The sequence below is a fragment of the Pseudomonadota bacterium genome (assembly GCA_039033415.1).
Lineage (GTDB): Bacteria > Pseudomonadota > Gammaproteobacteria > Xanthomonadales > SZUA-38 > JANQOZ01.
In genome coordinates, this window is record JBCCCR010000038.1 from 1 (window position 1) to 57,671 (window position 57,671).

General features: G+C 62.5%; 45 protein-coding genes (1 of these 45 running past the window's edge). 18 read left to right on the plus strand and 27 right to left on the minus strand.

Translation table 11 applies throughout. From position 1 onward, the window contains the following. Nucleotides 1–96: 96 nt before the first annotated feature. A complete protein-coding gene (locus AAF358_23780) occupies nt 97–498 on the minus strand; it encodes a hypothetical protein (protein MEM7708597.1) in 402 nt (133 codons plus the stop codon). A 788-nt stretch (nt 499–1,286) separates the two neighbouring features. After that, entirely contained in the window at nt 1,287–1,685 is a 399-nt protein-coding gene (locus AAF358_23785; protein ID MEM7708598.1) for a hypothetical protein, read from the minus strand. 1,050 nt (nt 1,686–2,735) lie between these two features. Here AAF358_23785 and AAF358_23790 point away from each other — a divergent pair. Beyond that, nucleotides 2,736–3,710: an integron integrase gene (locus AAF358_23790; protein ID MEM7708599.1), complete on the plus strand. Its 975-nt coding sequence runs from the start codon at nt 2,736–2,738 to the stop codon at nt 3,708–3,710. 53 nt (nt 3,711–3,763) lie between these two features. Here AAF358_23790 and AAF358_23795 read toward each other — a convergent pair whose 3' ends face one another. From AAF358_23795 to AAF358_23820, 6 genes are all read right to left on the minus strand, one after another. Next, a complete protein-coding gene (locus tag AAF358_23795; GenBank protein ID MEM7708600.1) occupies nt 3,764–4,975 on the minus strand; it encodes an FtsX-like permease family protein in 1,212 nt (403 codons plus the stop codon). Nucleotides 4,976–4,990: 15 nt separating this feature from the next. Further along, a complete protein-coding gene (locus AAF358_23800) occupies nt 4,991–6,301 on the minus strand; it encodes an ABC transporter permease (protein MEM7708601.1) in 1,311 nt (436 codons plus the stop codon). A 4-nt stretch (nt 6,302–6,305) separates the two neighbouring features. Next, complete coding sequence (locus AAF358_23805; protein MEM7708602.1) at nt 6,306–7,010, minus strand: ABC transporter ATP-binding protein; 705 nt, start codon at nt 7,008–7,010, stop codon at nt 6,306–6,308. A gap of 21 nt (nt 7,011–7,031) precedes the next feature. Beyond that, on the minus strand, nt 7,032–8,342 hold the full coding sequence (locus AAF358_23810; GenBank protein ID MEM7708603.1) for an HlyD family efflux transporter periplasmic adaptor subunit: 1,311 nt from the start codon (nt 8,340–8,342) through the stop codon (nt 7,032–7,034). A 296-nt stretch (nt 8,343–8,638) separates the two neighbouring features. After that, nucleotides 8,639–10,432, minus strand: a complete 1,794-nt coding sequence (locus tag AAF358_23815) for a metallopeptidase TldD-related protein (GenBank protein ID MEM7708604.1) — start codon at nt 10,430–10,432, stop codon at nt 8,639–8,641. After that, entirely contained in the window at nt 10,429–12,159 is a 1,731-nt protein-coding gene (locus AAF358_23820; GenBank protein MEM7708605.1) for a metallopeptidase TldD-related protein, read from the minus strand. Before AAF358_23820 ends, AAF358_23815 begins: the two co-directional genes overlap by 4 nt. Nucleotides 12,160–12,237: 78 nt before the next feature. Between AAF358_23820 and rimO the strand changes: the two genes are divergently transcribed. Together rimO and AAF358_23830 are read left to right on the plus strand one after the other, a co-directional pair. Then, nucleotides 12,238–13,563, plus strand: a complete 1,326-nt coding sequence (gene rimO, locus AAF358_23825; GenBank protein MEM7708606.1) for a 30S ribosomal protein S12 methylthiotransferase RimO — start codon at nt 12,238–12,240, stop codon at nt 13,561–13,563. Nucleotides 13,564–13,583: 20 nt separating this feature from the next. Continuing rightward, nucleotides 13,584–14,555: a methyltransferase gene (locus AAF358_23830; GenBank protein ID MEM7708607.1), complete on the plus strand. Its 972-nt coding sequence runs from the start codon at nt 13,584–13,586 to the stop codon at nt 14,553–14,555. Here the strand turns inward: AAF358_23830 and AAF358_23835 are convergent. The 4 genes from AAF358_23835 to AAF358_23850 all read right to left on the minus strand — a co-directional run bounded on the left by AAF358_23835 (nt 14,521) and on the right by AAF358_23850 (nt 19,840). Next, nucleotides 14,521–16,344, minus strand: coding sequence for a diguanylate cyclase (locus AAF358_23835; protein ID MEM7708608.1), 1,824 nt, complete (start codon nt 16,342–16,344; stop codon nt 14,521–14,523). The genes AAF358_23830 and AAF358_23835 overlap by 35 nt on opposite strands. A gap of 191 nt (nt 16,345–16,535) precedes the next feature. Beyond that, nucleotides 16,536–17,018, minus strand: a complete 483-nt coding sequence (locus AAF358_23840) for a hypothetical protein (protein ID MEM7708609.1) — start codon at nt 17,016–17,018, stop codon at nt 16,536–16,538. A gap of 72 nt (nt 17,019–17,090) precedes the next feature. Then, a complete protein-coding gene (locus AAF358_23845) occupies nt 17,091–17,693 on the minus strand; it encodes a TetR/AcrR family transcriptional regulator (GenBank protein ID MEM7708610.1) in 603 nt (200 codons plus the stop codon). A 104-nt stretch (nt 17,694–17,797) separates the two neighbouring features. Beyond that, complete coding sequence (locus AAF358_23850) at nt 17,798–19,840, minus strand: oligopeptide transporter, OPT family (protein ID MEM7708611.1); 2,043 nt, start codon at nt 19,838–19,840, stop codon at nt 17,798–17,800. A 169-nt stretch (nt 19,841–20,009) separates the two neighbouring features. Here AAF358_23850 and AAF358_23855 point away from each other — a divergent pair, with 169 nt between their 5' ends. Continuing rightward, nucleotides 20,010–20,807, plus strand: a complete 798-nt coding sequence (locus tag AAF358_23855; protein MEM7708612.1) for a DNRLRE domain-containing protein — start codon at nt 20,010–20,012, stop codon at nt 20,805–20,807. A 77-nt stretch (nt 20,808–20,884) separates the two neighbouring features. On the opposite strand, the gene AAF358_23860 is transcribed toward AAF358_23855, so the two are convergent. Further along, nucleotides 20,885–22,861 (minus strand): alpha/beta fold hydrolase, encoded by a 1,977-nt coding sequence (locus AAF358_23860; protein ID MEM7708613.1) that lies wholly within the window; start codon nt 22,859–22,861, stop codon nt 20,885–20,887. 72 nt (nt 22,862–22,933) lie between these two features. Next, the gene (gene msrA / locus AAF358_23865; protein MEM7708614.1) at nt 22,934–23,554 is read right to left on the minus strand and encodes a peptide-methionine (S)-S-oxide reductase MsrA; all 621 of its coding nucleotides are present in this window, start codon (nt 23,552–23,554) and stop codon (nt 22,934–22,936) included. A 119-nt stretch (nt 23,555–23,673) separates the two neighbouring features. Here msrA and AAF358_23870 point away from each other — a divergent pair, with 119 nt between their 5' ends. The 4 genes from AAF358_23870 to AAF358_23885 all read left to right on the plus strand — a co-directional run bounded on the left by AAF358_23870 (nt 23,674) and on the right by AAF358_23885 (nt 31,127). Then, complete coding sequence (locus tag AAF358_23870) at nt 23,674–25,491, plus strand: SLC13 family permease (protein ID MEM7708615.1); 1,818 nt, start codon at nt 23,674–23,676, stop codon at nt 25,489–25,491. Between the two features lie 3 nt (nt 25,492–25,494). Beyond that, nucleotides 25,495–26,904 carry a serine hydrolase domain-containing protein gene (locus AAF358_23875; protein MEM7708616.1) on the plus strand — a complete coding sequence of 470 codons (1,410 nt, stop codon included), beginning with the start codon at nt 25,495–25,497 and terminating at the stop codon, nt 26,902–26,904. 72 nt (nt 26,905–26,976) lie between these two features. Then, nucleotides 26,977–30,081 carry an efflux RND transporter permease subunit gene (locus AAF358_23880; GenBank protein ID MEM7708617.1) on the plus strand — a complete coding sequence of 1,035 codons (3,105 nt, stop codon included), beginning with the start codon at nt 26,977–26,979 and terminating at the stop codon, nt 30,079–30,081. Then, nucleotides 30,078–31,127 carry an efflux RND transporter periplasmic adaptor subunit gene (locus AAF358_23885; GenBank protein ID MEM7708618.1) on the plus strand — a complete coding sequence of 350 codons (1,050 nt, stop codon included), beginning with the start codon at nt 30,078–30,080 and terminating at the stop codon, nt 31,125–31,127. The genes AAF358_23880 and AAF358_23885 overlap by 4 nt, the downstream gene beginning before the upstream one ends. An 8-nt stretch (nt 31,128–31,135) precedes the next feature. Here the strand turns inward: AAF358_23885 and AAF358_23890 are convergent, their stop codons facing one another. Together AAF358_23890 and AAF358_23895 are read right to left on the minus strand one after the other, a co-directional pair. Beyond that, a complete protein-coding gene (locus tag AAF358_23890) occupies nt 31,136–34,297 on the minus strand; it encodes an efflux RND transporter permease subunit (GenBank protein ID MEM7708619.1) in 3,162 nt (1,053 codons plus the stop codon). Then, on the minus strand, nt 34,297–35,466 hold the full coding sequence (locus tag AAF358_23895) for an efflux RND transporter periplasmic adaptor subunit (protein ID MEM7708620.1): 1,170 nt from the start codon (nt 35,464–35,466) through the stop codon (nt 34,297–34,299). The genes AAF358_23890 and AAF358_23895 overlap by 1 nt, the downstream gene beginning before the upstream one ends. Before the next feature lie 93 nt (nt 35,467–35,559). On the opposite strand from AAF358_23895, the gene AAF358_23900 reads away from it, so the two are divergent. Continuing rightward, nucleotides 35,560–36,195: a TetR/AcrR family transcriptional regulator gene (locus AAF358_23900; GenBank protein MEM7708621.1), complete on the plus strand. Its 636-nt coding sequence runs from the start codon at nt 35,560–35,562 to the stop codon at nt 36,193–36,195. A gap of 18 nt (nt 36,196–36,213) precedes the next feature. Here the strand turns inward: AAF358_23900 and AAF358_23905 are convergent, their stop codons facing one another. The 4 genes from AAF358_23905 to AAF358_23920 form a co-directional block, all read right to left on the minus strand. Continuing rightward, nucleotides 36,214–37,263 (minus strand): hypothetical protein, encoded by a 1,050-nt coding sequence (locus tag AAF358_23905; GenBank protein MEM7708622.1) that lies wholly within the window; start codon nt 37,261–37,263, stop codon nt 36,214–36,216. Then, nucleotides 37,260–39,881, minus strand: coding sequence for a protein kinase (locus tag AAF358_23910; protein MEM7708623.1), 2,622 nt, complete (start codon nt 39,879–39,881; stop codon nt 37,260–37,262). The genes AAF358_23905 and AAF358_23910 overlap by 4 nt, the downstream gene beginning before the upstream one ends. Then, on the minus strand, nt 39,868–40,443 hold the full coding sequence (locus AAF358_23915) for a hypothetical protein (GenBank protein ID MEM7708624.1): 576 nt from the start codon (nt 40,441–40,443) through the stop codon (nt 39,868–39,870). The genes AAF358_23910 and AAF358_23915 overlap by 14 nt, the downstream gene beginning before the upstream one ends. A gap of 259 nt (nt 40,444–40,702) precedes the next feature. Beyond that, nucleotides 40,703–41,416, minus strand: coding sequence for a hypothetical protein (locus AAF358_23920; protein ID MEM7708625.1), 714 nt, complete (start codon nt 41,414–41,416; stop codon nt 40,703–40,705). A 277-nt stretch (nt 41,417–41,693) separates the two neighbouring features. Here AAF358_23920 and AAF358_23925 point away from each other — a divergent pair, with 277 nt between their 5' ends. Then, nucleotides 41,694–43,187 (plus strand): hypothetical protein, encoded by a 1,494-nt coding sequence (locus AAF358_23925; protein MEM7708626.1) that lies wholly within the window; start codon nt 41,694–41,696, stop codon nt 43,185–43,187. Nucleotides 43,188–43,229: 42 nt separating this feature from the next. Here AAF358_23925 and AAF358_23930 read toward each other — a convergent pair whose 3' ends face one another. Next, nucleotides 43,230–43,973, minus strand: a complete 744-nt coding sequence (locus tag AAF358_23930) for an AAA family ATPase (protein MEM7708627.1) — start codon at nt 43,971–43,973, stop codon at nt 43,230–43,232. A 204-nt stretch (nt 43,974–44,177) separates the two neighbouring features. Here AAF358_23930 and AAF358_23935 point away from each other — a divergent pair, with 204 nt between their 5' ends. Further along, on the plus strand, nt 44,178–44,945 hold the full coding sequence (locus AAF358_23935; GenBank protein MEM7708628.1) for a DUF4097 family beta strand repeat-containing protein: 768 nt from the start codon (nt 44,178–44,180) through the stop codon (nt 44,943–44,945). A gap of 88 nt (nt 44,946–45,033) precedes the next feature. Here the strand turns inward: AAF358_23935 and AAF358_23940 are convergent, their stop codons facing one another. Further along, entirely contained in the window at nt 45,034–45,348 is a 315-nt protein-coding gene (locus AAF358_23940; GenBank protein ID MEM7708629.1) for a hypothetical protein, read from the minus strand. A 124-nt stretch (nt 45,349–45,472) separates the two neighbouring features. Between AAF358_23940 and AAF358_23945 the strand changes: the two genes are divergently transcribed. Beyond that, nucleotides 45,473–46,378, plus strand: coding sequence for an aldo/keto reductase (locus tag AAF358_23945; protein ID MEM7708630.1), 906 nt, complete (start codon nt 45,473–45,475; stop codon nt 46,376–46,378). A gap of 63 nt (nt 46,379–46,441) precedes the next feature. Continuing rightward, complete coding sequence (locus tag AAF358_23950) at nt 46,442–47,827, plus strand: MBL fold metallo-hydrolase (GenBank protein MEM7708631.1); 1,386 nt, start codon at nt 46,442–46,444, stop codon at nt 47,825–47,827. Between the two features lie 12 nt (nt 47,828–47,839). Here AAF358_23950 and AAF358_23955 read toward each other — a convergent pair whose 3' ends face one another. The 3 genes from AAF358_23955 to AAF358_23965 all read right to left on the minus strand — a co-directional run bounded on the left by AAF358_23955 (nt 47,840) and on the right by AAF358_23965 (nt 51,343). Beyond that, nucleotides 47,840–48,898: a PA0069 family radical SAM protein gene (locus AAF358_23955; protein MEM7708632.1), complete on the minus strand. Its 1,059-nt coding sequence runs from the start codon at nt 48,896–48,898 to the stop codon at nt 47,840–47,842. Nucleotides 48,899–48,957: 59 nt separating this feature from the next. Next, complete coding sequence (locus tag AAF358_23960; GenBank protein ID MEM7708633.1) at nt 48,958–49,614, minus strand: peroxiredoxin-like family protein; 657 nt, start codon at nt 49,612–49,614, stop codon at nt 48,958–48,960. A 76-nt stretch (nt 49,615–49,690) separates the two neighbouring features. Then, on the minus strand, nt 49,691–51,343 hold the full coding sequence (locus AAF358_23965; GenBank protein ID MEM7708634.1) for an AMP-binding protein: 1,653 nt from the start codon (nt 51,341–51,343) through the stop codon (nt 49,691–49,693). Between the two features lie 182 nt (nt 51,344–51,525). On the opposite strand from AAF358_23965, the gene AAF358_23970 reads away from it, so the two are divergent. Continuing rightward, the gene (locus AAF358_23970) at nt 51,526–53,949 is read left to right on the plus strand and encodes a TonB-dependent receptor (GenBank protein MEM7708635.1); all 2,424 of its coding nucleotides are present in this window, start codon (nt 51,526–51,528) and stop codon (nt 53,947–53,949) included. A 149-nt stretch (nt 53,950–54,098) separates the two neighbouring features. Further along, the gene (locus AAF358_23975; GenBank protein ID MEM7708636.1) at nt 54,099–55,400 is read left to right on the plus strand and encodes a sodium-dependent transporter; all 1,302 of its coding nucleotides are present in this window, start codon (nt 54,099–54,101) and stop codon (nt 55,398–55,400) included. Nucleotides 55,401–55,412: 12 nt separating this feature from the next. Here AAF358_23975 and AAF358_23980 read toward each other — a convergent pair whose 3' ends face one another. Together AAF358_23980 and AAF358_23985 are read right to left on the minus strand one after the other, a co-directional pair. Next, nucleotides 55,413–55,676: a hypothetical protein gene (locus tag AAF358_23980; GenBank protein ID MEM7708637.1), complete on the minus strand. Its 264-nt coding sequence runs from the start codon at nt 55,674–55,676 to the stop codon at nt 55,413–55,415. A gap of 116 nt (nt 55,677–55,792) precedes the next feature. Next, entirely contained in the window at nt 55,793–56,089 is a 297-nt protein-coding gene (locus AAF358_23985) for a hypothetical protein (GenBank protein ID MEM7708638.1), read from the minus strand. Nucleotides 56,090–56,235: 146 nt separating this feature from the next. Between AAF358_23985 and AAF358_23990 the strand changes: the two genes are divergently transcribed. The 3 genes in view from AAF358_23990 to AAF358_24000 are tightly spaced (at most 45 nt apart) and all read left to right on the plus strand, a layout consistent with a single transcriptional unit that may run on beyond the window. Next, nucleotides 56,236–56,478 (plus strand): hypothetical protein, encoded by a 243-nt coding sequence (locus AAF358_23990; protein ID MEM7708639.1) that lies wholly within the window; start codon nt 56,236–56,238, stop codon nt 56,476–56,478. A gap of 45 nt (nt 56,479–56,523) precedes the next feature. Continuing rightward, the gene (locus AAF358_23995) at nt 56,524–57,441 is read left to right on the plus strand and encodes a DMT family transporter (GenBank protein MEM7708640.1); all 918 of its coding nucleotides are present in this window, start codon (nt 56,524–56,526) and stop codon (nt 57,439–57,441) included. Between the two features lie 30 nt (nt 57,442–57,471). After that, nucleotides 57,472–57,671, plus strand: the 5' portion of a protein-coding gene (locus AAF358_24000; GenBank protein MEM7708641.1) for a hypothetical protein. 151 nt of this gene lie beyond the right edge of the window; 200 of the gene's 351 nt are visible here — the first part of the coding sequence; it begins with the start codon at nt 57,472–57,474; the stop codon falls past the right edge of the window.

Sequence of the window (57,671 nt, forward strand, 5' to 3'; positions counted from 1 at the left end):
GCCCGAAGGCACGTCCTTCAACCAAGAGGCCGGATAAACGTTTGCAAGGTACCTGTCGCTGCTCATCCCACAATGCTCATCAACGGGAATAGCAATCTAGCGGTTGCCAGGGGAGTCCATAAACTTTTTGTTAGGCACCTGCTGTCCCACATGTTGCGCGACCGCTGAAACTAGCCGCTCTGCAATCTCTTGCCGCAGTGGTTGGGACAGCTTTTCCCGAAGAAGGGATCCTATTTCGACTGTGTGAACCTCTTCACCATTGGCCATGAAAGTCACTCTTGAGTCTTCTTGATTCTCGCCATCGGGCCACCAGCTTCGATACCAATCGATGGTGAGGCTACTTTCATTGAGCCGCGGACAAAACAAGCACATCACAGCAGGGCTATAAGCCGTATGGCTATCGGTGAGGTCCGTGACCTCTACTCCGATTTGAGCAAGCCCCTTAGAAAGAGCATCTACGGCGCCAGCGTCGGAGAGGAAGAGAAATGGCTCATTCATATGACTTGTGCCTAACGATTAAGTTGAGCTGCCGTACTCAGAGGCCTGAGCGCGAAGCGCGCGTGGACTTTCCACGGTCAGCTCCAACGACTTGTTATGCGGGCAGCTAGCGATAAAGGAGCTTTGCATCAGAACCTTATGACCTGAACCTAAACAATGGCTTCGTTTTCGGGGCGATTTCTGGTGACCGTCTCTGCCGGGTAAACAGCAACATTATCCAACCGATGAGATTGAGCCAGGGAATCAAGCCTATAACAAACCAGCCGGAGACATTCAGATCCCTCCGCTTCGCCATCACTGCCAAGGAGATGGAAAAAACCAAACTAGTAAGAGCAACGATTTGGCCGAGCAAAGTGATGTTAACGTCCATTTTTGCTCCAGGTGAACCGCATAACGACTAGGCTCAGCTGCCGGCGCAGCCGGTCAGCTGCAGCAATATGTTATGCGCGCACATAGCTTAAACACGCGGCACTAACCCGGACTAACCGCTTACGAAAGGCCTCGGATTTGCTACCCACCGGACTCTTACGCTCCTGGTGCCGTTTCTCGAATGCACAGCAAAATTACCCAGCCAACAAGATTGGCAGCAGGAACCAAACCCAGAACTGCCCAGCCGGAGACGCTCAGCCCTCTGTGACTGGCCATGAGTCCGAGCAATAGTGAGAAATAGGCACTACTCGCTGCGACGATTTGGACTAGCGTTGTTGAATCGATGTACATATTCCTAAGGACAACCGCATAACGACTAGGCTCAGCTGCCGGCGTAGCCGGTCAGCTGCAGCTTTTTGTTAGCTGTGGCTGGAGATAATTTGTGCGCGTTGTCCATCAGAACCCACCGCCATTTCAATTTCATCTCCAGACTCGGTTACGATTTGGACGAAGGCAGCGCTCGGCCAGTTTCTCCCAAGAAACTGAAAAACCACCTTCGCACTCTTGAATGTATTTGTTTCGCCCTCTGCCGAGAGTATTTCACGGAATTTTGAGCGAAGAGCCTCAGTCGAGAGAACGATTTCTCTAGATGGATTTTCCAGGTCTGGTTCGAATCCAGGCCGCAACAGATTAACCGCGATGTATTTTAGGCCCAAAGGCTTACACACTTCTCCTAATCGAGGATGCACGTAGCACAACCCGGACTGTGCATGATGCGCGAGGCTTTGGGCCACACTTCGCAATCGTTTTTTGCTCATAACAGCTAACGACTAGGCTCAGCTGCCGGCGAAGCCGGTCAGCTGCAGTCTTTTGTTAGGCGTACTCACCCAGGTTTCTCGGCAGATTGAAATTGATCCGCGATCCAAAGTACTCCGCACGAAGACTTGCAAAACACTAAGATACCGCAACTCATTTTCTCAGGTGTAACCTTTCGCCAACGGCTGAGGTACGAGGTACCACCGATAAAACGAAACTCACCATTCGTATAGTACTGAGTGGCCGCCGAGCCAGACTGACTGAGGAAAGAATCCACGATTTCGTTGGCTGTTGCCTCTGCAACAAGCGGATCATCAGCGGCAAGGCTACACGCAATGACACGGCACCCAATCCACTTTGCTTCCTCCTCCGAACAGCCGCGGTAGTTTTCCGAAGACGGGTCGAGGCCAGCTCTTTCCGCTAGAGCAGAAAGCGACATCGGTTCATTGATCCACGAGCAAATGACACGGCCCGCGCCGCGTTTCTCTTCGATTAAGGCTGCCAGGCAATTCGCCTCTCCATTCACGTTATCCGCCTAACGACTATGCTCAGCTGCCGCCGTAGGCGGTCAGCTGCAGCTTTTTGTTATGCCCGGGAAAGCGTAGTTTTGCGCTCTCAGGTTGGGCAAGCGGCAGAATACGCCTGTTTCCTTGGCTAGCCATTCGACCGTCCCGAAGCCCGCTTTGAACCTGCCAAAAGAACACCTAATGCCACCAGCAAATTGATGGGTGGAAAGACTCCCGCGACGGCGATCCATGGACTCAGACCTTTCCGCTTAGCCATAACCCAAATAAACACGGGCAGGACCAAGACCGAAACTGCTAACAACTGCCATATGGAAATGCCGCCCACTTATCAATTGCTCTCCATCGCGAACCGCCGCATAACTACAAGTAGTGGGACTAATTTCCCGGTATGAGCGGAATTGTGGCGTGATTTCGCGTTTGTGGTCAACGAAAACACGGTTTGTGGGCTGGTACGGTGAGTTGGTTTGGTTTGATATATGGAACATATGGGGAAGCTGAGTTAAGAACTGCTTTTAGGTCTCTGATTTGAATAGCGATTTTTCATCGCTTTCTGAGTTGCTTCGTGGCATTTCTAAAGAGATCAGCGTCCGGGGCTACAGCTACCGTACCGAGCAGGCGTATACCGGTTGGGTGCGGCGATTCGTGTTCTTTCATCACCGGACTCACCCGGCGAAGCTTGGCAAGACCTCTGTTGAGTCCTTTCTGTCGTATTTGGCTACCGACCTGAAGGTAGCTCCCTCCACCCAGAATCAGGCGCTGAACGCCCTGCTCTTTCTCTATCGGCATGTGCTGAAGATGGAGATGCCTCAGCTCGATGACGTTGCCAGGTCGAAGCGGGCTCGGAAACTGCCTGTGGTACTAACCCGCCGAGAAGTCTCGCTGGTCATGGACTGCCTGCACGGCTGGCACTGGCTCGTCGTTGCGCTCCTCTATGGTGCCGGACTGCGGGTGATGGAAGCGCTGCGCCTTCGCGTAAAGGACATCGATTTTGACAAGCGAACGGTCACGGTACGCGAGGGCAAAGGGAACAAAGATCGCGTAACCATGTTGCCCGAAGAGGTTACGCCACCACTGCGGAATCACCTTAAGTCGGTGAGAATCACCCACAACGAAGACCTAAAAAAGGGTTTTGGCGACGTGGTGCTGCCGCATGCGCTGGCGCGCAAGTACCCCGATGCCGCCACGAACTGGTCCTGGCAATGGGTCTTTCCTGCGCCGCACCGATCCATGGACCCGCGCACAGGTCAGTTTGCCCGGCATCATCTATCCCAGGCGGCGGTGAACAAGCACCTGGCGCAGGCACGGCGCCGCTGCGGCATCAACAAACACGTCACCTGCCACACGTTTCGCCATTCGTTTGCCACGCACTTGCTGGAAGACGGCTACGACATCCGCACCGTGCAGGAGCTTTTGGGGCATAAAGACGTGTCCACCACCATGATCTACACGCACGTGCTGAATCGCGGTGGACGCGGCGTCATCAGCCCGTTGGACCGATGACTCCGCTTTCGCATTTTGGTTTGGCGAGCGGGAGGGGTTGCCGCTCGCGTTGTCTAAATCGTTCGAGTTGCGACCGCCGGCGGCACTGACGCCGCTCTGCGGGCCGGGCCCAGCACGGCGACCTGGCCCACAATCAGCAGCAGCACCATGGCGACCGGCACGAGGTACCAGCCGAGCGGTGTCAGGCTGAAGGCTTCGACCATCCACATGTTCAGACCGATCGCCAGCGCGGCTCCGACAACCACGCCTATGGCGCTGATCAGAAAGTTTTCGGTCATGAAGTACCGCAGGATCGCCGGCTTGCTTGCGCCCAGCGCCCGGCGCGTGCCGATCTGGCGCGTGCGCCTGCTGACGCTGAAGCTGGCCAGCCCCACAATACCGAGAGCCGTGATGGCCGTCAGGAGGCTCACGACAAACATCAGAATACCCACCATGCCGGCGTCACCCTGGTAGCTACGCTCTCGGGTCTCCTCCATGGTGGTCATGCCACGGATGATGCGCTGACGGCTGCGCTCGGCCAGCAGTTCCTCGATCTCGGGCATCAGGCGGTCACGCTCGCCGGGCTCGGTCCGCACGATGTACCGGGTTGAGCCAAACAGCGTGTGCTGAGGCACCAGCATGACGCGCTCAACGCCGTTCCAGCCGTTCCAGGGCGCCTGCATCTGCTTGATGATGCCGGTCACGGTCATGGGCTCGTTGCCGTTGATATAAACGGTGTTGCCCAGGGCTTCCATGAAATCATCGGGGAAGAGCGTCTCGGCCATAGCCTTAGTCAGCAGCACCTTGTCCGGCCACTCCACGCCCTGAGGTTCACGCCAGTTCACGTCTCCGGCGGTAAAGTTCTCGCCGGCGACCAGCTCGAGCCCATAGGTATCCAGCCCGTGTTCGTCGATGAAGTACACGGCCACGCCGCTCGACTCGCTTTCGCTGCCGGGCTCGGTTTGGAGACCCATTGACCAGCCACCGCCTCGCAGCGGTACCGAGTTCGACTGGATCGCGTTCACCACGCCAGGGGTGTTTCGAATGGCGTCGAGGTCCTCCTGGATGGTGACCCGTTCGTTGAAGTCATCCCCAAAGCCGATGCTGGAGAGGTAAAAAATGTTGGCCTCGTCCACACCACTGGGCCGCGCCATCAGACGGCTTCGCTCCTGGATAATCGCCACCGCGTTAACGATGATTGCCAGCGTCACCGCAATCTGCAGCGCGATCAAAATGGCGCCGGTTTTGTTGCGCGTCAGTGCGCGCCAGATCGGTCCAATTTCCATGTCTGTCTCCCTTGCTTACTGCGACTTGAGCTGGCTGGCCGGGGCAATGTTGCACGCTCGCCAGGTGGGATAGAGGCCGGCCAGCAGTGCGGACACAATCGCCAGGCCGATGGCGGTCAGCACCATCACCCAGTCCATTTCCGCCAGGTTGGTGAGGAATTCGCCGAATAAATGCTGCACGCCTTGGAGGCCGAGCCACGTCAGGAAAAGCCCCAAAATGCCTCCGGCCAGTCCGATCATGGCCGACTCGATCAGGTGCTGGGTGAACAGCGTGCCTTTGGTGGCGCCCAGCGCCCGGCGCAGGCCAATGTCACCCGCTTTGCCCAGAAACTTGGCCAGCAGGAGGCCGATGGTGTTGAGCAGGCACACCAGCAGAAACAGCATCGACAGCCACAGCATCACCTGGGCGTCCTCTTCCACCACTTCCTGGTGCTCCATCCACTCCATCACGTTGCGCAGCCGGTTATTAAGAGGCCGGGGGAATCGGCCCAGCGCCTTCTGCTCCTCTGCGTAGGCGTTCAGGAACGACATGTAGGCTTCCTTTTCCTGCTCGTTGCGCAGCTCCGCCCAGAACTGGATCCACACGCACTCGCCGGCCAGGAACGCCTCGAAGCCTTCACCGTCGGGCTCCTTCCAGCAGTTGGTGTTGCCGTTGCGCGACAGCTGGTTTGCTACGCCAACGCTGAAGGGAATGTAGACATCCTCGGGCAGATTGAAGGCACCGTTGGTGACGTCATAAAACTTTGGCACCGGCAGCCACTCGTCGATCACGCCCACCACTCGGAAGTTCATGCCATCCATGGTGACGCGCTTGCCCACCGAGTCCTCGCCGCCAAACACGCGTTCGTTGATCTCGCGGCTGAGCACCACCACCTGCTCCTGCGCGTCGTCGGCCGACTTGTCCCAGCCGGAGCCGTAGAGAAACGGCAGATCGAACATGGGAAAGAAATCGGCGTGCGTGGTGCGAGCATCCACCAGGAACGGGCGTTCGTCTTCGTTGCTGGGCTCCAGCACCAGTCCGCTGCGGTTGCTCGCCACCTGTCGAAACGCCTTGCCGGCCTTCATCAGGTTTGTTGCGTCAATGTAGGTCAGCTGGTCCACCGGCTCGGTGTTTTCGTCAAACCCGTTGGCATCCCAGCTGTCGACCTGCACGTAGAACAGCTGATCCGACTTGTGTGGAATCGGATTACTCGACATCAGATAGTTGACGGTCAGCACCGTCATGCAGGCGCCGATCCCCACCGCGATGGCGGACACCATCAATATGCTCAGGATCGGATTACGGCGGATGCTCAGCCATCCAAGCTTGATGTAGTAGCTGAACATGGCGTTAGGCGGCCGCTTCCGGTGCCGACAGGGTATCGACGCTGGAGTCTTCGCTCACCTGCCCGTCTCGGATATAGATGTTGCGAGTGGCCTGCTCGGCCAGCGACGGGTCGTGGGTCACCATGATGATGGTAGTGCCGCGCTGGTTGATCTCGGTTAGCAGGGCCATCACGCTCGCGGCCATCTGCGTATCCAGATTACCGGTCGGCTCGTCAGCCAGCAGGAATCGTGGTTCACCAGCCAGCGCCCGGGCAATGGCCACGCGCTGCTGCTGGCCGCCGGAAAGCTGTGACGGCAGGTGTTTGGTTCGAGAAGCAAGGCCCACGGTCTCCAGCACGCTCTCGATCCGGCGCTTGCGCTCACCCGCCTTGAAGCCACGGTAGCGCAGCGGGACGTCCACGTTGTCGAAGACGTTCAGGTCCGGAATCAGGTTGAAGCTCTGAAAGATAAACCCGATTTTCTCGTTGCGAACGTTAGATCGCTTAGCGTCACTGAGGCCCGATACGTCAGAGCCGTCGAGTTTGTAGACGCCGCTCTCAAAGGTCTCCAGCAGGCCGGCGATGTTGAGGAAGGTGGTTTTGCCTGATCCGGATGGGCCGGTTACCGCCACAAACTCTCCCTCGGCCACCTCCATGGAGAACGCACGCAGCGCGTGGGTCTCGACGGTGTCGGTGCGGTAGATCTTGGCAACATTCTGCATGCTCAGCATGAGATTTCTCCCTGAAAAACGTTATTGAGTTACAAGTACACTTTCAGCGCCGCGGAACTGGTCGATGCTCGACACCACCACGCGCTCGCCTGGCTTTAGGCCCGCCAGGACTTCCACTTCACTGAGGCTCCGCGCCCCCACTTCAATCGAACGGCGCCGGGCAACATAGTCATCGCCAAGCACGTAGGCCACGCGTCCACCGCCGCTGTCGAGAAACTGACCCCGGCTGAGCGTCAGCACGTCCGGACGCTCCTCGAGCAGAATGCGAGTGGTAAGGCGCTGATTCTGGCGCACGGACGGCGACCGATCGCCGGCAAAGCGAAGCCGCGTCGTGACCTGGTTTTGGATAATCTCCGGCGACACGGCAACCACCGCGGCCGGCCAGGTTTGATTCCCCACCAAAATTTCAGCCGCCATCCCGATACCCAGATCGTCGGCGTAGCTTTCCGGCACCTGCGCCTCCACCTCAAATACCGTTAAGTCGACGACAGTCAGCACGCCAACGTTACGGGCTACGGCCGCTTTTTGTTCGACGAGGAGGTTGCCGACCACGCCGGTGACCGGTGACAGCAGCGAAAGCTCGTCCACCTGCCGCGCGAGATCGTCCACCAGCAGCTTCTGGCCCTCCAGCTCCAGCTCGCGAGTCTGGAGCTCAAACGCGAGCCGCTCTTCGTCCAGCTCCGCATTCGCCACGGCATGGGTGTGCGACAGCTCCGCGTTGCGCAGATCGTCCTGCGCCTTTTCAAAGTCGATGGCGGAGATCGAGTTGATCTTGTAACCCTCGTCCGCCCGCCGCTTCTCCCGGTCGGCGGCCTCTAGCGTGACCGCGGCCAGATCCACGACGCGCTGGTTGTCCAGCGATTTCTGGCGGCTTTCGATGCGCTGGCGCCGCAACGCCACGTCCAGGCGCTGCAGGTTGGCCTGCTCCTGCTGCAGCCGGTTGGTGAGCTCCGGGCTGTCGATCCGCGCGAGCGCTTGGTCTTTCTCAACGCTGGCACCCGCCTCGGTAAGCAGCGTGATGGTCCCGTCTGCCGGGGCAAACACGGTGGGGCTCACCGCGGCCACCACCTGGCCCTGCACCGAGACGTCCCGCACCAGATTGCCCCGACCCACGGTCGCGATCCGGAGCCGGTCGAGCGGTACGGAAACGCTGGAGCCCGCCCAGCGCTGGACAGCCGGCAGGGCTACCCAAAGCAGCGCGATCAGCGCCAGGGCGCCGCCACCGAGCACCACCCATCGCAAAATGGGCTTCTTGGGAGCCACCTGCACATCCTGGGCTGAGGTATCAGCGATCTTCAATTCGGGTAGAGGGTTGGATTTGGCCGCCTGCATCACTGCCTCTCCTTAGTGTTTTTGTTGAACAGCAACTCCCGGCGAGCGCTCGCGCGCGTGCCGGCTGGCGGTGTTGGCAGCGGATCGGTGTTCTTCCAGGCTCGAGCCATGTCCCCTTAGACGCATCCAGCACCGGTTTGGTTACAGGCGCATTTTCGCGACCTGCCAAAATCGGCCAAGTGCCAGATGGCCCAGAGGTTTTTCGCCCGCTGGAAGCCGAAAGAATTCGGGATGAGTCGTTTGAGTTCACGGACGCGGCGTCGCGTAGGCGCCGATCGGTGCGCATGCCCGCCCGTTTACGGAGAGGGCGGGCGAGGCAGCACCGGCGGGCGCCGGTCCATCGTTTTGCCGTCCGCGATCGCCAGCTCTTCAAACAGGAGGCTCGGCACCACAAAGCTCGCTGGCTCCAGCGCCCCCCGCACGCCGGCCAGAAAGTAGCCGCCGCTGGGGAAACGGGGCGTCACGGAATGGACATAATAATCGTCACCAATCGCCTCCAGCCGCCGAAACTCACGCACGGCGAAGCGTTCGATATTGAGGTTACGCACCCGCTCTCGGCGCCCGTCCGGAAACTGACGCCAGGCCACAAGGGCTTCGGGCAGGCGTTCCCCATAATTGAACACGGCCATGCTCTGCATCGATTCGAGCTGGCGCTGGGCCTGCGGGTCGCCGAGCTTCTCCACCACAATGACGTAGTCGGTGCCCGCATCAATGCGAAGTTCCTCCAGCAGCTGCGATCGTTCGTTGGCGTTTGCCGCCACGTTGCTGGTCAATATCAGGTTGCCCGGCATCGGGAAGCCGCCGCGGCTGTTGCCGGTACTCGCGCTGGTGCCGTACATCGGAATCCGGGAGGACAGAATCTGCTTAAGCCGCCCCTCTTCCACCAACACTTTGCGGCTGGCCGCCACGCCCTCGTCATCGACTCGGAACCGGCCAATGAGGGGAAGCGTCTCGAAGGCGTCAAGGGTTGGGTCGTCTACCAGCGTCGCTCCACGAGGCAGGACACGCGACCCAAGCTTGCGGCCAAAGCGCTGGTGGCGGGCCTGCAGATCAGCGATGTAAGGCTGCATCGCCGGCTCGGAAGCAACCATCCGCGGCACCGACTGGAGCTGGCTGGCAAACACTTCGGCAAATAGCGCCGCGGCCGCCTGCCCTTGAAACAGCACCGGGCCAACATACTGATCCAAACGCACCGCGGAACGCGCTTCGGTCAGTCGCTTGCCCATCGCGCGCAGCTGGTCTTTCAGGCGCGCTTTGTCGGGCAGATCGCTCAGCTGGCGCGCCCGGAAATGCTCAAAATCCCAGAGCACGGCGCCGTCGTCAGCCTGAGTTCGAGCGATGGCTCCGATGGTGATGTCTGGCACCTGGCGATGAAACCGGCTGCCCTCAGCGTTCAGATAGCGAATGTCCCGATAGTAGACCCTCAGCCAGACGCTCGACTCATGGAGCTCAGGAAACTCGGCCAGCACCTGCGATAGCTCCGTAGCCAGGCTCCGCGCCTCAGCAAGCTCAATCGCCGGCCGGGGGCTGAGCTCCTCGATCGCCACCACGGGCGCTGCGTAGAAATCGACCAGTTCGTCCCGGTCCACCATCGCCTGCTTGTCGGCGAGCTTAACCGAGTAATCTTCCAGCGCGCGTTTGTACGCGAGATCCGTCGCCAGCCAGAATGACCGGCGCAGCGCCGCGTAGTTGTCGTCGACGGGCAGTCGGAAATTGTTGGGGTTGTAGTAGCGGTGCAGTGAAGAGCCGCGCATGCCAAAGCGCGACACCAGCGACGAGTCCAGGTCGTAGGTGCCAACCCGCACCTGCACGTGGCCGCTGCGGTTATGGCTCTGGTTGTCGCTGGCGATGCTGCCCAGCGTTGCTTTGACGGCCAGCAGATAGCTGTCCTGCAGCCGGTACTCAACGTAGTAAGGCGGCGACTCGTCCGCGAGCTTGAGCTCCTTAATGCTGCGCTCGAGCTCGTCCGCCATGGCCTGGATCAGCGGATCCGCGTCCGGGTCTGAGCGATTGGTGGTTTGCGCGGAAACCGGCGCCGAGACTGAGAGCACCAGCGCCAGCACGCACAATCGGGTCCACCACTCCCTCACGGTGAGTCCTCCGGCGCCGGATTGGGCAGAATCGGCGGGCGCGTCTGCGACCGCGCTTTGCGCTGCACCTCAAGCCGATCCAGCATGACCGAGGGCGCCACCAGCGACACGGGCACCGAGCCCGACTCCGCGCCGCACCAGCCGTGGAACACCTCCGGGTTGTCGGCGCCAAACTGGATGTGGCTCAAGGTCAGCAGCGGCGTTCCGATCACGTCGACGCCGCGCGCCAGCTCCTCCCGACCGTCCGGGTAAACCTTGTAGAGAATCGTGGGGATCACTTTCAGCGCATTAGGGTTCTGCCGATTGACGGTCGTGAAACCGCCGACGGCATCTCGAATGATCAGCCCAAACTCGTTGCCGGACTCACCGATGGCGGCAACAAAGCGCGACTTCAGGGCTTCGTCGGACAGCGGGTTGTCCACCTCCACAAAGAGATTCGACTGCCGCGCCACCGGCGATCGGCCTCTCAGCGCCTCCGCCCGGCCGTGACCGTTGGAGCGGGGAAACCCCTCGATGGGGATCCGCGACATCAGAAAGCCTTCCAGCACCCCGTCGCGCACCACGTCCACGCGCTGCGCCGGCACACCCTCGTCGTCCACCGCGTAGCTTCCCAGCAGCGCTTCACCCTGAAACTCGGTGCGGGTCGGATCAAAGTACACGTTGAAGCCTTTGGGCAGGATCTGCTCACCGAGCTTGCGCTTGAGGGTCTGGGCCCCCTCTTCCCGGCGCAGTCGATGCCCCTCCACCCGGTGGCCCAGCAGCTCGTGAAAAAACACCGCGCTGGCCCTGCCCTCGAGCAGTACCGGGCCGGAATACGCGGTCACGAGCGGCGCCGTACGCAGCGCGTCAGCCTGCGCCAGCAGCTCATCGATGTTGGCCTGCATCGCCTCGTCGCTGGGCAGATCGTCCTCGCTGGCGGCCAGCAGGGTGCGCGTGAGCGGCAGCTCCATGCCGTCATCCGCTTTCACCATCACCTGGAGGGTCACGCGAAAGACGCCGCTGCTTTTGCGCAGCCGAGTGCCCTCGCTGTTAACCAGTCGCAACGTGCTGCGCGTATGGCTGAGCGTGACCCGTCCGACCAGCAGATCTTCGCTGCCCGCAAACCGGGCCGAGTAGCGCCGCAGCCTGTCCTGCCAGAGCCAGGCGGTAAAGGTGTCTTCCGCCTCAGGCTCCAGCAACACCACCGGGTCCTGGCGAGAGAAGTCCGCTGAGCGATCCTCTTCCGCCACTTTGACGGTCAGGTTGCTGGTGACCTTGGCCATGTGATCGAGCGCCTGCTGGTAGACGCGGTCGGTAGCCTGCCAGAGGAGCTGGCGAACGGGCTCCGGATCGTCGGTCAGCGGCAGCGCCTGCCAGTTGTTGCGGTAGTTCACGCCCCAGCGCTGGCCGTCGCTGCGCAGGGCGTGGGTGTTGTCCAGCTCGTAGTCGCCCACCCGCGCCTCCACGTAGAGACGTCGCCAGCGCTGCTGACTGTCTCTCTCCAACGCGCCGAAGCTGGCGCTCACCACCTGGTTCTGGATGTCGGCGACACGGTAGGAGAGGAAGTAAGCGGGCGGATCGCCGTCGGCCATGCTGGTCATGTAGCGCTTCAGCTCGCCGTCCAGCAGATCAACCAGCGGATCGTCAGCGGCGAAGGCCGCCGGCAGCAGCGCCTGCGCGATCAACGCCACAACCAGCAAACGGCGGCACCCCGTCGCAACCGGCGAGCGTCGCCAAGCCCTTATCATGAGGAACGTCCGTCGAGCCAGCATCCCGATAGATTAACGAAAATGCGATTCAGATTGGGGAATCGGCGATAATGGGGCATGAGCCATGATAATTCTGTCCGCGTGGGGTTTGTCAGCCTGGGATGCCCCAAGGCGCTGGTCGATTCCGAGCGCATCCTTACCCAGCTTCGAACCGACGGTTACGACATAGTTCCGGAGTATCAGCAGGCGGACCTCGTTGTCGTGAACACCTGCGGCTTTATCGACAGCGCCAAGGCGGAGTCGCTGGCCACCATCGGCGAGGCGCTCGAAGAAAATGGCCGGGTGCTGGTCACGGGCTGCATGGGCGCCAACGAGCGCGACATCCTGGACGTGCATCCCAAAGTGCTCGGCGTCTCTGGGCCACAGCAGTATGACGCGGTGGTGAGCTCGGTCCACGAGCACCTGCCGCCGCCCGATTCGCTGCCGTTTGAGTCGCTGGTTCCCCGTCAGGGCATCAAGCTGACGCCCAGGCATTACGCGTACCTGAAAATTTCCGAAGGCTGCAACCACAAGTGCAGCTTCTGCATTATCCCGGACATGCGCGGCCGCCTGGTGAGCCGGCCAATCAACGAGGTGCTGGCCGAGGCAAGGCGCCTGAGCGCAGCAGGCGTGCGGGAACTGCTGGTCATCGCCCAGGATACGAGCGCCTACGGCGTCGACATCAAATATGCGGAGAGCTCGTTTGCCGGCCAGACGTGGCGAACCAACCTGGAGGACCTGTGCCGGGCTTTAGGCGAAATCGGCATTTGGGTCAGGCTGCACTACGTGTACCCCTATCCCCACGTGGACCGGGTGATTCCGCTGATGGCGGACGGGAAAATCCTGCCCTACCTTGACGTACCGCTGCAGCACGGCAGCCCCGAGGTGCTCAAAGCAATGCGGCGCCCGGCGGCGGCCCACAACACGCTGGAGCGGCTCGAGCGCTGGCGCGAGATCTGCCCGGAGATCGCCGTGCGCAGCACGTTCATCGTGGGTTTTCCCGGCGAGACCGAAGCGCAGTTCGAAACGCTGCTCGATTTTCTTGAGGCCGCGCAGCTCGATCGGGTGGGCTGCTTCCAGTACAGCCCGGTGGAAGGCGCGCGGGCCAACGCGCTTGACGGCGCCGTGCCGGAGGCGATCAAGCAGGAACGCTTTGACCGCTTTATGGCCGTGGCCCAGGACATCAGCCGACGCAAGCTGGCGGCCCGTGTCGGCAAAACGGAAACGGTTCTCATCGATGAGCTGGCCGGCGATACCGCGGTGGCACGGAGCTACTCCGATGCGCCCGAGATCGACGGCGTAGTGCAGGTCAGCAACGCCGGCGCCCTGCGGTTGGGCGGCTTTGCCAAGGTCACCATCACCGGCGCCGACAACTACGATCTGTTTGCCGAGGCGGTCAGCTGAATCCGGAAAGTGAACTGCTGCTGCGTTCGCGCGGCCGCCTGACAAACCCTGCTGAGACCCTGTGGATCAACCCGCCGGCAGACGGATTCTGGCAGCCCTTTGAGGCCAGCCAGGCGCTCACCTTTCATCACGGCGAGGCGGCTTTGCTGGCAGACCACCTGACGGTCAGCACCGAGCCCGTGCCCCGACCGGCCCGGCACGTTGTGCTTTACCTGCCTAAATCGAAGGCCCGCCTGACGCTGATGGTTGAGCTGGCGGCAGCCGGGCTGGCCGCGGGCGGCAAGCTGTGGCTGGTCGGCGCCAAGAAGGCCGGCGCGCCGTCAGCCGGCAAGCAGCTCAACGCGCATTTTGGATCGGTGCAAAAGCTTGATGCCGCCCGGCACTGCATGCTGTTTGAAGCGAGCGATGCTTTAGCCGGCCCGGACTTCGACATTGACCATCACTGGCAATCCTTTGACGGCCCTGACCTGAAGCTTGCCAGCCTGCCCGGCGTGTTCAGCCACGGCCGGCTGGACGACGCCAGCGCCATGCTGATTGAGAGCCTGCCGTCGCAGATGCCGGGGACCTGCCTGGATTTTGGCTGCGGCTGCGGCGTTTTGAGCGCGGTCGCCGCCCGCCGCGGCGCCACCGTGACAGCGATCGACTCCGATGAGCTGGCCGTGCGCTCCACCCGACGGACGCTGGCCGAGAACTGCCTGCAGGGTTCGGTGCTTGGCGCAACGCAGCTGCCGCGGCCCGATGAACCGCTTCAATGGGTGATCAGCAACCCGCCGTTTCACCAGGGCCTGAACACCGATCTCAACGCCACCCACCAAATGCTCAACGACGCCGCGGCAAGCCTTTCGAGAGACGGTGAGCTGTGGCTCGTGGCCAACCGGTTTCTGGATTACCCCAAACGTCTGGCGGCTTTGTTTGATGTCGTTGACGAGCCGGCCGGCGACCGCTCGTTTCGCGTGCTCAGGGCAAGGCGTCCGAAATCTCATCCGCGTTAGGCGGGATTGGCACATCCCCGGTTGCCACCACCCGATTGCGGCCCTGCCGCTTGGCCTCGTACATGGCCTTGTCGGCGATCCGCACCAGATCGCGGTAGGTGCGACCATCCCCTGCCCGCAGGCTGGCAACGCCGATGCTGGCAGTGACGCCAAACGCCTGGTCCTCGCTCACCACCTTGAGCATTTCGATGCGCTCGCGTAGTCCCTCGGCGAGCGGCCAGATCTCGTCCGGCGCAATATCCGGCAGCAGCACAAAAAACTCTTCACCGCCGAACCGGGCCAGGATGCCGGGATAGTCCAGCAGCTGCTCTTCCATCGCTCGCGCCACCTGGCGCAGACAGTCGTCGCCCGCCATATGTCCACGCTGATCGTTCACCTGCTTAAACTGATCCAGGTCCACGACAATCAGCGTGAGCGGCCGGCCGTGATCGATGGCCTCCGCCCACAGGCGTGTCAGCGACAAATCTAGATGCCGGCGGTTGTAGACACCCGTCAGCCCGTCGCGCTGGCTCGACTGCTCAAGCACCCGATTAGCGGTCTCCAGGCGGGTTAACGCGTCGTTCAGCTCAGCCGTCCGCTCGCCCACGCGTTGTTCCATCTCGGAGCGTGCCTCAGCCTCCATGCGTCGGTTTTCTTCCTGCAGCAGCCGGAAGCGGTAGGCGAGCGCAAACGACAGCAGCACCATCTCGGCGGCTGAACCGATCTGCATCCCGTAGGTCGTCACAAACGTGCGCGGCATGAAGCCAAACGATACGCCGGCGTAGGCCAGCATGCCGGCAATGAGCAGCCCCCAGGCGAGCAGGAAGTAGCGCGCCGGCCGATAGCCCTGCGACCAGGCGCGCACGCCGCTGGCCAGCACCGCCACCGCTGAGACAAAGACCATGCCGGTCGCAACCTGCACCAGGTAACGATAAGACACCACAAAAGCCGCGATGGAAATGAGCGCCAGCACCACCATCAGCAGCAAACACACCTGGTCGAGCCGCGGCGCCGAGGTTCGCAGCGTGAGAAAGCTGCGGCAGAACTGCAGCATTGCCATTTGCGCCAGCGGCAGCATGAGCAGAATCGCGAGGTTGGCCACCTGCGGATCGCCCGGCCAGAAAAACTGAAAACTGAGCCCGTTTAGCGAAAGCTGGAGCAGACCGAAGCTGGCCACGTAGAGCACGTAGTACAGAAACGTGGTGTCCTTAAGCGTCAGAAACAGCAGCAGGTTGTAGGCGGCCAGCGCTAGGAGCACGCCGTAAAGCAATCCCATCCCCAGCTGGCCTAGATAGTTGATCTCCGCCAGCGCCAGCGGCGTCACCAGCCGAAGCGGCACCTGGACGGAGCTTTCGCTGGACACCCGCAGGGCGAGCTTCACGGTCTCTCCGGCCGGTACGGTGACGGGGAAAGAAAAATGGCGATGCGCAAAGTAGCGTCGATCAAACGGCTCCCGATCGCCGCCCGTCAATTGCTGGACCGCGCCCGACGCCGTTTCAAGGTACAGATCCAGGTGGTCCAGCAACGGGTATTCCAGCAGCAGGATCCACTCCGACTGCGGATGGGTGCGGTTGCGAATTTCGCCGACAAACCAAAAGGCCTGTGTGGAAAAGCCGTAGTTGTCGAGCGGCGCAAGCGGTTGGAAAAGCTCGGACGACAGGGCGAGCACCTGGTCTCGGGACAGCGCGGGATCCACCGCCACATAGCGCAGCGATGTCGACAGCTCGAAGTTGTTGACCCCCGGTTCCAGGTCGATGGCGGCCGCCGTGCTGATCAGCAGCAGCAGCGCCGTCAGCAGCCCTGCTTTCATGGTTCTTGTCCCAGGCTACGGCGGCAGCCCGCGGGCGAGCTGGCATCGCATCCGAATTAACCCCACCGATGACCATAGCACGAAACTCGTCGTGCATCGGGTGGGGCAGCCTAGGTCAGCCTGGCTCCCTCGGGCGTGACGAATACCGGGTCCGGCCATCCCTGGCGGGCCCGGTGTCGATCAACTTCGGATCAGCCCCCGAGACCGGGACCGAGCAGCGCCAGGGTCAACAAAGCCCAAGCGCTCGAAAAAAGCACGGGTTCCGCTCGCTCCGCGTGAGCCAATAGGCTCGCCGCTCCAACCAAATAGGCGATGGCGACGAGCACGGGCGCGCCTGGGAGCGCCGCGACGCTCAGGGCGACCATCATCACACCCACGCCTGCGTGCAGCAGCGCTGCCCAGCCACGCGACCGGTCCAACGCCAGCCAGAGCTGGATCACGCCAAAGCCAGCTGCCAGCGCGGCGAGCACCCGAAGCTGCTCCCCGCCGCTCAGCAGGGTCGAGGCGGCCAGGGCGGTGACGCCGAGCGCGATGCCGGTCGTCATCGAGCACAACGCGCGGCAAACGCTGCCGCTCAGGAAGTTGCCGAAGCGGCGTGGCGCCGAACGCCCACCGTTGGCGCTGGCAGACGGCGCGGCCGGGTTGCCGCCGATCACTTTTTGCATTGCTGACATGATCTATGCCTCCTAAGTTACCTACTGAAAAGTAAGTATTAACTCGAAATTTTACCGTTTTGGCACACTTAGCTAGATGTCTACACCCGCCGCTGGCTGATCCGACCGACTTCGGTACAGCTCCTGGCGAAACTGTCCGGCAATCTTCTCCACCAGATTCTGGCCTTCCAGCCGCGACTGCTGCCGGGCGCCTGACATGGCTGCCACCAGCAGCTGCGCCTTGTCGGCGGCCTCGCCGACAAACCGGAACTCGCCGCTCTCGCGGCCCTCTTCCAGCACCTCGGTGAGAAACTTCACCACGCCCTGCCAAAATCGGGACAGCGCGTCGCGGACTTCCGTCGACAGACCTTCCCAGCTGGTGGTGAGCGTGCTCACCGGGCACAGCCGAAGCGAACTACCGTAGTGAGTCTCGTAGGCAAAATAACCCTCGAGCTGCTCGCGCGGCGCCAGCGTCGCCCGGGCTTGCCTCATCTGCTCTTCCATCTCGGCGGCAAAGTCTTCCACCAGGGCCAACCCAAGGTCCGCCTTGCTGGGGAAGTGATAGTGCACCGCCGCGTTCTTGATGCCGAGAAAACCGCTGATGTCGCGATAGCTGAAGCCCTCAAACCCTCGCTCAGTCAGTAGAGACCGGGCGCGATCAATGATCTGTTCTCGGGCGTTGCTTAAGCGTGGCATCTGGCCTCTCGCATTAACTTACGTGTTAGTAAGTTTACCGAAATGACCCAAAGATGCAAGTCCAACAAAAGGGCAACAACCTCGGGCGAGGGCCCGCGCGCCGCTCAGCGAATGAGCGATCCGCGATATTGGTAAATGATCAGCAGCAAGAGCGCGGCGCTCCCCAGCGCACCGGCAAACGCAAAACCGCTGAGCAGCGGCAGCGGCATCACAAACGCCGCCACGATGGCCACCAGCACGCCCATGAGCGCCTCGCCGGTAATGAGTCCGGACGCAATCAGCAGACCTTTACCCTGCCCGGCACTGCGCTCCGCTTCCGGCAGGTGCCGGGCTTTCTGCGCCACGCGGTGGGCGAGCAGCCCCCCGATAAAAATGGGCACCGACAGCCCGAGCGGCAGGTAGACGCCAACGGCTACGGCGAGCACCGGGAAACGGAAGGACGACCCCCGCTTCTCCTGGATCTTGTCCAGCACAATCAGCACCACCGCCAGACCAAAGCCCATAAAGATGAAGTTCCACTCGATACCACCCCCGAAGATCCCGGTGGCAAGCGCCTGCATCAGGCCGGCCTGGGGCGCCGCCAGCGGCTGTGCGTCAGGGTTGATCGGGCTGGGCCGGCCGATCCCATAACCCTGATCGAGCACGCCCAGCACAAACGGAATCACCATCGCGGCGGCAATCACGCCAACCACCTGAAACACCTGCTGGCGCCAGGGAGTGGCGCCCAGAATATGACCGCACTTGAGGTCCTGCATGTTGTCACCGGCGATGGCCGCTGCCGAGCAGATCAGCCCGGCCAGATAGATCACCGCGATGGGACCGAGCGTTGCTGCGACGCCGTCGCTGCCCATGAGCTGAAGGAGAATGAGGGCTGAGACAATTACGGTGGCGATGGTGACGCCCGAGATCGGGTTGTTGGAGCTGCCGACCAGGCCCGCCATGTAGCCGGCAACCGATGCAAAGATAAAGCCGAAGATCAGCATCAGCGCGGTCATGACGCTGGCGATCAACACGCGATCTGGATAGTCGCCCAGCGCCAGGTAAAACACCCCGAACAGCGGCACCACCGCCAGCAGCGCGACCGTCGCCACGTAGTTGATCGGCGTGTCGTACTCGGTGCGCAGCAGGCCGCTGCCTCCGTCCCCAGCCGATCGATAGGCCGCCAGGCTGGCTTTGACGCCGCTGGCGAGCGGCCCCAGCAGGCTGATCAGCGACCACACGCCGCCGATCATCATCGCGCCGACGCCAATCCGCCGACAGTCCTGCCATGACTGGCCAGCGAGCGCGCCCCACTGGCTCGCCGTGAGCGTCGACCAGTCGATGGCCGGATCGATGCCCGTCGCTGCGAGAATCGACGCTGAATTAAACGCCCAGTTGAGCGGTACACCAATCAGCGTACCGATGGCGCCGCCGAGAAAAACCAGGACGGCGATGTTGAGGCCAACGATATAGCCAACACCTGCCAGCGCCGGGCTCAGGGTCACGTCACCGGTGAACAGATAGTTGCCTCCGAACCACGCGCGCGTTGCCGCCACGCCGCCGGCCAGCAGGCCGACGCCGGACTCCAGCAGCTTGAACACCGCGCCAAGCCCGGCCGCCTTCAGGAGCAGGCCAAAGCTCCGGCGGGCCGTGTCGTCCGCGCGGTACTCCGGGTGATCGCGGTCGGTCTCGATGCCGCCGGTTTTGAGCACCTCGGCGGTGGCTACGCCCTCGGGGAACTTCAGGCGGGCCTCAACGATCAGCGCGCGACGCAGCGGGACGGTAAAGGCAACGCCCAAGATGCCGCCGAGTACCGCAATGGCCACCATCGGCCCGTACTCGTAGCCCGACCAGGCGTTCATCATGACCAGCGCGGGGATCGTAAAGATGATGCCGGCCACTAGCGACTCGCCGGCGGACGCGGCGGTCTGCACCATGTTGTTCTCTAGCACCGTGGAGCGCCGGAACAGCCGCAGCACGCCCATCGACGCCGCGGCCGCCGGGATGGAGGCCGACACGGTCAGACCCACCAGCAGCCCGATGTAGGCGTTGGCCGCGGCCAGCAGCATCGACAGCACCGCGCCGAGCACAAACGCTTTCAGCGTAAATTCAACCAGACTTCGCTCGGGCGCCACCAGCGGCGCGGGTAACGGGGGCATTTGGCTCATGAAGAATGAATCGGGAAACGGAATGGCGCGAATGGTAGCAGACCGTCCTCTCCGCCCCTCGATTCTGTGATCGGGTCCACAGTTGGCGCCGGATTATGCTTAAGCCATCCGCTGACAAGCGATGAACCGGTCATTACACTAGAACGCTTGTAGCCCAGGAACTATCGCCATGCATGTCAGTTGGAAGCGCGCCGCTTTTGCCGCGGCGTTTTTGGTCCTGCCGCTCAGCGGCTGGGCCCAGACCACCATCACCCTCGAGCCGAGCCGCGATACCTCGCTGTTTGCCGAACCGGGGCTCGACCTGAGCAACGCTCTGGGGCCTCACCTGTACGCCGGCCAAACCAACAACGGTGACAACCGCCGCGCCCTGCTGGCCTTTGACTTCAGCAGCATTCCGGTGGGTTCAACCATCAACAGCGCTACGCTGACGCTGACCCAGTCCATGGCCGCGCCGGGGAGCACGGTCCGAACGTTTACCCTGCACCGCGTGAACGGCAGCTGGGGGGAAGGCACCTCAAATGCGGGTTCCCCCGGCGGTACCGGCGACTCAGCCACCGCGGGTGACGCCACCTGGACGGAGCGCATTTTTGGTTCGCAGTCGTGGCTCTCCCCCGGCGGTGACTTTGTTGCGACGCCCAGCTCCACCTCCGATATTCTGAGCCTCGGCGGGCCCTATGATTTTACGGGCCTGGCGAGCGATGTGCAGGCATGGGTTGGTGGGTCCGCCGTCAACGACGGCTGGATTTTGCTGGGCGAAGAGGACGACATCCGAACCGCGTACCGGTTCGAGTCGCGGGAAAACCCGACCGCCACGGCGGTACCTCAGCTTGCCGTGACGTTCGCCGCGCCGGTGACCGGCGGCGGCGGCGCGGGATCGGGCAACCCGACCGCAGTGCCCGGCCCGGGGCCGGTCGCCATCGTGCTGCTGATCCTGGCGATGGTGCTCGTCAGCCGACGCTGGTTCTAAGCCAGAAACGTTGAGTCAACGGACCGGGCGCCCGCTGGGGCGCCCGGTTTTTTTTGCCCGGCCGGCTAGCTTGTTTTCTAGAGCAGGTGCTGTTCAAAAAACAGCACCACCGCCTGCCGATAGATATCCTGGTTAGGCTTGCGGGCGTAGCCGTGACCCTCGTCCAGCGCGTTCATGTACCAAACCTTGGGACCCTGCTGACGCACGGCGGCCACTACCTGCTCCGCCTCGGTCACGGGCACCCGTGGGTCGTTTTCACCCTGCACCACAAACAGCGGCACCCGAATCTTCTCGGTGTTGTTGAGCGGGCTGATGCGGTTGAGAAATTCCCGCATCTCCGGGATACGCTCGTCCCCGTATTCGGGGCGCCGCAGATCCCGTCGATACGCCTGGGTGTTTTCCAGGAAGGTGACAAAGCTGCTGATACCGACCACATCGACGGCCGCCCGCAGTCGGTCTGAATAGTGCACCGCGCTTGCCAGCACCATGTAACCGCCGTAGCTGCCGCCGATGACTGCGACCCGGTCGGCGTCCAGGTCGGGCTGGGTGCCAATCCAGTCAAGCAGCGCGCCGATATCCCGGACGGAGTCCTCACGCTTGTAGCCGTTGTCCAGCGACAGATAGTCTTTGCCGTAACCCGCTGAGCCGCGAACGTTCGGTGCGATCACCGCCGCGCCGAGGCGATCGATCCAGAGTTGATAGGTGCTGCGGAAGGAGGGCCGGAACTGTCCTTCCGGACCGCCGTGAATGTTGATGATCACCGGGTGAGGCCCGCGGCTCCGCGGCTTGTAAACAAACGCGGGAACCGTGCGCTTCTTGCCGTCCACCTCATCAAACGTGGGAAAGCGGACCAGCTCGGGCACCGAAAATTTGTCCGTGTCCATACCGCCGACCTCGCTGTAGGTCCAGCGGGTGACCTCACCGCGTTCCAGCGGCGAGTCTTTGAGCGCCAGCACAAAGGTATCGCTGGGCGACTGGGGCGTGTTCAGGGTCATGGCCAGCGCACTGCCGTCCGGGCTGAAGCTCAGGCCGCCGACGATGCCCACCGGCAGCCCTTCAACCCGCCGATAGGTTTGGGTTGCCGGGTCGAGCAGATAGAGTTTGGCAAAGCCTTCCTCGTTGACCACAAATGCGCCGCGGGTTTTGTCGTCGCTCAGTGTCATGCCCGTCACGTCCCACGGAATGTCTTCCGTGATGATGCGGGCGGTCGCACCAGGCTCCAGCGTTTTATAGGCCAGGCGAGCAAACTGACTGCCCACGTCGGTCAGGTAGTAGATCCCACGCCCGCCGCGATCAAAGTCCGCAGCCAGATGCCGGCCGGCAACGTCGGGATTGCCTCCGGCGACCGTCTGCTTTTCACCGCTCGCCAGATCCACCAGGTAGATGCTCGAGCTGGTCGCCGACACATACTGCTGGACCAGCAGCTGCTCACCCTCAGGGCTGAAGGCCGCGGGTCCCCACCAGGCACCGTCGGGGGCTTCCAGCGCCACCTTGGCGCTGGCCGGCTGATCAAACGGCATCACCCAGATATCGTTCGACCGCCCGTTGCGACGGGTGCTTTGAAAAGCCATCAGCTCGCCCTTGTCATCCCAGAGCACTGAACCGTTGCGCGACTCACCGTCGCTGACCATCTGGCTTTTGCCGGTTGCCGGGTCGAACAGGTACAGCTGGTCAAACTCGCTGCCGCCGGTATCCATCAGGAAGCTGATCAGGTCCCCGCCGGGCTGACGCTGTACGCCGGAGACGGGCTCGGAGAAAAAGGTGAGCTGCTGTCGGGCGCCGCCCGGCATCGCTACCCGGTGCAGCTGGCCGGTGTCGCCGAAGCGCGTTGTGATATAGAGCGACTGGCCGTCACGCGCCCAGGCCCGGAACGCACCGGACCGTACGTTTTCATAGCGGTTCAGATCCTGGGCCAGCGAAGCGGGAATGTCCGGAATATCCGACAAGATCAGGTTCCCGTTGTTGAGCGTTCGTTCCGGAACCTCGTCAGCAGCGCCGGGCGCTACTCCCAGCACAAGCGCCAGCAAAGGGGTCAGCAAAAACCAATTTTTCATGGATGAATCTCCATCGATCCGGTGTGTATAAACGGTAGAAATGTGCCGCGGGACCAAGGCCGCGCTGGGGTGTTAGCTCACCGGGACTCCGGTGCCCTCAAGGCCGCAGTAGCCTAGCGGATTCTTGCTCAGATACTGCTGATGGTATTCCTCGGCATAGTAAAAGCCCGGTGAAAGCTCAATCTGCGTCGTGATGCTGCCGAAGCCCGCGTCAGCCAGCTGCTCAGCGTAGCGATCCCGAGAGTCCCTCGCGACCTGCAGGTGCCCGTCGAGCGCGGCAAAAATCGCCGACCGGTATTGGGTGCCGATATCGGTCCCCTGACGCATGCCCTGCGTCGGGTCGTGAGCCTCCCAAAACACCGAGAGCAGGTCCCCGAAGGCGATCACCTCGGGGAAGTAAACCACCTGAACCACCTCTACGTGGCCAGTCAGGCCAGTACAAACCTCTTGGTAGCTCGGGTTGGGCGTAAAGCCACCCGCGTAGCCCACCTGCGTTGAGTAGACGCCATCAAGCTCCCAGAACCGGCGCTCCGCTCCCCAGAAACAACCCATGCCGAAGACCGCAAGCTCCGAACCGTCAGGAAAGGGAGCCGCCATCTTGGCGCCTGAGACGTGATGGGCCGCAGGCGCCCGCATCGGGTCGTCGCGGCCGGGCAGCGCCTCGTCTCGTTGCGGCATCTGGGTGTTTTTCATCGTCTTTTGCGTGCGTGGTGAAGCGAACTACGACACGGAGCATACTTTGCCACAGGCGCCCCCTCAACCGCTGGCCGCCGCCGCCCGGGACCTTTATGATCCGCTCAATGGATATCACCATGCCCGATCCGCACGCCATAGCGGTACTGGCGTTGACCGGATTGGCGCTCATACTTTTCACCCGCGAAAACATTCCGCTGGAGACCACCAGCCTGTTTGTGCTTGTGGTGCTGGCGCTGGGTTTTCGGCTGTTCCCCTACGAGTCGTTGGAGGGCCGGCTGGAGGTTACGGACTTTTTCCACGGCTTCGGGCATAAAGCGCTGGTGGCGGTCTGCGCCCTGATGATTGTGGGCAATGGGCTGGTTCGCACCGGCGCGCTGGAGCCGGTCGGTCGCTGGCTGGCGAAGCTTTGGCGGCGGGGACCGCTGATATCCCTGCTCGCAACGCTGGTGATTACCGCCACGCTGAGTGCCTTTATCAACAACACTCCCATCGTGGTGCTGATGCTGCCAATCCTGATTGGCGTGGCGGTGCGCACGAACGCGTCTCCCACCGCCACGCTCCTGCCCATGGGGCTCGCGAGCCTGCTGGGCGGGATGTCCACGACCATCGGCACCTCCACCAACCTCCTGGTGGTCTCGGTGGCCGAGGACATGGGCGTGGCGCCGTTTGCCATGTTCGACTTTATTGTGATCGCCGGGCTGGCCGGTCTAGTGGCGATTGTCTACCTCTGGCTGGTTGCGCCTCGGTTGGTGCCACCGCGGCAGGCGCCGCTGGAAAACGTGTCATCGCGCGTGTTCACCGCCCAGCTGGTGCTGGACGAAGACAGTCCGGTGGTCGGCCAGACGCTGACTCAGGCGGTGGAGCGTACTGAGGGGGCGCTGAAGGTCGAAAAGATCCAGCGCGAGGTGGGCGTGTTTGTGACGCCGCTGCCGGACGTTGAGCTGCGCGCCGGCGACCGCCTCAGCACCTCCGACACGCCGAGCCGCCTGCGGGAGTTTGCCCGGCAGCTGGGCGGCAAGCTGTATTCGGGCAACACCCTGGTCGACGCCGAGCACCCGCTCACCGCCGGCAGCCAGCAGCTGGCTGAGGTGGCTATCACGGCAGGGTCACGGCTCGTCGGAACGCGGCTCAACCAGGCCCGCCTGCAGAGCCGCTACGGGCTGCGTTTCCTCGCGCTGCACCGGGCTGAGCGCCAAGAGTCGCGGCGCAGCCGCGACATCGACGAAGTCACGCTGCTGACCGGCGACGTGCTCCTCGTGCAGTCCACCCCCGAAGAACTCACCAACACCAAAACCAGCGGCGACTTCCTGGTGCTCGACGGCAGCACCACCCTGCCCCACACCAGCAAGGCACCCATTGCGCTGCTGACGTTGATTGGCGTCGTGGGCGCAGCGGCACTGGGCCTGGTGCCGATTGAGGTCAGCGCCCTGGCCGGCGTTTTCCTGATGATCATCTCCGGATGCCTCAACTGGCGCGACGCGACCAACGCGCTGTCCTCCCAGGTCATCCTGATTGTCGTGGCGTCGCTCGCACTCGGCGTTGCCCTGATGCGCACCGGCGGCGCCGCATTTTTGGCCGACCTGTTCCTCGCAGCCACCTTCGGCCTGCCGCCCTCCGCCGTGCTCGCCGGCCTGATTTTGCTGATGGGCCTGATGACCAACGTCGTTTCCAACAACGCGGCGGCCGTCATCGGCACACCGATCGCCATTGAGATTGCCACCCAGCTTGGCTTACCCGTAGAACCGTTTGTTCTCGGCGTACTGTTCGGCGCGAACCTGAGCTTCTGCACGCCGATGGCCTACCAGACCAACTTGCTGGTCATGAATGCCGGGGGCTACAAGTTCATCGACTTCGTTAAGGTAGGCGTGCCGCTCATGATCCTGGTCTGGATCACTCTGACCGTGCTGCTGGTCTACGCCTACCAGCTCTATTAAGTGATGGCGCGTTCCTGCACTGTCGTTTTCGCTTTCCTCTTTGCCTTGCTGGGTGCCGCGCCGGCGCTCGGCGACAGCTTTGCTGACCTAAAGAACGATCTGGAACAGCTGCGAAAGGACGCCGGCGTCGCCGGCGCGTTGGTGATGATCGTCGACAAGGAGGGGATCCGACACGCCGCAGGCCTGGGTGTCACCCATTGGGATCAGCCCGAGCCGATGCATCCCGACGTTTGGATCAGGATCGGATCGATCACTAAGGCGTTTGTTGGGATGGCGTTTGTCCGGCTCGAGGGTGAGGGCGAGCTGTCCCTGACCAAAACCTTGGCAGCGCTCAACGCTGATCGCTGGGTGCAGAACAATTGGGCCCAACAACACCCGGTGACGATCGCCCAGCTGCTCGAGCACAGCGCCGGGCTTACCGACATGGTGCGCGAGGAGTGGGACCACAACGTACCGCTGCCGCTGACCGACGCGCTCAAAGTCGCGCCGGAGTCACGTCGTCTGAAGTGGCCGCCCGGCGTTCACAGCTCGTACAGCAACAGCGGGGCCGGCGTTGCGGCGGCCGCGATGGAGAAACATCTCAATCGCGATTTCGAAACCTACCTGACCGAACAGGTGCTGCGCCCACTGGGTATGGCCGAGGCAACCTTTTCGGCGACGGTCAAACCCAAGCTGATCGGCGGCTACGACCGGGACGGTAAAACGCCAATCCGTTACTGGCACATGCTGTATCGGCCCTTCGGTGCGCTCAACCTGCCGTTTGCGGAACTGAGTCGCTGGCTCAGTCTGATGCTCGGCGACGGGATCCTGGACGGTAAGCGCCACTACACGGTTGAACAGCTTCGGCGCATGGAGAACCCGGCGACGACGGCAGCCGCAGGGGGTGGACTGGTCTTCGGCTACGGGCTGGGCAACTATCACCAGGCCCATCGGGGTTTCGTTTTTCACGGCCACGGCGGCGACGCGGATGGTTACCTTACCCACTGCGCGTATAACCGCGACGCCGGGCTGGGGTTCTGCGTGCTGATCAACGCTTTTCAGGGCAGCACGCTGCGGGCCATGCGGCGTCGCGTGATGGACTACGTCGTTGACGGTCTGACGCCCAGCTATGCGCCGGGCGTACCGCAGCCGATGGCTCACCTCGAATCCCTCACCGGGCGCTATACGCAGGCGACTCAGCGGTTTCCCGGCTCACAGGCGCCCTCTAGCCTCGAGGTCACCCTGCGCGATGGCCGCCTGATGCTGGTGCGCAGCAGCCGCGAGCAGCATCTGATGCCCCTGTCACGCTGGCATTTTCGGCGACGCTTTGAACCTGTTGCTACCACCGCGTTCATACCTCAAGACGGAACGATGCTGCTCCAGGGCCCTTTCGGAAACTTCGAAAGGACACAAGAAAGGCAACCGCAGCAATGACTTGTAGCACTGACCGGCGCTGAACGCGGGGCCTATGGTCCCTCCAGGAGAATCGCTGGTGGAGGGGCCACCATGAAACTGACCGACGCCGCTGTCGCCAATCCCGCTACCGTGGGGGTGGTTGTTGCCATTGTGGCCCTGTTTGGGCTCACCTCGCTAACCAGTCTACCGATTCAGCTGCTGCCCGACATCGAACAGCCTCAGATGAGCGTCTGGACCGGCTGGCGGGCCGCTTCCCCGAAAGAGGTGGAGTCGGAGATCCTCGAGCCGCAGGAGCGGGTGCTGCAGGGCCTTCCTGGTCTGGAGGCACTGCAGGGCAACGCCAACAACGGCGGGGCTTTTGTCGGTCTGCGCTTCTCGCTGGGCACCGATATGCAGCAAACGATGCTGGAGGTGATCAGCCGCATGAATAGGCTGCCGCCGCTGCCGGCTGACGCTGAGCAGCCCGTGGTCAACCTCGGCCAGGGGTTTGGCGGTGGCAACGCCAACAACCAGCTCACGTGGTTTTTTGTGCAGCTGCTGCCTGGCACGCCCGGCAACATCAACGACTATCAGCGGCTGATCAACGACGTGGTCCGGCCACGCATCGAGGCGATCCCCGGTGTTGCCAGCATCGAGATCAACGCCGGCTCTGCCCAGGAGCTGCAGATCCGCATCGACCCCTATCGCGCCGCCGAGCTGGGCATCGAGCTGCCGCGCGTGGCGGCCCTGGCGGGTAGCGCCAACGACGTTTCGGGCGGCTTTGTGGACATTGGGAGACGCCAGTACACGCTCCGTTTTGAAGGGCGCTACGATCCGTCACGCCTCGGTGAGCTCATCCTCGACTGGCGCGACGGCCGTCCTATCCGCCTCAGCGACATCGCCGACATCGAGGTGGCCCGCGGCCGCACCAACGGCGTGATGGTGCAGAACGGCAACCCGGCGCTTGGCATTCGCATCGACCGGCAAAGCGGCGCGAACGTCCTGGAAACGCTCAACCGCGTTAAAGCCGAGGTTGCGTTGCTGCGCGACGGGCCCCTGGCCGAAGCGGGCCTGGGCATCGAGCAGTCTTTTGATGCGTCGGTGTTTATCAAGCGGGCGGTCTCCCTGGTCCTGGGCAACCTTGGTCTGGGCATCCTGCTCGCCATCGGCGTGTTGTGGTGGTTCCTGCGCGATCGCCGGGCCACGCTCCTGATCGCAAGCGCGATCCCGGTCTCGCTGCTGGCCACCTTTATTGTGCTGCAGCTCACCGGTCGCAGCTTCAACATCATCTCGCTGGCCGGTCTCGCCTTTGCGGTGGGCATGGTGCTGGACGCCGCGATTGTGGTGGCGGAGAACATCGTGCGCCTGCGCGAGAGCGGCCAGGTGGCCACCGTGGCGGCCCTCACCGGCACCCGTCAGGTCCAGGGCGCGCTGCTGGCCTCGACCGCCACCACGGTCGCCATTTTTATTCCGGTGCTGTTCCTCGCGGATGTGGAGGGTCAGCTGTTTGCGGACCTTGCGCTGACCATCGCCATAGCGGTGGTCATCTCCATGCTGGTGGCCATCACCGTGCTGCCGGCGCTGGCGGGCAACTGGCTGCGAGCCAAGACGCTTCGCAGCCGCGCCGCGAACGGCGGCTATGGCCAAATGGCCGACTTCCTGATGCAACTGACCGATACACCGACGCGCCGCGTCGCCTGGGTGGTGGGTCTAATCGCCGGTCCGCTGGCCCTCGGTATCTGGCTGTTTCCCCAGATGGACTACCTGCCGCCGGTGAAACGCGACGCGGTGGACGCGTTCCTGCAAATGCCGCCGGGCTCCACCCAGGACGTCAAGCGCGACGAGGTGTATGCAACCATCGTCGAGCGCCTGCAACCGTACATGGACGGCGAGAAAGAGCCCGCGCTGAAAAACTATTACATCTGGGGCTGGCCCGAAGGCGGCACCATCGGCGTACGGGTGCAGGATCAGAGCCGCGTTGACGAGCTTGTCCAGATCCTGCGCACCGAAATTTTCCCGGGAATTCCGGATTTTGCCGGGTACCCCGAGCAGGGCCTGCTGTTCGGCGGCTTCGGCGGCGGCCGAGCAATTTCGCTTAGCCTCCAGTCTTCCGACAGCGCCGCGCTGTACGCCACGGCCGGTGAAGCCCGGCGCCTCCTCACGGAGCAGTTTCCGGGGGCGAATGTGCAGATCTGGCCCAGCACAGAAGACGCCACGCCGGAGCTGCGGCTAACGCCCAACGATCAGCGCATCAACGAACTCGGCTGGGATCGCCGCGCGGTGGGATCACTGGTCCGAACGCTCGGCAGCGGCCTCTGGCTCGGGGAATACTTCGACGGCGAAAAGCGGATGGACATCATCCTGAGCGCCCAGGATTGGACCAGCCCCGAAGCGCTGGCGGCGGTGCCCGTGGTCACGCCCAGCGGCGCGGTGGTGCCCTTTGGCGAGCTGGCCAGCGTCCGGCGCGCCACCGGCCCCAACAGCATCAGCCGGCTCGACGGACGGCGCACCGTCACGGTCAACTTCAATCCACCTGAAGCCTATTCGCTGGAATCTGCGGTGTCGATTGTCAAAGAAGAAGTCGAGCCGGCGCTCAAGGCCATGCTGCCGGCTGACGGCGCCATCCTCTATGGCGGCAGCGCAGACGCGCTCAACAAAGCGATCGCCACCATGTCCAAGAATTTTGGCCTGGCGCTGCTGATCCTCTTCCTGCTGATGGCGGGCCTGTTCCGCTCGCTGCGCGACAGCGCCCTGGTGATGGTGACCATTCCCATGTCCACCGTGGGCGGGATTGTGGCGCTGAAGCTCCTAAACCTCATTTCGCTGCAGCCGATGGACCTGCTTACCATGATCGGATTCATCATTTTGCTCGGCCTGGTGGTCAACAACGCCATCTTACTGGTGCACCGCACGCGTCAGGCTGAGGCGGACGGCGCCAGCCGTGACGAGGCGGTCCGCGGAGCGCTCGAGCAGCGTCTGCGGCCGATCTTTATGAGCACCACAACCAGTATCTTCGGCATGCTGCCGCTGCTGCTGCTGCCGGGCGCCGGTAGCGTGATCTATCGTGGCCTGGCGGCCGCCATCGTCGGCGGCATGACCATCAGCCTGCTGTTTACGTTGATTATGCTGCCGAGCCTGCTGCGCCTCGGTCGCAGCAAGCCCGATATGCTTGAACCCAAGCCGGTTCAGACGCAGCCTTTGGAGTCTGTCGCATGAAACACGCAACGATTGCCCCCTCGCTAATCCTGCTGGCTTCAGTCTTCGCCGGCCCAACGCTAGCGCAGGACGGACCACCACCCGTCCAGGTAGAAACAGCGCTCGCCGTGCGCCAGGAAGTGGCGTCCACCAGCTGGTTTCCGGGCACGGTGGTCAGCCGTAACGACGCGCGTATCGCCGCGGAGGTGAGCGGCCGGGCCACCTGGGTGGCCGAGGTAGGCACGGCGCTGCGGGCGGGCGGCGAAATTGCGCGGGTCGACGACCGGATGCTCAGCCTGCAGCTTGCGGACAACGACGCCAACATCAAGCGGCTCGAAGCGCAGCTCAAGTACGAAGCGTCGCAGGTCGCGCGGCTTGACCAGCTCGCTGACACCAACAACGCCGCCGCGAACCAGCTCGATCAGGCGCGTTCGCAGGCGGAGGTGGTGAGCCAGCAGCTCAACTCGGCCAAGGTGGCGCGGGAGCAGATCAACTACAACATCGAACGCAGCCGGATCCGCGCGCCTTTCCCCGGCCGCGTGGTCGAGCGACTCGTGCAGCCGGGTGAGTTTCTCAATCCTGGCGTACCGGTGGCGCGGCTGGTGGATACCGACGACAAAGAGATCCGGGTTCAGGCGCCGGTGAGCGCCGCACGGTTTGTGCGCGATGGCGCGACCGTCACGGTGAAAGATGAGTACCTGAGCCGCGACAACGCGGTTCGAACCGTGATCCCGGTGGGCGACGAAAGGTCGCGCATGATTGAGATCCGGGTAGCGGTCAGCGAGCCGGAGTGGGTGATCGGCAGCGCCGTGAGGGTTGCCCTGCCCAGCAGCGAAGTCCGGGAGCTGGTGTCGATTCCCCGGGATGCCCTGGTGCTGCGCGGCAGCGAAATGTTTGTATACCGGGTAACCGCCGAATCCACCGCGGAGCGAGTGGACGTGACCACCGGCGTCGGGCTTGGTGACCACGTGGAGGTCACCGGCAATGTCACCGCCGGTGACGAACTGGTTATTCGGGGCGCGGAGCGTCTGCGACCCGGCCAGGCGCTCAACGTCGCCCGGTCCTGATCCTGGTCTTAGGCTGACCGGCGCAGGCCGGCCAGCTCTTCTGACGGCTGGCGCGGATCGAGATTGACCACCGCACCCCCCTCCTGATTCACCTCAAATGCGCGCCGGACCGCAAAGAAGCGGAAGGCCAGCGGGGTAAAAACCAGCGACAGCGTGGTCGTCAGAACCGTGCCGCCCGCGACGGCGATCGCAAACGGCGGCCAGAAGCCCCCACCCTCAAGAATCAGCGGCATAAAGCCACCGACCGTGGTGATCGTGGTGGAGCTGATGTGGCGGGTGCAGCTCATGACGCCCTCGATGATGGGCGCAACCTCGCCGCGGCAGGCGGCTGGATCCCCTTTCAGCTCCGCCAGAATGACAATCGCGCCATTGATGGCCAAGCCCATGAGACCCATCAGCGCGACAATCACGGTGAAGCCAAACGGGTAGCCAAAGGCAAAAACACTGAGGATACCCAGCCCCATCGAGGCGCCCGCCACAGAGAAGATAATCGCGCTCAGGCGGAAAGAGTTGAACGACAGCACCACCACGAGCACCAGCAAGGTCAGGATGATCCCGACACTGGATAAGAGGCTGCCCACGGCATCGTTGCGGCCGGAAGCTTCCCCGCCATACTCCATGGTGTAACCGGCCGGCAGGACAAAGCCGTTGTCAGCCAGCGCCCGTTTGAACTGCGTCAGGACCAAGTCCGGCAGCACGTCAGCCCGCAGGTAGCCTTCCACCGTGTTGACGCGCTGCCCGTCCCGCCGGGCGATGGCGCCGCTGGAGGGCTTGAGCTCGAGCGTGGCAAGCGCCGTCACGGGCATACCCTGAAACTCGTTACCGGCAACGGCACGTTGGGGTGCCAGGTAAACGTTGCTGAGGTCGGTCAGCGTGCCGCGGCTGGCGTTGCCGACCCGGACGCGCACCGGCAGCTCTTCACTGCCCTCAAGGACCGAGCCACTGATCTGCCCCGACAGCCCGGCCTGCAGCTGACCGGCGAGGTCCAGTCGCTCCAGGCCGCTTTGACGTGAAACCTCCTCGCGGGTTTGAACCACCACCTTGGGCGCCGCATCTTCCAGCGTCGCGCGGGTTGCGATCACGTCCGGCGTGAGGGATAGAATCTGCCGGGCCTGCTCACCGAGCAGGTTCAGGCGCTCGATGCTGGGTCCGTACAGCCGGAGCTCAATCGGCGCCTGGAAACCTGGCCCCTGCTCCAGCTTGCGCACGACAATTTGCGCTTCCGGCCAGCGGCTGCTCAGGGTTTTCTGGAGCCGCGGAATGGCTTCGTTGGCCGCACGGAAATCGGTCATGTCCAGCATGCCGGTCGCAAACTGGGGCTCACCATCCCGGTTGCTTCTGATGTTGTAGTAGAACGACGGCACACCCTTGCCGATAAACCACGACTGGCGCTCAAGCTCAGGCTCCTCGGCGAGGAAGCTGCGAATGTCGGCAACCAGCGTTTCGGTGCGCCGAATGCTGCTCTGCGGCGGCAGACGCACCTCGACGCTGAACATGTCTCGGTCGGCCGGCGGAAAGAACTGTTCGGTCATCGCTCCGACCGACAGGAATCCGGCGATCGGCAGCACCAGCACCGCCACCAGGCTGATCGCCGGATGGGCCATAAACCAGCGCAGTCGCCGCCGGAACCACTGCCCCAGGGCGGGCGTCTGTAGTCCCTGCCAGATAAAGCCGCCTTCCCCCTGGCGCGGGCAGGCCCGCAGCACCCGGCCGGCGAGGCCGGCAATCACGGTATGAGAGATGACGTAAGATCCAATCAGGGAGAAGATCACCGACAGCGCAATGCCGCTGACAAACTCTCCGGCCGGTCCGGGCATCAGGGCAATGGGCGAAAACGCCAGGATCGTGGTCAGCGTGGAGCCCAGCAGCGGTACCCATAGGTGGCGGATGGCGCCGAGCATCGCCGCCATAGCTCGCTGCCCGTCCCGATAGCGGCGCTGGATCGAGTCAACCATCACGATAGCGTTGTCCACCATGATGCCTAGCGCCACGACCAGGCCTGTGACCGACATCTGGTGAATCGGCAGGCCGTAGAAGTTCATGACCGCCAGGGTGAAGGCGGCGGTGAGCGGTAACGCGAGCGCGACGACAATGGCAGCCCGCAGCCCCAGGGTCACCATCAGCACCCCCAGGATCAGCGCAAAGCCCATCAGCACGTTCATCATCAGGGTTCCGAGCCTGACGCTGGTATAGGCGTCCTGGTCGAACAGGACCTCAACGTCGACGTTACTCGACATGCCGCCACTGAACTCCGCCAGCGCCTCCTCGATGCGCCCGGTCCAGCGGTCAACGCGCGTGTTTTTTTCCATCCGCACGCCGAGCACCACCGAGTATTTCCCGTCGACAATCGCCAAGTCGGCCGGCGGGTCTACCAGCGCACGACGAACCGTGGCCACATCACCGACCCGAACCGTTTCGCCTTCAACATCCACGCGAACCGGGATCTCGGCGATGCGCTCCAGCGAGTCGAGCTCGCCTGCTACCTCCACCTGAAACTGATTGCTGGTATTGGTCAGCAGCCCGGCGGCCACCTTGGCGTCGCTGCGGCCAACCGCGGCGGCGACCTGTTGCGGCGTCATGCCCAGCGCCGTTAGCCGGGGGCCGTTGATCTCGATCAACACTTCTTCCTCCGGCTCACCGTAGAGGCGAACCAGTTCGGTGCCAGGGACATTGCGCAGGCGGGTGTCCAGCTCATCGGCGTAGCGGCCGAGCACGCCCAGGTCGAGCGAACCTGGACCCTGCCACGTCAGCGCGAGGATGGTGGTGAACGCATAGCCGCGGTCGTCAAAAAACTCCGGCTCGCCGGTTCCGGCTGGCAGCTCGTCGACGACGTCGTTCAGATAGTCTCGAGCTTTTGACCAGACCCGCGCAGTCTCGCTCACCGAATCTTTCAGCTCGATCCGAACCACCGACAGGCCGGCGCGCGATGTTGAGCTGGTGTAGTCCACCTCCGGCAGGCGACGCAGTTCCTTTTCAATCGGCTCGGAGACGAGCGACTCAACGCGCTCAGGGGTCGCGCCCGGAAACGGCGTGATGATCAGCGCCAGGCGGTTCAGCACCTGAGGGTCTTCGGTTCGCGGCAGTGACGTTATCCCGGCCAGTCCGGCCACGATCAGCAGTGCAACCGACAGGGCCAGCACCCGGCCGTTGCGAAGGTAGTCGCCCATCATCAGCCTGACTCCCCGCTGCGAGTCGTCTCGTCAATTGCGGCGGACATCCCGAGCTGCGGCGTCGCCTTAGCGCGAACGACGCGCTGACCCGGCACCAGACGATGCAAACCCGACTGAACAATTAGCTCATCACCGGCCAGCGCTCCGCTCACAAACGCGCGGCGCGTTTCGGCAAACAGCACGCGCACGTCGCGCGATTCAATCACGTAAGCAGAGCCGTCATCCTCGGGGCGAGCCGCGTAAACGTTCCACAGCCCTCGCATGCCCTCGGTAATCGCCTCCAGCGGTACCCAGAAGCCATCCGCGACGATAGTCTCGTCGAGCTGCAGGTAAGCCTGGTCGCCGAAGACTGCCGGTGCATCCGGCGCCAGCACAACCCGGACCGGCACGGTCAGCGTCGAACGGGTCACGTTTTGGCCGAGGGCGATTACCTGCCCGGTGGTTGCCTGGCCGGCCACCGACAGGCTGACGTCCTGCCCCACCGAGAGTGAATCCAGCATCCGGACCGGCACGCCCACCCGGGCTTCCGCCTGACCGGATTCCAGCAGCCGCAGCACCGGCGTGCCGGCATTAACCACGGCGCCGGCGTCGACAAAGCGCGCGCTTACGGTGGAATCAAACGGCGCGCGCAGCTCGGATTTATCAATGCGCGTTTGGTTGGTGGTCAGCGCCGCTTCGACCTGCGCCTGACGCGCATTGAGCGTGTCGTATTCGGTGGCCAGCTCGTCAGCTCGCTGCTTGGACGCAAACCCTTTGCTTTCGAGCTCAACAATTCGCTTATTATTCAGTCGATTAAGTTCAATATTTGCGACAATTTCTTCAAGCTGCGCGGACAGCTCCCGTCGCTGGTCAAGCAGTAGATCGGTATCGAGCATCGCCAGCCGCTCACCCGCTTGGACCGTTTCACCTTCGTCGGCGGTGAGCATCGAAACCTTGCCGGCCAGCTCAAAACCGAGGTCGGTGGATTGCGCGGGGACGACCAGCCCGGCAAAATCCCGCCGGATGGCGTAAGTGGTTTGCGGCTGAATCGACGCCATCTCGACAGGCTGGGTGACAACCTGCCCGGCTTCGGGATCAGCGTTTTGGCTACAGGCGGCCAGGCCCAGCAGGGCAGCGGCGGTCAGCACGGGGCGAAGAAATTGGGGCTTGCTCAGACTTGATTTGCGCATTGTTTGCTCTATTTCTAAACTAAGCAGTCTAGAAATACTAAAACAACTAGACTGGACAGTCTAGTTTTATAAATGACACGGAGTGAAGGAAACATGCAGGCCAGCGCACCGGCCCCCCGCGGGCGTCCTAAAAGCGCCAGCAAGAAAGAGCAGATTTATGTCAGCGCCTCCCAGCTCTTCCTGGAGAAAGGGTACGACGGCGTCAGCATGGATCTCGTTGCGGAAAACGCTGGCGTATCCAAACAGACGGTCTATTCGCATTTTTCGAATAAGGAAGCGCTATTCTCAGCGTGCGTCAGAAACAAGTGCGCCGCGCACGAGCTGAGCGCTGAGGCGCTGGACCCCGCCCTGCCAGTCGGGGACGTGCTGAAAAACATGGTTGGCCAATTCAGTTCGTTGATGCATTCCGACGAGGCCATCAGGCTTAAGCGCCTGCTGATTACACACGCAGAGACCAATCCCCGGCTGTCAGCCATCTTCTACGACGTCGGTCCCGCGATGATGAAAAGCTCGCTGGAGGCCTACCTACAGGGCCAGGTGGCGCAGGGCACCCTAGCCATCGACGACGTGCCGACCGCCGCGCGGCAGCTGCTCTACATGATCCAGGGCGAACATCTGATGCGGGCCACGCTCAACGTGCCGGGCGGCCCCACTAAAGAGGACAACCAGGCGTATCTGGACGCCTGCGTGGGGATGTTTTTGAGGTGTTACCGGTCGGAAGGATCTTGAATCTTTTCGCGGCTCGCCTTAGTCCAGCCGCCAGTTGAAATCCAGCAGCAGCCGTTTCAGGTCATCGTCGAGGCCGTCCCGCCGCTCGACAAACGCCGCGAGCCGCACGTGCAGATTCGGGCTGAAGCCGTAGCTCACCCAGGGCATATAACCCCGCATCGCCGTGGGAAACCACCAGTCGTCTTCGTTAAAGGCCGCCATCACCGCCTCGCGCTGGATGCGCTGCAGCGAATAGCCGACCTCCCAGCCGCCGATCCGTGACGCGTTCCCGAGAATGACCGAAAAGCGGGCGCCCTCGTCCTCTTCTTCCGCCGCCAGGTTTTGCATCACGTCCAGCTGCGCCAGCAGCGGTCCAAAGCGAGTCGGCCAGACCATCTCGAGCTGTAAATCCAGCATCTCGTAATCGTTGGCGAGGCTGCCGTTAAGCAATCGGTTTGTGCGGGTCCGGCGGTCTTCCACCAGCACGTCTAAGTTGTCGAAGTCGAGGTAACCCAGCCGCACGGAGCCGCCCTTCGGCGAACCCTCGAGAATCTCCCAGTTGACCTGGAACGCGTTGAGCTCGGTCAGGTTTTCATCGATGTGCATGCCCCGGAAGGTCCCCGCGAGAAACGACAGACGGTCGAAGTCGCGGACAGTAAAATCCTGCTGCACCGACGCGCCCATGGCGCGCAGATCGTGATCCCAGGTGGCGGGCGTCAACGTCAGCGGCATTGGCGCCATCCCGACCTCCAGCAGCGTGTCAGGGCTCAGGAAGTACCGCAGGTACGCCTCACCCAGCATAACCTCGTCGGATTCTTCGTTATCGAGAAAGCGAACGTTGTCTGAATTGCTGTCGTTGCCGATGGCCACTTTGAGCGCAGCCCCAACCTCAAGCCGGTCGGACAGAAACCGTCGCGCGCCAAACAGGCCGTGAAAACGGACGCGGTCAACCTCCCCGCCGTCGGGCAGATCGGTCACCTGGTCTGCTCTCGCCCGCGCCTCCCCGTAGGCCTCCCAGCTAGCCTCTTGCGCGGCAGTGCTACCCGCCGCGAGCAGCAGCAGGCTGGTAAGCCGGCGTAACCCGCTCATGCGCGAAGGCTGCTCAATGCGGCCGCCAGCTCGGCCGCGTCGCTGAAGCGGGTCTTGAGATCCGGTGCCAGACAGCGGCTGACGACCCGATCCAGCGCCGCCGGACACTCCTCCCAGACGTCGCTCAGCGGCGCAAACTCCGCGTCGCGCTTCGCCTCGTAGATCGCCATCATGTCGGTCTGCGCAAACGGGGTGACGCCGCCAAACAGTTCATAGATCACCACGCCGCTGGCGTAGACGTCCGCGTGGGCATCCACGGGATCCCCGGCCATCTGTTCCGGTGCGGCGTAGCGCGGCGTGCCAAAAAACACGCCGCTTGACGCCTCATCGTTGCGCACCGGCTGAGCAATACCAAAATCCATTAGCTTGGCGTTGCCGGCGGCCTCGAGAATGATGTTTTCGGGTTTGATGTCCCGGTGCACCACGTCTTTGCCGTGCGCCGCGGCAAGCCCGGCGCAGGTCTGGCGGACGATCCGCAGGCCGGCGGAGAACGGCAGGCGCGAGCGCTGGCGCATCAGATACTTAAGCGTCATGCCGCGCACGTACTCCATCGAGATGTAGGCCACCCCTTCATAGCTGCCAAAGTCGAAGGTCCGCAGCACGTTCGGGTGGGTAATAATGCGCGCGAGCTTGATTTCTTCTTTGAGCTGCTGGAGATACTTTTCGTCGCTCGCCATGGTCGGCAGCAGCGTTTTGAGCGCCACAAAGTCATCCAGATCGCGGTCCAGCGCCTTGTAGACCATGCCCATGCCGCCCTGGCCCAGAATCGACACAATCTCGAAGCGGCCGGCAAACACGTCACCCGGCACCACCTCGCGGGTTTTTGAGACGCTTTCAATCACGCTCTCAGCCGCATCGGTGCGGTCCGCCGCCAGGGTTTGGTCAGAGACGGCAGCAGCAAACTCCGCCAGGTGTTCGTTGCTCAGCGCCAGGTACTTCCGGCCGCTGATCCGACCCTTGTGAAACATCGGTTTTTTCTGGACCGAAGTCAGCAGCTCGCCAACCTGGTCCCGGATCGACGGCGCAAAGAGCAGCGTGCCGGGCTGCGCTTCTTCCAGCAGCAGGTCAACCTGATGGCTCGCCTTGCCGATGAGCACCTCCGCGCTGGACATGCCTGCCCGAACCATGCCTCGATCGACGGTGCCCATAACCAGAGCCTTGCTGGGCTGATCGCTGGCAAACTCCACCACGTGACCGGCAAACTCGAGCGCGTGGGCAATCGCCAGTTCACCCCGGAACCCGATCAGCGCCCGGTGCCCCGTAAACGACTCAAGCCGAGCGTCCAGCGCTTCGGCGAGCGCCGCGATCTGCGACAGGGTCGACTGGAACTGCCGAACGTTTTGCTCAGCGCTTCCGGTTTGCTCCGGGTTGGCCATGTGGCGGTAGTCGAGCGCCAGCAGCGCCAGCTGCTCACGGGCCGGCTTGCTGCCGGGCTGCTGTGTCCGAGTCACGCTGCCCTGCTCAAAAGCCGGATCGGGTAGGTAGCGCGACAGGTCCGACACGTACTCTTCCATGTCACGTTTTTCCCGCAGGTCGCTGAGCAGCGTTTCGAACGCGTTGCCCAGATCCACAATCTCCTGGCTGCCGCTGTGGTTAAAGTGCTGCTCGTAGTGGCCAGCACCCGCCGCATTGGCCGCTTCGGTCAGCGCCCCCAAGGGCCGCGCCAGCCGCTTGGAAAGCGCCAACGATAGGGCCATGCCGGCGACAATCGCCGCCAGCCCTACCCCGCCGAGGATCCACGCCTGGCGTTCGAAGGGCGCCATCAGCGAATCCACCGACACGCCGGTAATCACGGCTGCCACCATCGTCTCTTCGTCGAGCGAGACCGGCTCAGCGTTGAGCATCCACTTGGCGCCGGCAACCTGTACTTCCCGGCGAAAGCCCTCGGTTTCGCCGCCGAGCATCTCCTCCAGCGAGCCACCCATGCCGCCGAGGCCGTCGATGATCTGCTGGGTCGCATCATCCGGCAGCGTGCTGGTGACGATACCGCCAGCCTGATTAACCCAGATCTGTTCGGTGCCGGTGGCGTTTTTGATTTCGTCGCTGAAGTCAGCGTCGATCCGCTTACCGACAGCCAGGAACCCGATCAGCGTGAAGTTTTGATCCATCGGCATCATCGACACCTGATACAGCTCATCCCCCTGCCCCCAGATGGCGGAAACCGGCGCGAGGAAGCTGATCAGTTCATTCACCAGCGGATCATCGGCGAGCGACTCCTCTTCGGTTAGCGGCCGATCCGTTCGGGCCAGCACGCGACCCTCAGCATCCATCACAATCGCCAGGTCGAACTCATACTCAGACTGCCGCTCGGCCAGAAGGTCAGCGATCGACGACAGCACGTCCTGCTCCGCCGCCTCCGCCACATAGCTGGTGACCGCCGTATCGCTCGCGAGGATCTCGGACCCCACCTCCGCCTCGCGGGCACGCAGGCGCTCGATATCAAACTCGGTCACCGTGGATCGGGTCAGCGCGGCATCCACCGAGGAGGCCGCCAGCTTCTGACCCTGCAGGACACCCGTGCCGACGGCAGAGAGAACCACTAGCACAATCAGGGCGGCGGTGAGGAGGAAAAACTGACTCCCAAGAGTCAGTCGGGATTTCGACTTAGTAACGTCCACGGCGTTTTCTCGACTTGTAGGACCGGCCAAACTTGTTCTTATGATTCGGCACCTGTCGCTTGACCAACGGCAGTTCGATCTCGACGGCGTCGCTCGAACCGGTGTTCACCCGGCGCGACGCGTTGGCCCGCTCATGCCACACCAGCAGAGTGCCCGGACCGGCCGGAAGATCCTCCAGGCGAAAACGACCACGTCGATCGGGGTACGTAAAATAGGGCGTCTCCAGGACCAGGATGTTGGCCGTCATTTCCTGGTGCACGTTGCAAAACACCCGAACTCGTCCCGGCTCGGTAAAGCGATGGGTCTTGCCGTCACCCTTAGGAATCAGGCCGGCGTCGAAGGCGTTCCCGCCCGACACGGAAAACACGTTGTGCAAAATCGGATCACGGTTGGGGAAGCGCACGCTGGCGCCCACCGGAATCGCGAGGACCTTGGGATCAAACGTCTTCTTGCGGGTGCCCATCACAAACACCTGCGAGCTGTCCGCCGCCGGCCGGACCGCCGGCTGGGGCTGGGCGCCGTCGGGTCGAAAATACACCACCACGTCGGTCACGCTGGACATTGCTTTTCCGCTGTCCATCAGCTGGATCTGGCCCCGCAGTTCGGCGCTAGAAACAGCGTTAGAAACCGATAGAACAACCGCCAGTAACGCTATGTGCAGGCAGGTTTTTTTGGACACAAAATGCACCCCTCCCGGATAACCGCCCCATTTAAACCACTTGCGGGCGCAAGAGCAAGTCTGTGGGACGGCGGGAAACCACTGGCGGACACCGGTTGGCGGCCACTTGCTACCGTTCAGAGGCCGTGAAAAGTGCGGTGAATCAGGGCGCTTCGGGTCGCGCTGCGTCCAGGTGGGCGAGCACCTTCGGCTCATCATGATAGATCTCGCGGTACCGCTGAAAGGCGTCCTCCGACAGGCGGAAGCCGGCGTCCGTTAGCACCAGGCCTGCGGGGCTGGCGTTGCTCAACGTCAGCTCAAAAGGCGTCAGTCCAAGCAGATTGGTCGCCCACATGTCGGCACCGGCCGCCAGCAGTCGGCGCACCGGCGCCGGGTCACACTCCGCGGCTGCCAGCATCAGCGGCGTATTGCCACGATCATCAGCCGCGTTGCTGTCGGCGCCGTTTGCCAGCAGCTGCTCAAGCACCGGAATCACGCCTTCTTTGGAAGCGCCGAATTCGCAGCCAGACCCAAAAAACAACAGGTGAAGAGGCTGCGTCTGGCGCCGGTCCAGTGCCGCCGTCACGTCGACACCGGCTTCGACCAGTCCCGCTACCTCGGCCTCATCCGCGAGCCACAGTGCTTCCAGCCAGGCTTCAGCGGGCTTGCCCATCGGTTGAGTGGGCGTCGGTCTCTCTCGCCGAGCGTTTGCCTCCTTCGTCGCCGTTGAGTTGACCGCTCCGTTCGCTTCGGCCGAGGGCCCTCGCATCGAAAACGAATTGAGGTACACCAGACCCAGCAGGCCCGCGATCAGCCCCAGGTATCGGAGGCTGCGTCCGTCGAGCATTCGGCTACGGGTTTTCTTGGCCTGTGTCATTGTTCTCACTCACTGAAACGGTTTATCTCGCCTGTCTGTCTACGTAGCAGCGCGTGCAACAAACGAAGTTTTTCGACGCGCTGCATCCGGCACATGAATGTGCCGGCATTTTTGATGGCTTCAAGCCATTGAAAATGTGAGCCAAGGGAAAATCGCATTTTTCACTTGGCGTTGTTGCCATCGATATGAACATGGGCCATGGATGGCTTTTTCAACAACCTGATTGTAGGGCGGCTGCAAACGTTGGACGCCCGTTCATAACGCTCGGGAGACCCTAATGCATCGACTCGGATCGCCTGTCATGGCCCTCGCTGCCCTGCTTGCGATGGCGCTAGCCAGCATTCCGTCCACCGCAACCGCTGAGGCGCCGATGTTCCAGTTTCCGCACCTGGATCGCGAGCGCCGGATCGCCCCGCCCGACGCCTTGAGTTTTGGCACCCTGCTCGATTCGACCCCGGAAGGGCTGGAATCGTTGCATCAGATTCCGGATTCGCTGCTTTACGACGCGCTCCGGCCGAACGATCCCCTGCGTGACCTCTTACTGGAAGGTCGTTTCAGCCAGGCCATCACGCTGGCGCAGCGCCGGGTCGAAACGCTGCAGGGTGAAGCCCGGCGCGAGGCCATCGCACGGGCACGGGTTGACTGGGGTCTGGCGCTTCACTTCGGCGGACAGCACGGCCCGGCGACGCAGCAGCTCGAGCGCGGCCTGTCGGTCGCCCGGCCGGGTGAAAAATGGTTTGACGAGCGCTGGGTGGGTGCGCTGCTCGCGCTGGGTCTTTCCCAGCAGACACTCGGCCGGCACAACGAAGCGGACCGTTCGCTGATCCGGGCGCAAAATCTGATTCAGCGTCACTACGGCGCCACCGATGGACGCCAGCTTCCGCTGCTCCTGGCCCGCGCGCAGTCGCTCGCTGCACAGGAGGAAGACTTCAGCACGGAGCAGCTCTACCGAACGCACCTCAAGCTGATCAAGAAAGACACCTCGGCGTTGAGCAGCCGGCGGGTGGCGGCGGTCCACCTGCTCGCCGAATGGCTTGTCGAACAGGGCCGCTTTAAGCACGCCATATCGGCCTTTAACCAGCTGCTTGAAGATCAGCAGCTCGCCGACCCGTCAAACGAGAGCCCTGAAGCGGCCCAGGCTCGCGTGGCGGCGATGACAGGGCTGTCTCAGGTGTTTCTGCGCAGCGGCAGCGTGGAGGTGGACCGGGGCCTGACGCTGGCACAGCAAGCAGCCAACCTTGTCGACGAAAATCCGGCGGCCTTTGAGCCGGCTGAAGCGGCGGCTGCGCACCTGTTCGCCGGCGACTGGCTGACGCTGTTCAGCCGACGCCGCTTAGCCGCTGAGCAGTATCAGCTCGCCTGGCAGCGCGCCGCCGAGAGTCCGGAAGCCGAGGCGCTACACGCGGCGCTGGGCAAGCCTGCGCTGATTTTTGACGGCCCGGAGATCCCGCTGGGTCTTCTCGGCTACCAGTGGGCCAACGACCACGTATTTGCCAACTTTCAGCTTGAGGTCCGGGCGGACGGCCGTCCGGCGAGAGTGCATCTTACCGGCAGCAACCTGCACGCCACCAACATCCGACGAGCGCAAAAGCTCTTAAGGTACGCGCGCTTCCGGCCAGCGCTTGAGGACGGGGAGCCGGTGGCGTCCGAGACGATTCGACACCACCGCGTTTACAACACTGAACCCTTTACGGGCTTTGGTCAGGTTCAGGCCGGCGGAAATGTGATGAGTTCGGGTCTACAAACGTCCCCGCTGCCTCGTCGCCCGTAGCGTCCTACCGTTGCTTCAACCTGGGTAGGACTGAGAGCAGGGTTACTTCACCCGACGCTTGATCTCGCGCCAAAGTGCGTACATCGCCTGCCCGCCGACATCGCTGTGGGCGTAAACCCCGACCGGCGCCTGACGCAGGCCCATCTGTTCGATGTTGGAGGCGTAGGGAATGTAGGTCTTGAGGCGCTTCTTGAGTTCCTTCGGCGGCTTCTCCAGCCACTCACGGTGCAGCCGCTTGCGGCGATCGACCATCGAAAAATACGGCAGCAGCGGGGTTTCCACCCGGCCCGCTTTGTCCATAAAGGTGCGCACCTGCATGTAGGCCCGGAGGGACAGCGGCGTCGGTATCAGCGGCATGATCACCGCGTCACAGGCGTGAAAAATTTGCTCCGTGAGCCGCGACAGGCTGGGCGGACAGTCGAGAATGAGCAGGTCGTAGTTCTCTTCCAGCGGCGCCGCCAGCCGCTTGAGCAGCATGCGCCGAAGCCCTAGCTCGGACAAAAACACGTCGGCGTTGCGGTTAGAAAACGCTGCACCGATCACGTCCAAGCCCTCGTAGGGTGTTTCTTTGATCACTTTGCTGATGGGCGCCTTCTGAGACCAGATTTTCTCCATGCCAGGCTGACGCTGTCGCTCGCCGAGCAGATACCAGCTGGCAGCACCCTGCGCGTCCAGATCCCACAGGATCGTGGAATAGCCATCCATGGTGGCGTAGTAGGCGGTATTTACGGCACCGGCGGTTTTGCCAACGCCCCCCTTCAAATTGAAAAAAGCGATGGATTTCATGGGGCTATGATAGTCCATTGTTTGCCGAGGTGCATGGCAGGCCATCTCGCGAGCCTTCGGAACGACCCGCCTGCGGTACAATCGGGGCGAATTTTCCGGGTGCCGCCTGCTGACGGCGCCGGCCAGCGGCGGTCGCCGCTTAAACCAAATCGGTGTCGTTACCATCAAAGACTCAGCCAATCTTTAACAGGAACGTAGGGACCCATGACCACGGCCAGCCACAACATCCTCCGCGCGGCGCCTGCACTGCTGGCGCTGTTGCTTTGTCAGCCGGCAGCGGCACGTACGCTGCAGGAAATCACCGAATCGTATCCGCTGGAAACCGGCGGCAGCATCAGCCTGGACAACATCAACGGCGATATCGAGCTGAAGTCCTGGGACGAATCCCGCGTCCAGGTGAACTACCGCATCACCGGTAAATCGGAAAAAGCGCTCGAGCGAATCCGGGTCAAGATCAAAGCCGACCCCAATCATCTGCGGATCGACACGATCCACTCGAAGTCCAACAGCTGGTGGGGATCCGGTGACGGTGGCTCGGTCTCGTACGAGCTGATGGTGCCAACCGGCGCTCGCCTTCGCAGCATTGAGACGGTGAACGGTTCGATCTCTATCGAAGGAGTGACCGGTGAGGTGGACGCTGAAACCGTCAACGGCAGCATCGAGGTCAGCGGGATCGAATCCGACGCCAAACTCTCAACCGTCAACGGCCGGGTAGAGGCGCAGCTGGATCGTCTGAATTCCGATCAGCGGGTGTCGCTGGAGTCGGTCAACGGCCAGATTATTGTGTATATGCCTGACAATGCCGACGTGGAGATCCGTGCTGAAACGGTCCACGGCCAGCTTCGTAACGACTTCAACCTGCCCGTCGAGAAAGGCATGGTTGGGAAGGACCTGCGAGGCCGGCTGGGTTCAGGCGGCGGACGTCTGACGCTCGACACCGTTAATGGATCGATCAACATCCGACGGAACTGACTCAACGCGATTCTGCGCGAAAACATACGCGCTAAACGAAAACGGCGCTGCCAAGGCAGCGCCGTTTTTTGTGGCGCTGGGTAACGGCTTACCCGTCGCCACCACAGTCCGCGCAGCCCACACCGCGACCCATGTTGCGTCCCATGGCACGCTGGGTTCGCTGTGCATCTGAATTCCACTCATCGCGGGTCCGGCAAACCTTGACCACCCGGTTTGAACCGATCGGCTTTTCCCTTTTGCATACCAGGCGCCGACCGTCACTGGTCGATTCCGTATCCTGTTCAGCGACGAGCTGCTTCTCGGTTTCCGTGGTCGACGCTGATGCATCAGCAACCTCACCGCCACTGGAGGCACAGCCCACCAGCCATGTGGCACATATGAGCACCAGCAGTTGCGTTTTCATGATTTTGGCTCCCTTAACCCGCAGTTTTACGAAAGTGTTCGTATAGTCGTGGATCGACTGTTCGTTGTCAACGATCTGGTATGGTGTCCGTCATGTTGTGTACCTCGCGTGATCCCAAATCGCTATGCATCGCCGACGCCTGCTAGGCGGCGCGCTTGCCGCGCTGGGCGCCTACGCCGCGGGGCCGGCCAGCGCGGTGATCAGCAGACCGATGGGAACCAGCGGCCAATCGCTGCCGGTGATCGGTATGGGTACCTGGCAAACCTTCGATGTACCGCCGAACGATCCCTCGCTGACACAGCTCCGCCAGGTGCTGTCGGCCTTCTACGAGGGCGGCGGCCGCATGGTGGACACCAGTCCAATGTACGGCCGCTCGGAAGCGATGCTGGGCAGCATCGCGCGACAGCTGAAAATCTCAGACGAGCTGTTCTACGCGACAAAGGTCTGGACCGAAGGCAAAGATGCCGGCGAGCGCCAGATGGATACCTCGGCCAAACTACTCCATCGACAAACCATTGACCTGATGCAGGTACACAACCTGCTGGATCTAAGAACGCAGCTGGCCTCGATTCGTCAGCGTCGTGAACTGGGCCGGATTCGGTATGTCGGCGTGACCCACTATCAGTCTAGCGCCCACCAGCGACTCGCTCAGGTGCTGCGCGATGAGACGCTCGATTTTGTGCAGGTGAACTACTCCGTGGTCAATCCGGCGGCAGCCGAAACGGTATTCCCCGTGGCGGCAGATCGGGGGGTGGCCGTGATTGTCAATCGACCCTTTGAAGGCGGCGCCGTGTTTCGGCGCCTCGCGTCACTGCCGCTGCCGCCCTGGGCCCAGGAATACGAATGTGCCAGCTGGCCCGAGCTGATGCTGAAGTATGTTGTCGGCCACGAGGCGGTCACCGTGGCAATCCCCGCAACCTCCAACCCTGACCACATGGCGCAGAACATTCGCGCCTGCCAGGGTGAAGCGGTGACGGGTCAACGCCGACGCAAACTCGGGGAGCAGCTCAGGCGCGCGCTCGACGGCTAAGGCGCCGTGACGCGGCCCCCAGCCGCCAAAAGAAAAACGTCCTTAAAACAACAGGGAAAGCCCATGCAACTGGAATTTTTCGGCGCCGCCGGCGAGGTCACCGGCTCGTGCCACATCCTCCGTGCCGGTCAACACCAGATCCTGCTCGATTGCGGCATGATTCAGGGCGGCAAGAAAAATAACCTGCGCAACCACGACCCCTTTCCCTTCGATCCAGCGGCCATCGACGCAGTGGTTCTGAGCCATGCCCATATCGATCATTCGGGCCGACTGCCGCTGCTGGTAAAGCGGGGTTTCTCGGGCCCAATCTACGCCCAAAACGCCAGCCGGGATCTCACCAAGATCCTGCTTGCCGACAGCGCGTTCCTCCAGGAGATGGAGGCGGAACGCATCAACCGGAAACGCCGCCGCAAGGGCAAGCCACTCCACAGCCCGCTCTATCGGCAGTCCGATGCCCAGGAAACGGTGCACCTGCTCAGCGGCCAACGCTATCGCGAATGGTTCGAACCGGCACCCGGCATCCGCGCCCGCTATCTGGATGCCGGGCACATCATGGGGTCCGCCGTTGTTGAGGTGGAGGTTCAGACCGGGGATCAACCCAAGCGCCTGGTCTTCAGCGGCGACCTCGGCCAGTACGACACGCCTATTTTGCGCGACCCGGTATCGCCGGACTCAGCCGACGTGGTGCTCATGGAGTCCACCTACGGCAACCGAAACCACCGCGATCGCAGCCAAACTATTGAGGAGATCGGCGAGATTATTGCCGCCGCGCGGGCCGATCGCGGCAACATCATGATCCCGGCCTTTGCGGTCGGTCGGTCACAGGAGATTCTCTTTCAGCTGGGTCAACACTACCAGGAGTGGGGCATCGATCGCTGGCGGGTGTTTCTCGACAGCCCGCTGGCCATCGAAGCGAGCGACATCTACTGGAACTACCCTCACCTCTATGACGAAGAGGCGAAAGAGCTGGTCAAGATCAGCCAGATGCCGCCGCTGCCGAACCTGCAGCTATCGCGAAGCCGGGAAGATTCCCAGGCGCTCAACCGGATCGAGAGCGGCGCCATATTTATTGCCGGCAGCGGGATGTGTACCGGCGGCCGCATCATGCATCACCTGAAACACAACCTGTGGCGCCCGCAGTGCCACGTTATTTTTGTTGGCTTCCAGGCGCCCGGCAGCCTGGGCCGGCAGATCATCGACGGTCGCGACTACGTGAAAATCCACGGCCAGAGCATCCGCGTTGCCGCCAAGGTTCACACGGTGGGCGGGCTCTCCGCTCATGCCGATCAGGGCGACCTGCTGCGCTGGTACCAGGGCATCAGCAATCGGCCGCCGGTCTACCTGGTTCACGGTGAGCCGGAGCCGGGCGACGATTTTGCCGCCCATCTCAAACATCACACCGGCGTTGAGGCCCAGGTCAGCCGACCCGGCATGGTGATCGATCTCTAGCGTCCCGCGACGTTAAATCGCGAGCGAAAGCTGGTCGCCCGCCTCTGGCGGCGGCCGGAACTGGGAGGTGTCGAGCGTCACGTCCCGAGCGCTCAGCCCGGCATTGCGCTGAGCCCGCGCAAAGCGCTGGGCAAAGAGATCGGCAAACGGGCCCTGCCCTCGCATGCGCCGCCCGAATCCACCTCGATAGACTTCGCCACCGTGGCACTGACGCAGCAGGTTCATCACCGCCAGCCGTCGATTGGGATAGTGCTCCCCCAGCCATTCGGCAAACAGCGATTCGAGCTCAGCCGGGAGCCTCAGCAGGATGTAGCCCGCTGACACGGCGCCCGCCTCTCGGCTGGCGCTCAGAATGGCTTCCATCTCGTGTTCGGTGATTTTTGGAATGACCGGCGCGACCATCACGCTCACCGGAATGCCGGCGTCCGTAAGCTCCCGAATCACGTTCAGCCTAACCTGGGCGGACGCCGCCCGGGGCTCCAGCAGGCGCTTTGTCTCGGCCGTCAGCGACGTGATGCTGATCGCCACCTGCGCCAGGTTGCGCCTGGCCATCTCCGCCAGCAGCGCCTTATCGCGCAGGATTAAACTGCTTTTGGTGATCACGCTGACGGGCTGGGAGAATCGATTCATCACCTTCAGCAGCTGGCGGGTGATGCCCATACGCTTTTCCGCCGGCTGGTAGGCGTCGGTGCTGGCGCCGAGCGCGATAACCTTGCACCGATACGATGGCGCCCGAAGCTCGTGCTCCAGCCGCTGCGGCGCCTGGGGCTTGGCGAAAATCTGAGTTTCGAAATCCAATCCCGGCGACAGGCCGAGGTAGGCGTGCCCGGGCCGAGCGTAGCAGTAGATGCAGCCGTGCTCGCAGCCTCGATAGGGGTTGATCGACAGATCGAACGGAATGTCCGGCGAGCTGTTACGCGTGATGATCGTGCGGCTGGGCTCGGTGCGAACCTGAGTGGCGATCCGATCCAGCGGCGGCGCCGGGTCGGGCCGGGTGACCTGGAGGTTAAATCGACCTGCGGGGTTAGATACAGCGCCACGACCTTTCATGGGATTTACAATACTGTACATTTATACAGCATTCAACCCAAAGGCCGTGGGAGGGGGCCGCAGCCCCCTCGAAGTGCACGTTACCGCTGCATTTTCAGCGTAAATCCCGACAGGTTGCTGGCCGCTGCGAGCAGCACGTCCGGGTGCAGTCGCACCTTATAGTCCGGATTCACGTAGCTGAACTTGATGATGCCGTCGGTATCGACAATAAACACCGCCGGTGCCGGCAGCTGACGGTGTTTGAAGCCGGAGATCTCCTCCAGGTCGTACTCATACTGCTTCATTCTCTTATAGGTTTCGTCATCCACCCGAAACGCGATGCCGAACGCCTCAGCGATTTTGGAGTCGCCATCCGACGCGAGGAGGTAGCTCGGCTGATCCTGTTCGTCAGCCAGCGCCTCAGCCAGCAGCTCCGGCCGGTCAGGGCTGATGAACACCACGTCCTGGTTCATCGCGGCCATCTCTTCCTCGATCTCCCGCAGCTTTGACCAGTAAAGGTTGCAGAACGGGCACCAGCCGCCGCGATAGAAGATGAGCACCGCCGGCCGCTCCATGTCCGCAGGATCGAGGGTAAAGGTATCGCCGCTCGCTGTGGTAGCCGAGAAAGCCGGCGCCGTCAGGCCCGGCAGCAGCGGCTTGACGTCAGCCGCGTCGGTGGGAACCTGCGCCTGAGCAGACGTCAGGGCGGCCAGCAGCAGCAGCGACGCCGCGACGATGAATGAGGATGTGGGTTTCATTAAGAATTCCTGATTGTTGTGGTGAAACAAACCGTGGTCCACGGGGTATCCGCAGTAGACCCGGCAACGGCCACTTTTATTGCGCCAAAAAAGCGACGGGCTGCTTGTGGTCCTCAGCGAGCGCCGCGGCGTAGCGTTGCTCCACCTGATGTCGACGCACCTTTAAGGTGGGCGTCAGCAAACCGTTACTCGTGTCCCAGGTTTCGCCAACCACCAAAATCCGGCCGATCTTTGCGTGCGATTCCAGAGTCTCGTTCAGCTCCTTGCGGGTTTGATCGAGACTTTCCGCCAGGGCCTCCCGAGACTCATCCGCCGCGCTTTCCGCGAGTACCACCAGCGCCACGGGCTGCGTCATGCCCGATCCCACCAAACACACCAGCTCAACAAACGGATTACGACCCAGCCGGCCCTCGATCGGCACCGGCGCCACGTATTTGCCTTTGGCGGTCTTAAAGATCTCCTTTACGCGCCCCGTAATCCGGACGTAGCCGTCGGCATCGATGTTAGCGCGGTCGCCGGTCTTGAAGAATCCGTCGTCCGTGAAACTCTCGGCGGTTTTCTCCGGATCGTTCCAGTATTCGGTCATCGCTGTAACGGTTTTGATCTGCAGCTCACCCTCTTCACTCAGGCGCAGCTCGGTGCCGGGACACGCCCTGCCGATCGTGCCACGGCGGATCTCCCCGCCAAAGGGCAGCAGCGTGCCGTAGGCAAACGTTTCGGTCATGCCCCAGCCTTCGGACAGAGGCATATCGAGCGCTTCCCACCAGTCGAGCAGCGAGCCGGCGATCGGCGCGGATCCGCTCATAAACCAGCGCGAATGCTCCAGGCCCATCTGGCGCCGGATTCGTTGTTTGATCACACCGCTGATGATCGGCAGCTTCAGCAGCAGCGCCAGGCGCTGGGCGGGCAGCTTATCCAGCACCTGCAGCTGAAAAATTTTCCACAGACGCGGCACCGAACCAAAAAAGGTCGGTCGGCACTCTTTTAATGCGTCGATAAAGCGATCAACTGAATGGACAAACCACAGCTGCCCCTGATGCACGATCGAGGAAGCCTCCACATAGGACCGCTCGGTGCAGTGAGCCAGCGGGAGGTAGGAGAGCAGTCGATCCTCAGGGCCAAAGTCGAGCGCTCTGCCAATCTGGTCGCCGGCGTACAGGAAGCTTTGGTAGGTGTGCACCGCACCTTTCGGTTTGCCGGTGCTGCCGGAGGTATACAGAAGCGTCATGACGTCGTCGGGCGCCGGCACAAAGCTTTCGGCCAGCGGTTCATGCTGATCGAGCAGGTCCTGCCACTGATACTGGCAGTCGAGGGTCGGGTAAGGAAACGCGATGCGAACCACCTCCGGGCCGATACCTGCGTCCTGCTCTTCCGGATGGTCGAGCTTGCCCACAAACACCGCCCGGCTGCCTGAGTCTTCCAGCGTGTGGCGCGTGGTGCTCTCGCTGGCCGAGGAGTAGATCGGCACAGAGATGTAGCCCCCGACCATCAGCGCGAGATCAGCGATGATCCACTCAGCGCAGTTGCGCGAAAAAATGGCGATCCGGTCGCCGGGCTCGAAACCCATCGCGCGCAGGGCGCTGGCCAGCCGGCGCGCCTGGTCGGCGCAGTCACCCCAGGTAAAAACCCGGGTGCCATCATCCGACGGCTGATGAAGATACGGCTGTTGAGGGCACTCGCTTTCGTATCGGTAGAGGTAGGCCTGCGGGGTCGTCAACTGATCGGGCATAGGGCTGCGCTCCGTGTCTGGCTGCCGGTGGGGGCCGTATCTTACCGCGGCTGGCGCAAGGTTTCGGCCTCACCCGCTGCGTTGACGCTCTCCGAGGGGCTCACGCAAATTCAAACGGTAGTACAAAAAACCCAACATTTAGCGTATAAGGGGCGCACTGACCACAATCCCAGGAGGGGACCATGAAATCTACGCCAGTTCGGTCGGCGCTGACCCGCACGACTCTGCTCGCTACTGGAATTTGGCTTGCGCTGCCCGCGCAAGCGCAAGACCCAATGCTGGAAGAAATTGTCGTAACCGCGCAGAAGCGTGAACAGAGCCTCCAGGACGTCCCAATTTCCGTGAACGTTGTTACCGGACGCAAGATGGAAGACGTCGGGCTCAAGAAGATCGACGACCTGCAAAACTACGTCCCCAACCTGACGATGTCCGAAACCGGCATCGGCAACAACATTTATATCCGCGGCATCGGCTCGGGCATCAACCCGGGGTTTGAACAGTCCTCGTCCATGTTTGTGGACGGCGTCCACTACGGCCGCGGCCAGCTGGCCCGCGCCCCGCTGTTCGACATGGCGCGCGTTGAGGTGCTGCGTGGCCCCCAGAGTATCCTGTTCGGTAAGAACAGTATCGCCGGCGCCATCAGCCTGACGACCGCGCAGCCGACCCAGGAATTCGAAGGCCAGGTGTCGGCGCTGTATGAGCCGGACCACGGCGAACAGGAAGTGAGCGTCATTCTCTCTGGCCCGATCAGCGAGACGCTGTCCGGCCGGCTCGCCGTGCGCAAGCGCGACATGGACGGCTACATCGAAAACATCACCATCGGCGGGGACGAGCCCAACCGCGACGAGTTGACGGTTCGCGGCATCTTGCGCTGGGATCCGACCGACCAGCTCAGCGTCAGCGCCAAGTTCGAACGCAACGAGTTTGACGTGCGCGGCCGCCAGGTAGAGATCTTCAGCGATACCTACGGGTTTCCCGGTCCGATTCCGACCAACCCGCTGGCGATTCCCTACTCCCAGTTCCAGGTTCTGGCCTTAGGGCAGGACCCGTCGGCGCTGGACGTGACTCAGGATTTCCGCCGCAGCGCCAACGGCGACTTCAGCAACAACGAGTCGGACAACTTCACGCTGAACGTCGATTATGACTTTGGCGGCTTCACGCTGTCGTCCATCACGAGCTACGTGCAGTATGAGTTCAGCGAGCTATGCGACTGCGACTTCAGCGGCGCCAACGTGATTCTCGCCCCGCTGGAGGAAGACTACGACCAGTTCTCCCAGGAGCTGCGCCTGACCTCACCCGGTGGCGAAACCGTCGACTGGATCGTCGGTGCGTTCTACCAGACCAACGACCAGTCTTCGCCTGACGCTACCGGCGTACCCGGCAACAGCCTCATCGGACCGGTTGTGAACGGCCTCCTGGGTCCAGGCGCCGGTGACCTGTTTGTCAACAGCTCGGCCGCCCGGACCTTCACCCAGGACACCGACGCGCTGGCCATCTTTGGTCAGGCTACCTGGAACGTGTCGGATACGCTGCGGTTAAGCCTCGGTCTGCGCTACACCGATGAGTCCAAGGACGCCACGCGCAACATCGTGCTGTCCGACTTTGCCACCGGTCAACCGATCAATCCGGCCACCGAGCCGCTGCGCTTTGGCACCGCGGCCGCGGTCTACGCCGGCCTGTTCGGCATCCAGGTGATTGGCCACGACCTCGTTGGCCAGCGCGATGACAGCTCCACCGATATCTCGCTGAACGGTCAGTGGGACGTTACCGACGACACGATGCTCTATGCCTCGTTCTCCACCGGCTTCAAGGCCGGCGGCTTCGACACCCGCTCCAACACGATTCCGGGCGCTTCGGCGATCGGCGTGCCGGGTATCTTCGCGCCGGGAACGCTGCCTGACGGCACCTTTGAGTTCGAGGACGAGCAGGCGGACTCTCTGGAGATCGGCGCCAAGATGCGGCTCGCTGACGGCGCTGCGGAGCTGAATGCCGCGGCATTCTTCACCTCCTACGAAGATCTGCAGATCAGTATCTTCGACGGCATCCTGGGCTTTAACGTGGGCAACGCCGCCGAGGCTGACATCCAGGGCGTGGAGCTGGACGGTCGCTGGCAGATCACCGAGTCATGGGGTATGTACGGCGCGGTGGCGTTCACGGACTTCGAGTTCAAGAACTTCCAGAACGGCCAGTGCTTCTTTGGCGAGCCCGATCCGGAAGGTGACCGCCTGTGTGACCGCACCGGCGAAACCAACCAGTACGTCGCGGACTATTCCGGCTCGGTCGGTTTTGACTACCGCACGGACATCGGTAGCTCGCTGTTTTTCCGCGGCAACCTCGATATCAACTTCACCGACGAGTTCTTCACCGCGCAAAACAACGATCCGCTGACGGTGCAGGACGCCTACGCCAAGATCAACCTGCGTCTCGCCCTGAGCAATCAGGCTGACACGTGGGAAGTGGCGCTGCTGGCCCGGAACCTGAACGACGAAGACGTGATCCGCTACTCCAACCCGGTACCGCTGTCCGGCACCTTTGGTTCCAACAGCGCATACGGCTTTGTCGAGCGGCCCCGTTCCATCGCTCTGCAGGCAAGCTACCGCTTTTAGCGGAGCCTGACCGACTCAATGCCCCGGCGGACTCTCCGTCGGGGCATTTCAAACCCCGGGCCGGCTGAATCCCTCAGCGTCTTCTCAAGCCCGATGCCTAGATCCCAATGTAATATCGACCACAGAGCCAAGCCGGTGACGCGTCAGCCATGAGTCGACCGAAGTTTTCTTCCCAGTGGGCAACCGTCATGACGATGACCGGTCTCGCCGTTGGGCTGGGCAACGTCTGGCGCTTTCCCTACATGATGGGGCAGCACGGCGGCGGCGCTTTTCTCGTGATGTATCTGCTGCTGATGCTGGCTTTTGCCGTGCCGGCCATGAGCGCGGAGTGGGCGTTTGGGCGATCCACCGGCCGCGGGCCGATCGGCGCCATGGCGGCGGCCTTCGGTAAAACGCCGGGCACTGCGGCGGGCATCATCGTGCTGCTGAGCGTGCTCGTTACCGCAAGCTACTATTCGCTGGTGGTCGGCAACGTTGCCTACAGCACCTGGTTTGCCGTGAGGCACGGCTTTGCAGAGCAAACGCTGGAAACCTATCAGCAGGAGCTTGGCAACCATCCGCTGCAGCTGGCTTTTGCGCTGCTGGTGGTGCTGGCCTCAACGCTGATTGTCACGCGAGGGCTCAAACGAGGTGTCGAGCTGGCCAACGTGGTGCTTGTGCCACTGTTCGGCGTGGCGGCCGTTTATCTGATCTTTGCGGTCCTGCGGCTGGACGGGGCGTTTGACAAGCTGACGGGGTTTATCACGCCCGATTTCTCGCGCCTGAACGTCGACGTCGCCTTTGCCGCGCTGGGTCAGGCCTGTTTTTCGGTGGGCCTCTCCGGCACCGTCGGCGTGGTGCTGGGCAGCTATCTGCGCCGGCGGCAGGCGGTGCTCGGCACCGCGCTGACAACCGCCGGCCTGGACGTTATGGCCGCGCTGCTGGCGGCACTTTTTGTGGTGCCGGCGGTGCTGATGTTTGGCATCGACATGACGGCCGGACCCGGGCTGTTGTTCGACACCCTGCCCCACCTTTTCAGCCTGCTGCCCGGCGGACGCTGGCTGGCCGGCATTTTCCTGCTGTCCTGGGTCAGCGTGGCGCTGCTGAGTATCGTCGCCACCCTGGATACCCTGACCACCGGCTTTGGCGAGCTCAAGCTCCTGGCGCCGCTGCGCCGCTGGCTGACGCCGGCGTTTGGACTGGCGATTGCGATCCTGGTGACGCCGATCGCGTTTAATCCGCAGTGGCTGGGCATGCTGGACACCATCTTTGGCTCCGGCATGTTTATCCTCGGCTCCCTGCTGGCGATTACCGGGCTGGGGTGGGGCTTAGGAAAGCGAACAACGGCACAGGAAATTGACCCCACCGGCGGCATGCCGTGGCTCGTGTTTTGGATTCGGTGGGTGATACCGCCGACGGTGGCGGTGATTCTGGTCGGCTTTGTTTACAGCTCAGTGACCGGCGGCCACTGAGCCTTCAGGGCCTCAGCTTGGGTCGCGGTCTTCCGGCTCCGGCTGGCCCGCAGTGGACTGGTCCTTGGGGCGAACCGCTTCGGTGATCAGCGCCTGCGCCGCCTGCTCAGGGTTTTGAAACTTACGGCCTTCGAGAGCGCCGGCATGACAGTGGTAGTCATCATGCTTCTTGCCCTTGTGGCAGCCATCTTCGTTCAGCGAGGTATCGTGCGCCAAAATTGCCGGCGAGAGCAGCGTTCCCAGGAGCCCGGCCAGCAGCAGTCGAAAATTTTTCATCACAGCGTCCAATCTGTCTAGGTCTGTCAATTTAGCAAAGTGCGGGGCACCTGACCGCTGCTGCCGGATCAGCGGATCAGTCTGCTTCGCAGGCGGCCCCTACGGCACTCGCTCCCCTAGTTTTTGCCGGGTTTGCCTTCCTTCTCAGGCTTCTTCTGACCCAGGCGTGCCGCCACCAGCGCGGCGTTCATGGCTCGACGATCGGCGAAGCTGCGGCCCTTCAACGGCCCCTCGTGACAGTGAAACTGGCCGCTTTTGGTCTCCTGATGGCAACCGTTTTTGTCGACGGTCAGCTTGTGGGCGGCTGCCGGACCCGCCACCATCGCCAACGTTATCGCCAGCAGCCGAATACTTTTTCTCGCTACTACGGGCATCAAATGCTGAGCCTTCACATCATTAGAGGTTGGTTTCATGGGCTGATCCCCTGTTGTTCTGTGCACTGAGCATAGGTGAACACATCACACTGAACAACTGTATAGGTTAAATAATCGTTTTTTTGTATCTGTGCATTGTTCAGTGATCCGGTAGTCTCACCCTTACCAGGTGATGGGAGTTCAGCATGAAAACACCGACACCCGATCGAGGGGTTGTATACCGGCACACGCGGCTAATGCGTCAGCGCTTTGGCCTCGATAACGGCCACTGGCCACGCACTTTTTTCAGCGCCTGGCTCAGGCGTTATTATCTGGCGGCCCGGCTGAGGGCCGTATTGCTGACCGCTAAGCCACAGCGACGGGTTGACCCATGCGATGACTGGCAGCGCAGCACCACGGCCGACATGTGTCCGTCCTGCACCTGCTGAGCGGAACATAACTGTTCTCAATCGATCTCCAAGGAAGTTGGCTTTTTGAACAACCCGCTGATCTACGGCACCACCGTTCTGGTCTGGGGCAGCACCTGGCTGGCCATCAACTACCAGCTGGGAGTGGTCCCGCTGGAGGTGTCGGTCTTCTATCGTTACGCCCTTGCGGCCCTGCTCCTGCTGGGATTCTGCGCCGTGACCGGACGGACGCTGAGGTTCAACCTGGCGGAGCATAAGCTGTTTGCCGGGGTCGGCGCGCTGATGTTCAGCCTGAATTATCTGATGGCCTACGCAGCCCAGCAGTACGTCAGCTCAGCGCTCAACGCGCTGATATTCTCGTGCATCCTGTGGCTGAACATTTTGAACGCCAGGATCTTTCTCAAGGTGCGCTCGGAGCGTGAGGTGCTTCTCGGGGCCGCCTTCGGCATGCTGGGCATCGTTGTACTGTTCTGGCCTTCCCTTTCGACGGTCGAAGTATCCGACGCGGTGCTTCTGGGCGGCGCCTTCAGCCTCATGGGGGCGCTTTCAGCCTCGCTGGGCAACATCCTGTCGCAGCACGCGCTGACGCAGCTGCCGGTGCTCCAGGTGAACGCCTGGGGCATGAGCTACGGGGCGCTGTTCAACCTGCTGGTCTGCCTGGCCCTGGGGCGGCCGTTTCTCTTCGATCCGTCGATTGCCTACGTCGGCTCTCTGCTCTACCTGGTGCTGGCCGGCAGCATCGTGGCTTTTGTCCTTTACCTGACCCTCGTCAGCCGGATCGGCGCCCACCGCGCAGGTTATACGGTGGTGATGTTCCCGGTGGTGGCAACGCTGCTGGCGGTGGCGTTTGAGGGCCTGGAGCTCAGCCGCTGGCTCCTGGCCGGTATGGCCCTGGTGCTCACCGGTAACGTGATGATTCTGCGGCAGGGCAAAAAAGCTTCACAGGACACTCGACGATTCTCAGGAAATGAGAATTCGGCGTGATCCAATAGCTTCGCGCTAGAGGAGAACGCCATGCAAGCCACCCAACAACTCGTCGATTTTCCGCTTCCCGAGAACCCGTCCGGCAAGCGCCACGACGCGGGCCCCAGCGCCCGGCAGCAGCGGGCGAGCCAGTCGGTCGTTGGCAAAACGGTCACCGGAATCATCTCCAGGCCCGTCAGTGGAGGCCGAGAGTCGCTGTTGATGCTGCAGTTCAGCGATGGCTCCTGCTT

Excerpts from the sequence above, each read along its gene's own strand:
- AAF358_23870 (MEM7708615.1), top strand. The coding sequence starts at position 23,674 with ATGCCCGATCCGCACGCCATAGCGGTACTGGCGTTGACCGGATTGGCG.
- AAF358_23925 (MEM7708626.1), top strand. The coding sequence starts at position 41,694 with ATGCATCGACTCGGATCGCCTGTCATGGCCCTCGCTGCCCTGCTTGCG.
- AAF358_23985 (MEM7708638.1), bottom strand. The coding sequence starts at position 56,089 with ATGAAACCAACCTCTAATGATGTGAAGGCTCAGCATTTGATGCCCGTA.
- AAF358_23850 (MEM7708611.1), bottom strand. The coding sequence starts at position 19,840 with ATGAGCCAAATGCCCCCGTTACCCGCGCCGCTGGTGGCGCCCGAGCGA.
- AAF358_23970 (MEM7708635.1), top strand. The coding sequence starts at position 51,526 with ATGAAATCTACGCCAGTTCGGTCGGCGCTGACCCGCACGACTCTGCTC.
- AAF358_23875 (MEM7708616.1), top strand. The coding sequence starts at position 25,495 with ATGGCGCGTTCCTGCACTGTCGTTTTCGCTTTCCTCTTTGCCTTGCTG.
- rimO (MEM7708606.1), top strand. The coding sequence starts at position 12,238 with ATGAGCCATGATAATTCTGTCCGCGTGGGGTTTGTCAGCCTGGGATGC.
- AAF358_23950 (MEM7708631.1), top strand. The coding sequence starts at position 46,442 with ATGCAACTGGAATTTTTCGGCGCCGCCGGCGAGGTCACCGGCTCGTGC.
- AAF358_23980 (MEM7708637.1), bottom strand. The coding sequence starts at position 55,676 with ATGAAAAATTTTCGACTGCTGCTGGCCGGGCTCCTGGGAACGCTGCTC.
- AAF358_23955 (MEM7708632.1), bottom strand. The coding sequence starts at position 48,898 with ATGTACAGTATTGTAAATCCCATGAAAGGTCGTGGCGCTGTATCTAAC.
- AAF358_23965 (MEM7708634.1), bottom strand. The coding sequence starts at position 51,343 with ATGCCCGATCAGTTGACGACCCCGCAGGCCTACCTCTACCGATACGAA.
- AAF358_23820 (MEM7708605.1), bottom strand. The coding sequence starts at position 12,159 with ATGATAAGGGCTTGGCGACGCTCGCCGGTTGCGACGGGGTGCCGCCGT.
- AAF358_23785 (MEM7708598.1), bottom strand. The coding sequence starts at position 1,685 with ATGAGCAAAAAACGATTGCGAAGTGTGGCCCAAAGCCTCGCGCATCAT.
- AAF358_23835 (MEM7708608.1), bottom strand. The coding sequence starts at position 16,344 with ATGAAAGCAGGGCTGCTGACGGCGCTGCTGCTGCTGATCAGCACGGCG.
- AAF358_23990 (MEM7708639.1), top strand. The coding sequence starts at position 56,236 with ATGAAAACACCGACACCCGATCGAGGGGTTGTATACCGGCACACGCGG.
- AAF358_23805 (MEM7708602.1), bottom strand. The coding sequence starts at position 7,010 with ATGCTGAGCATGCAGAATGTTGCCAAGATCTACCGCACCGACACCGTC.
- AAF358_23920 (MEM7708625.1), bottom strand. The coding sequence starts at position 41,416 with ATGACACAGGCCAAGAAAACCCGTAGCCGAATGCTCGACGGACGCAGC.
- AAF358_23915 (MEM7708624.1), bottom strand. The coding sequence starts at position 40,443 with ATGTCCAGCGTGACCGACGTGGTGGTGTATTTTCGACCCGACGGCGCC.
- AAF358_23945 (MEM7708630.1), top strand. The coding sequence starts at position 45,473 with ATGCATCGCCGACGCCTGCTAGGCGGCGCGCTTGCCGCGCTGGGCGCC.
- AAF358_23855 (MEM7708612.1), top strand. The coding sequence starts at position 20,010 with ATGCATGTCAGTTGGAAGCGCGCCGCTTTTGCCGCGGCGTTTTTGGTC.
- AAF358_23840 (MEM7708609.1), bottom strand. The coding sequence starts at position 17,018 with ATGTCAGCAATGCAAAAAGTGATCGGCGGCAACCCGGCCGCGCCGTCT.
- AAF358_23905 (MEM7708622.1), bottom strand. The coding sequence starts at position 37,263 with ATGAGCGGGTTACGCCGGCTTACCAGCCTGCTGCTGCTCGCGGCGGGT.
- AAF358_23930 (MEM7708627.1), bottom strand. The coding sequence starts at position 43,973 with ATGAAATCCATCGCTTTTTTCAATTTGAAGGGGGGCGTTGGCAAAACC.
- AAF358_23885 (MEM7708618.1), top strand. The coding sequence starts at position 30,078 with ATGAAACACGCAACGATTGCCCCCTCGCTAATCCTGCTGGCTTCAGTC.
- AAF358_23845 (MEM7708610.1), bottom strand. The coding sequence starts at position 17,693 with ATGCCACGCTTAAGCAACGCCCGAGAACAGATCATTGATCGCGCCCGG.
- AAF358_23780 (MEM7708597.1), bottom strand. The coding sequence starts at position 498 with ATGAATGAGCCATTTCTCTTCCTCTCCGACGCTGGCGCCGTAGATGCT.
- msrA (MEM7708614.1), bottom strand. The coding sequence starts at position 23,554 with ATGAAAAACACCCAGATGCCGCAACGAGACGAGGCGCTGCCCGGCCGC.
- AAF358_23810 (MEM7708603.1), bottom strand. The coding sequence starts at position 8,342 with ATGCAGGCGGCCAAATCCAACCCTCTACCCGAATTGAAGATCGCTGAT.
- AAF358_23975 (MEM7708636.1), top strand. The coding sequence starts at position 54,099 with ATGAGTCGACCGAAGTTTTCTTCCCAGTGGGCAACCGTCATGACGATG.
- AAF358_23880 (MEM7708617.1), top strand. The coding sequence starts at position 26,977 with ATGAAACTGACCGACGCCGCTGTCGCCAATCCCGCTACCGTGGGGGTG.
- AAF358_23800 (MEM7708601.1), bottom strand. The coding sequence starts at position 6,301 with ATGTTCAGCTACTACATCAAGCTTGGATGGCTGAGCATCCGCCGTAAT.
- AAF358_23900 (MEM7708621.1), top strand. The coding sequence starts at position 35,560 with ATGCAGGCCAGCGCACCGGCCCCCCGCGGGCGTCCTAAAAGCGCCAGC.
- AAF358_23890 (MEM7708619.1), bottom strand. The coding sequence starts at position 34,297 with ATGATGGGCGACTACCTTCGCAACGGCCGGGTGCTGGCCCTGTCGGTT.
- AAF358_23935 (MEM7708628.1), top strand. The coding sequence starts at position 44,178 with ATGACCACGGCCAGCCACAACATCCTCCGCGCGGCGCCTGCACTGCTG.
- AAF358_23860 (MEM7708613.1), bottom strand. The coding sequence starts at position 22,861 with ATGAAAAATTGGTTTTTGCTGACCCCTTTGCTGGCGCTTGTGCTGGGA.
- AAF358_23960 (MEM7708633.1), bottom strand. The coding sequence starts at position 49,614 with ATGAAACCCACATCCTCATTCATCGTCGCGGCGTCGCTGCTGCTGCTG.
- AAF358_23795 (MEM7708600.1), bottom strand. The coding sequence starts at position 4,975 with ATGGAAATTGGACCGATCTGGCGCGCACTGACGCGCAACAAAACCGGC.
- AAF358_23895 (MEM7708620.1), bottom strand. The coding sequence starts at position 35,466 with ATGCGCAAATCAAGTCTGAGCAAGCCCCAATTTCTTCGCCCCGTGCTG.
- AAF358_23940 (MEM7708629.1), bottom strand. The coding sequence starts at position 45,348 with ATGAAAACGCAACTGCTGGTGCTCATATGTGCCACATGGCTGGTGGGC.